The organism is Actinoallomurus sp. NPDC052274, assembly GCF_040679475.1.
Classification (GTDB): domain Bacteria; phylum Actinomycetota; class Actinomycetes; order Streptosporangiales; family Streptosporangiaceae; genus Actinoallomurus; species Actinoallomurus liliacearum.
This window is the reverse complement of the sequence record NZ_JBFAUT010000051.1, coordinates 7,025-64,695: the sequence shown is the minus strand read 5'-3', so window position 1 is coordinate 64,695 and position 57,671 is coordinate 7,025. Positions and strand designations below refer to the sequence as shown.

42 protein-coding genes and 1 pseudogene (1 of these 43 cut by a window edge) are annotated in these 57,671 nt (G+C 70.4%); 21 read left to right on the top strand and 22 right to left on the bottom strand.

Annotated elements, in window-relative coordinates:
* From AB0K82_RS33160 to AB0K82_RS33135, 6 genes are all read left to right on the top strand, one after another.
* Positions 1-3,732, top strand: partial view of a family 78 glycoside hydrolase catalytic domain gene (locus tag AB0K82_RS33160; RefSeq protein WP_364404648.1) — the 3' portion only. The gene continues 231 nt to the left of window position 1, outside the view; the window shows 3,732 of its 3,963 coding nt (coding positions 232-3,963); the start codon falls outside the window, past its left edge; the stop codon is at positions 3,730-3,732.
* A gap of 43 nt (positions 3,733-3,775) precedes the next feature.
* Positions 3,776-6,778 (top strand): glycosyl hydrolase, encoded by a 3,003-nt coding sequence (locus tag AB0K82_RS33155; RefSeq protein ID WP_364404646.1) that lies wholly within the window; start codon positions 3,776-3,778, stop codon positions 6,776-6,778.
* A 109-nt stretch (positions 6,779-6,887) separates the two neighbouring features.
* Entirely contained in the window at positions 6,888-8,942 is a 2,055-nt protein-coding gene (locus AB0K82_RS33150) for an alpha-L-rhamnosidase C-terminal domain-containing protein (RefSeq protein ID WP_364404645.1), read from the top strand.
* A gap of 20 nt (positions 8,943-8,962) precedes the next feature.
* On the top strand, positions 8,963-11,503 hold the full coding sequence (locus AB0K82_RS33145) for a beta-L-arabinofuranosidase domain-containing protein (protein WP_364404643.1): 2,541 nt from the start codon (positions 8,963-8,965) through the stop codon (positions 11,501-11,503).
* Positions 11,500-14,661 carry a family 78 glycoside hydrolase catalytic domain gene (locus tag AB0K82_RS33140; protein ID WP_364404642.1) on the top strand — a complete coding sequence of 1,054 codons (3,162 nt, stop codon included), beginning with the start codon at positions 11,500-11,502 and terminating at the stop codon, positions 14,659-14,661. Before AB0K82_RS33145 ends, AB0K82_RS33140 begins: the two co-directional genes overlap by 4 nt.
* Before the next feature lie 97 nt (positions 14,662-14,758).
* Positions 14,759-17,422 (top strand): family 78 glycoside hydrolase catalytic domain, encoded by a 2,664-nt coding sequence (locus AB0K82_RS33135; protein ID WP_364404640.1) that lies wholly within the window; start codon positions 14,759-14,761, stop codon positions 17,420-17,422.
* Positions 17,423-18,380: 958 nt separating this feature from the next.
* On the opposite strand, the gene AB0K82_RS33130 is transcribed toward AB0K82_RS33135, so the two are convergent.
* Together AB0K82_RS33130 and AB0K82_RS33125 are read right to left on the bottom strand one after the other, a co-directional pair.
* Positions 18,381-18,926 (bottom strand): hypothetical protein, encoded by a 546-nt coding sequence (locus AB0K82_RS33130; protein WP_364404638.1) that lies wholly within the window; start codon positions 18,924-18,926, stop codon positions 18,381-18,383.
* Positions 18,927-19,214: 288 nt separating this feature from the next.
* Positions 19,215-20,645, bottom strand: a complete 1,431-nt coding sequence (locus tag AB0K82_RS33125; RefSeq protein ID WP_364404636.1) for a DUF2075 domain-containing protein — start codon at positions 20,643-20,645, stop codon at positions 19,215-19,217.
* A 700-nt stretch (positions 20,646-21,345) separates the two neighbouring features.
* Here AB0K82_RS33125 and AB0K82_RS33120 point away from each other — a divergent pair.
* Together AB0K82_RS33120 and AB0K82_RS33115 are read left to right on the top strand one after the other, a co-directional pair.
* Positions 21,346-22,371 (top strand): hypothetical protein, encoded by a 1,026-nt coding sequence (locus AB0K82_RS33120; protein WP_364404635.1) that lies wholly within the window; start codon positions 21,346-21,348, stop codon positions 22,369-22,371.
* Positions 22,372-22,389: 18 nt separating this feature from the next.
* Positions 22,390-22,695 carry a hypothetical protein gene (locus AB0K82_RS33115; RefSeq protein WP_364404633.1) on the top strand — a complete coding sequence of 102 codons (306 nt, stop codon included), beginning with the start codon at positions 22,390-22,392 and terminating at the stop codon, positions 22,693-22,695.
* Positions 22,696-23,262: 567 nt separating this feature from the next.
* Here the strand turns inward: AB0K82_RS33115 and AB0K82_RS33110 are convergent.
* On the bottom strand, positions 23,263-23,829 hold the full coding sequence (locus tag AB0K82_RS33110) for a TetR/AcrR family transcriptional regulator (protein ID WP_364404631.1): 567 nt from the start codon (positions 23,827-23,829) through the stop codon (positions 23,263-23,265).
* A gap of 102 nt (positions 23,830-23,931) precedes the next feature.
* Here AB0K82_RS33110 and AB0K82_RS33105 point away from each other — a divergent pair, with 102 nt between their 5' ends.
* The 3 genes from AB0K82_RS33105 (at position 23,932) to AB0K82_RS33095 (ending at position 26,556) form a co-directional block, all read left to right on the top strand.
* Positions 23,932-24,855 carry an NmrA family NAD(P)-binding protein gene (locus AB0K82_RS33105; RefSeq protein WP_364404630.1) on the top strand — a complete coding sequence of 308 codons (924 nt, stop codon included), beginning with the start codon at positions 23,932-23,934 and terminating at the stop codon, positions 24,853-24,855.
* A 175-nt stretch (positions 24,856-25,030) separates the two neighbouring features.
* On the top strand, positions 25,031-25,879 hold the full coding sequence (locus AB0K82_RS33100) for a GON domain-containing protein (RefSeq protein ID WP_364404628.1): 849 nt from the start codon (positions 25,031-25,033) through the stop codon (positions 25,877-25,879).
* A gap of 194 nt (positions 25,880-26,073) precedes the next feature.
* Positions 26,074-26,556 carry an NUDIX domain-containing protein gene (locus AB0K82_RS33095; protein ID WP_364404626.1) on the top strand — a complete coding sequence of 161 codons (483 nt, stop codon included), beginning with the start codon at positions 26,074-26,076 and terminating at the stop codon, positions 26,554-26,556.
* Between the two features lie 30 nt (positions 26,557-26,586).
* Here AB0K82_RS33095 and AB0K82_RS33090 read toward each other — a convergent pair whose 3' ends face one another.
* Positions 26,587-27,249 (bottom strand): class I SAM-dependent methyltransferase, encoded by a 663-nt coding sequence (locus AB0K82_RS33090; RefSeq protein WP_364404624.1) that lies wholly within the window; start codon positions 27,247-27,249, stop codon positions 26,587-26,589.
* A 13-nt stretch (positions 27,250-27,262) separates the two neighbouring features.
* On the bottom strand, positions 27,263-29,206 hold the full coding sequence (locus AB0K82_RS33085; RefSeq protein WP_364404623.1) for a hypothetical protein: 1,944 nt from the start codon (positions 29,204-29,206) through the stop codon (positions 27,263-27,265).
* Positions 29,207-29,370: 164 nt separating this feature from the next.
* On the opposite strand from AB0K82_RS33085, the gene AB0K82_RS33080 reads away from it, so the two are divergent.
* Positions 29,371-29,547 carry a hypothetical protein gene (locus AB0K82_RS33080; protein WP_364404621.1) on the top strand — a complete coding sequence of 59 codons (177 nt, stop codon included), beginning with the start codon at positions 29,371-29,373 and terminating at the stop codon, positions 29,545-29,547.
* Positions 29,548-29,554: 7 nt separating this feature from the next.
* On the opposite strand, the gene AB0K82_RS33075 is transcribed toward AB0K82_RS33080, so the two are convergent.
* Both AB0K82_RS33075 and AB0K82_RS33070 read right to left on the bottom strand, forming a co-directional pair.
* The gene (locus AB0K82_RS33075) at positions 29,555-30,088 is read right to left on the bottom strand and encodes a hypothetical protein (RefSeq protein WP_364404619.1); all 534 of its coding nucleotides are present in this window, start codon (positions 30,086-30,088) and stop codon (positions 29,555-29,557) included.
* 163 nt (positions 30,089-30,251) lie between these two features.
* Positions 30,252-31,154 (bottom strand): PfkB family carbohydrate kinase, encoded by a 903-nt coding sequence (locus AB0K82_RS33070; protein ID WP_364404618.1) that lies wholly within the window; start codon positions 31,152-31,154, stop codon positions 30,252-30,254.
* Positions 31,155-31,347: 193 nt separating this feature from the next.
* On the opposite strand from AB0K82_RS33070, the gene AB0K82_RS33065 reads away from it, so the two are divergent.
* The gene (locus tag AB0K82_RS33065) at positions 31,348-32,316 is read left to right on the top strand and encodes a hypothetical protein (RefSeq protein ID WP_364404616.1); all 969 of its coding nucleotides are present in this window, start codon (positions 31,348-31,350) and stop codon (positions 32,314-32,316) included.
* Between the two features lie 80 nt (positions 32,317-32,396).
* On the opposite strand, the gene AB0K82_RS33060 is transcribed toward AB0K82_RS33065, so the two are convergent.
* Positions 32,397-33,629, bottom strand: coding sequence for a cytochrome P450 (locus AB0K82_RS33060; RefSeq protein ID WP_364404615.1), 1,233 nt, complete (start codon positions 33,627-33,629; stop codon positions 32,397-32,399).
* A 189-nt stretch (positions 33,630-33,818) separates the two neighbouring features.
* Between AB0K82_RS33060 and AB0K82_RS33055 the strand changes: the two genes are divergently transcribed.
* The gene (locus tag AB0K82_RS33055; RefSeq protein ID WP_364404613.1) at positions 33,819-34,460 is read left to right on the top strand and encodes a GNAT family N-acetyltransferase; all 642 of its coding nucleotides are present in this window, start codon (positions 33,819-33,821) and stop codon (positions 34,458-34,460) included.
* 81 nt (positions 34,461-34,541) lie between these two features.
* Here AB0K82_RS33055 and AB0K82_RS33050 read toward each other — a convergent pair whose 3' ends face one another.
* The 3 genes from AB0K82_RS33050 to AB0K82_RS33040 form a co-directional block, all read right to left on the bottom strand.
* Positions 34,542-35,345, bottom strand: a complete 804-nt coding sequence (locus AB0K82_RS33050; protein ID WP_364404611.1) for an SDR family oxidoreductase — start codon at positions 35,343-35,345, stop codon at positions 34,542-34,544.
* Between the two features lie 74 nt (positions 35,346-35,419).
* Complete coding sequence (locus AB0K82_RS33045) at positions 35,420-35,998, bottom strand: TetR/AcrR family transcriptional regulator (protein ID WP_364404609.1); 579 nt, start codon at positions 35,996-35,998, stop codon at positions 35,420-35,422.
* Between the two features lie 43 nt (positions 35,999-36,041).
* Complete coding sequence (locus AB0K82_RS33040; protein ID WP_364404607.1) at positions 36,042-36,905, bottom strand: helix-turn-helix transcriptional regulator; 864 nt, start codon at positions 36,903-36,905, stop codon at positions 36,042-36,044.
* Positions 36,906-37,063: 158 nt separating this feature from the next.
* On the opposite strand from AB0K82_RS33040, the gene AB0K82_RS33035 reads away from it, so the two are divergent.
* Together AB0K82_RS33035 and AB0K82_RS33030 are read left to right on the top strand one after the other, a co-directional pair.
* The gene (locus tag AB0K82_RS33035; RefSeq protein ID WP_364404605.1) at positions 37,064-37,984 is read left to right on the top strand and encodes an NADP-dependent oxidoreductase; all 921 of its coding nucleotides are present in this window, start codon (positions 37,064-37,066) and stop codon (positions 37,982-37,984) included.
* 119 nt (positions 37,985-38,103) lie between these two features.
* A complete protein-coding gene (locus AB0K82_RS33030) occupies positions 38,104-38,292 on the top strand; it encodes a hypothetical protein (protein ID WP_364404603.1) in 189 nt (62 codons plus the stop codon).
* 153 nt (positions 38,293-38,445) lie between these two features.
* Here the strand turns inward: AB0K82_RS33030 and AB0K82_RS33025 are convergent, their stop codons facing one another.
* The 4 genes from AB0K82_RS33025 to AB0K82_RS33010 form a co-directional block, all read right to left on the bottom strand.
* Positions 38,446-40,425, bottom strand: a complete 1,980-nt coding sequence (locus tag AB0K82_RS33025; RefSeq protein ID WP_364404601.1) for an ABC transporter ATP-binding protein — start codon at positions 40,423-40,425, stop codon at positions 38,446-38,448.
* Positions 40,422-42,155, bottom strand: coding sequence for an ABC transporter ATP-binding protein (locus tag AB0K82_RS33020; protein WP_364404599.1), 1,734 nt, complete (start codon positions 42,153-42,155; stop codon positions 40,422-40,424). The genes AB0K82_RS33025 and AB0K82_RS33020 overlap by 4 nt, the downstream gene beginning before the upstream one ends.
* Positions 42,156-42,353: 198 nt before the next feature.
* The gene (locus tag AB0K82_RS33015) at positions 42,354-43,349 is read right to left on the bottom strand and encodes an aldo/keto reductase (protein ID WP_364404597.1); all 996 of its coding nucleotides are present in this window, start codon (positions 43,347-43,349) and stop codon (positions 42,354-42,356) included.
* A gap of 50 nt (positions 43,350-43,399) precedes the next feature.
* Positions 43,400-44,152, bottom strand: coding sequence for a DUF429 domain-containing protein (locus tag AB0K82_RS33010; RefSeq protein ID WP_364404595.1), 753 nt, complete (start codon positions 44,150-44,152; stop codon positions 43,400-43,402).
* Positions 44,153-44,255: 103 nt separating this feature from the next.
* Here AB0K82_RS33010 and AB0K82_RS33005 point away from each other — a divergent pair, with 103 nt between their 5' ends.
* A complete protein-coding gene (locus tag AB0K82_RS33005) occupies positions 44,256-44,750 on the top strand; it encodes an LURP-one-related family protein (protein WP_364404593.1) in 495 nt (164 codons plus the stop codon).
* Between the two features lie 26 nt (positions 44,751-44,776).
* Here the strand turns inward: AB0K82_RS33005 and AB0K82_RS33000 are convergent, their stop codons facing one another.
* Positions 44,777-45,466 carry a nucleoside triphosphate pyrophosphohydrolase gene (locus tag AB0K82_RS33000; RefSeq protein ID WP_364404591.1) on the bottom strand — a complete coding sequence of 230 codons (690 nt, stop codon included), beginning with the start codon at positions 45,464-45,466 and terminating at the stop codon, positions 44,777-44,779.
* A gap of 241 nt (positions 45,467-45,707) precedes the next feature.
* On the opposite strand from AB0K82_RS33000, the gene AB0K82_RS32995 reads away from it, so the two are divergent.
* Entirely contained in the window at positions 45,708-46,838 is a 1,131-nt protein-coding gene (locus tag AB0K82_RS32995) for a hypothetical protein (RefSeq protein WP_364404589.1), read from the top strand.
* Between the two features lie 124 nt (positions 46,839-46,962).
* Here AB0K82_RS32995 and AB0K82_RS32990 read toward each other — a convergent pair.
* Positions 46,963-47,913, bottom strand: a pseudogene (locus AB0K82_RS32990) (ATP-dependent DNA ligase).
* A 117-nt stretch (positions 47,914-48,030) separates the two neighbouring features.
* Positions 48,031-49,269 (bottom strand): MFS transporter, encoded by a 1,239-nt coding sequence (locus AB0K82_RS32985; protein ID WP_364404588.1) that lies wholly within the window; start codon positions 49,267-49,269, stop codon positions 48,031-48,033.
* A 59-nt stretch (positions 49,270-49,328) separates the two neighbouring features.
* Here AB0K82_RS32985 and AB0K82_RS32980 point away from each other — a divergent pair, with 59 nt between their 5' ends.
* Complete coding sequence (locus AB0K82_RS32980) at positions 49,329-50,297, top strand: ArsR family transcriptional regulator (RefSeq protein ID WP_364404586.1); 969 nt, start codon at positions 49,329-49,331, stop codon at positions 50,295-50,297.
* Between the two features lie 12 nt (positions 50,298-50,309).
* Here the strand turns inward: AB0K82_RS32980 and AB0K82_RS32975 are convergent, their stop codons facing one another.
* The 3 genes from AB0K82_RS32975 to AB0K82_RS32965 form a co-directional block, all read right to left on the bottom strand.
* Positions 50,310-51,464, bottom strand: a complete 1,155-nt coding sequence (locus AB0K82_RS32975; RefSeq protein ID WP_364404585.1) for an epoxide hydrolase family protein — start codon at positions 51,462-51,464, stop codon at positions 50,310-50,312.
* A gap of 400 nt (positions 51,465-51,864) precedes the next feature.
* Positions 51,865-52,401, bottom strand: coding sequence for an rRNA adenine N-6-methyltransferase family protein (locus AB0K82_RS32970; protein WP_364404583.1), 537 nt, complete (start codon positions 52,399-52,401; stop codon positions 51,865-51,867).
* Positions 52,402-52,714: 313 nt separating this feature from the next.
* A complete protein-coding gene (locus tag AB0K82_RS32965; RefSeq protein WP_364404581.1) occupies positions 52,715-53,386 on the bottom strand; it encodes a FadR/GntR family transcriptional regulator in 672 nt (223 codons plus the stop codon).
* 23 nt (positions 53,387-53,409) lie between these two features.
* On the opposite strand from AB0K82_RS32965, the gene AB0K82_RS32960 reads away from it, so the two are divergent.
* A complete protein-coding gene (locus AB0K82_RS32960; protein ID WP_364404579.1) occupies positions 53,410-54,663 on the top strand; it encodes an MFS transporter in 1,254 nt (417 codons plus the stop codon).
* Positions 54,664-54,710: 47 nt separating this feature from the next.
* Here the strand turns inward: AB0K82_RS32960 and AB0K82_RS32955 are convergent, their stop codons facing one another.
* On the bottom strand, positions 54,711-55,433 hold the full coding sequence (locus tag AB0K82_RS32955; protein WP_364404578.1) for a gamma-glutamyl-gamma-aminobutyrate hydrolase family protein: 723 nt from the start codon (positions 55,431-55,433) through the stop codon (positions 54,711-54,713).
* A gap of 187 nt (positions 55,434-55,620) precedes the next feature.
* Between AB0K82_RS32955 and AB0K82_RS32950 the strand changes: the two genes are divergently transcribed.
* The coding region (locus AB0K82_RS32950) for a WD40 repeat domain-containing protein (protein WP_364404576.1) at positions 55,621-57,671 on the top strand (2,051 nt) is incomplete at its 3' end.

The following is a 57,671-nucleotide window of genomic DNA, read 5'->3' as shown; positions in this document are numbered from 1 at the left end:
CAGGTGCAGGCCGCCTCCGCCCCGGACAGGCTAAACCACCCCGACCTGTGGGACTCCGGCAAGGTCGCGGCCACGAGCCTCAGCGCGGTCTACAAGGGTGCGGCGCTGAAGTCCCGGCAGCGGGTCTGGTGGCGCGTACGGGTCTGGGACGCCGCCGGCCGGGCCTCCGGCTGGAGCGACCCCGCGTGGTGGGAGATGGGCCTGACGGCCAAGGCCGACTGGTCGGCCAAGTGGGTCGGTGACGACCGGTGGGTCAACCGCAAGCCGACGCCGGTCACGGTCAAGGTGCCCGCGCAGGACGCCCGGTACGTCCGGGTGGACGTGACCAAGCTGGGCCTGCCGATCGTCGAGAGCGGTTCGCTGCTGTCCCGGCTGCAGCTCGCCGAGATCGTCGTCGCCGACTCGGCCAATCCGGGCGTCGACCTGGCCAAGGGCGCGGCCGTCACGGCCTCCGACGTGCGCAGCTACCCCGGCAAGTGGGAGCCGGAGTTCCTGACCGACGGGTCGCTCAGCACCGAGCAGGCACCGTTCGGCTACACCAGCAACGCCTACAAGTCCCAGGACCCGGGTCACGACATCTGGCTGCAGCTCGACCTGGGGCAGACCCGGCACTTCGACCAGGTCGTGCTGTACCCGCGCACGGACACGATGACCGCCGACGCGAAGACGCCGAACTTCCCCGTCGACTTCACCGTGCAGACCGGGAACGACGCGAACCTGCGCACCGTCGCGACGGTCACCGGCCAGGAGCCGCCGCCGGCGTACCACACCGACTTCCCGCCGCTGCCGATCCTCGCCCGGCAGTTCGACCTGGGCAAGGACGTCCGCGCGGCCCGGCTCTACATCACCGCGCTCGGCCTTTACGATGCCACCATCAACGGCAGGCCGGTCAGCGACGCGGTGCTGGAGCCGCCGAACACCGACTACCGCAAGCGCGTCGTCTACTCCACCTACGACGTGACGGGGCTGCTGCGCAAGGGCGGCAACGCGATCGGCGTACGCCTCGGCAACGGCACCTACAACGTCGCGCCGACCGCCGACCGGTACACCAAGTACGTCGGCGCGCAGGGCGCGCCACGCCTGCTCGCCCAGCTCGAGGTGACGCTGAAGGACGGCACCACCGAGCGGATCGCCACCGACGCGTCCTGGCGCACCGACCTGGGGCCGACGACGTTCTCCCAGTGGTACGGCGGCGAGGACGAGGACGCGCGGCGCGAGCAGGCCGGCTGGGACCGGCCCGGCGCGGACCTGTCCGGCTGGAAGCCCGCCGTCGAGGCCGCCGACCCGGGCATCGCCGTCGCGGCGCGCACGTCCCCGCCGATCGTTCCGGTCGGGCGTGGGCACACCGTCCGGATCACCAACCCCGAGTCCGGGACGTACGTCTTCGACCTGGGCGCCAATGTCTCGGGCTGGCCCGTGCTGCACGTCGGCGGACCGCGCGGGACCACCCTCACGATCAAGCCGGGGGAGCGGCTCGGCGACGACGGCCTCGTCGACCAGGGCACGATGATCGCCGGCGGGAACCGGCAGCCGCCGGTCGAGGACCACTACACCCTCGCGGGTGGCGGCGAGGAGACCTGGCACCCGCGCTTCGTCTACCACGGGTTCCGGTACGTCCAGGTCACCGGCCTGCCGTCGGCACCCGCCGCCGGCGACGCCGAGGCGATCGTGCTGCGCGCCGACAACGCGACGGCCGGCACGTTCGACAGCTCGGACCTGCTGCTGAACGACATCCACAAGATCACGCAGGCGTCGATCGCCGGCAACATGTTCAGCATCCTCACCGACTGCCCGGACCGGGAGAAGCTCGGCTGGCTCGAGCAGACCCACCTGGTCCAGGGGTCCGTCGCCCGTGACTTCGACGTCGAGGCCTACTACCGCGACTTCCTGCGGAACGTCGCCGAGGCCCAGCTGCCCGACGGGCACGTGCCCGACATCGCCCCGGAGTACGTCGTCTTCAGCGGATCGGCCCGCGACGATCCGAACTGGGGCAGCGCGATCATCATGTCCGCCTGGCAGCACTACCAGTCCTACGGCGACGTCGGCACGCTGCGGACCTACTTCCCGGCGATGGGCCGGTATTTCGACTACCTGACGTCGAAGACCAGCGGAAACCTGCTCGACTACGGCTACGGCGACTGGGCCGGCACGGACTCCTCCACGCCGGTCGGCATCGCCGCGAGCTATGGCTACTACCGGGACGCCGTCGCCCTCGGCAGGATCGCCCGGCTCCTCGGCGAGGACCCCTCCCGCTACGACACCGCGGCCGGGAAGATCGCCGCGGCGTTCAACGCCAAGTACCTCAAGGAGGGCATGTACGGCTCGGGCAGCCAGGCCAGTGACGCGTTCGCCCTGGACATGGGCGTCGTGCCCGCCGGCCAGCGGCAGGCCGTCACCGACCACCTCGTCAAGGCCATCGAGGCCAAGGGCTACCACCTGACCGTCGGGGAGATCTCCCTGCCCGCGGTGTTCCGGGTGCTGTCCGCGGCCGGCCGCGACGACGTGCTGCTGAAGGTCGCCCAGCAGGTCACCGCGCCGAGCTACGGCTACCAGGTGGTGCACGGCGCGACCACGCTCACGGAATACTGGGACGGCCCGACCGGCTACGGCTCCCAGGACCACTTCATGCTCGGCGCGATCGACGAGTGGTTCAACGCGGGCCTGGCCGGGATCCGGCAGGCCGACGGCGGCGCCGGCTTCACCGACCTGGTGATCCGCCCGGCGGTCGTCGGTGACCTCACCGGCGCGAGCGGAACGTACGAGACGCCGCGCGGCCAGGTGGCCAGCTCCTGGCGCCGCGAGGGCGACACGCTGCACCTGGACGTGACCGTGCCGCCGGGCGCCCCGGCGCGCGTCGAGGTGCCGCTGCTCGGCGGGAATCACGTGACCGCCACCCCCGGCGCGAAGTGGGTCGGCGCGCAGAACGGCTACGGCGTCTACGAGGTCGGCTCCGGGCGGTGGTCCTTCACCGCCGTGACCGCCTCCTCCGTCGCCCAGGACCGGCAGCAGCTCGCGGTCGAGCCGCCGTTCGGCGTGAACGTGCCCGTCCTGCCCGGTCAGTCCACGTCCACGCGGTTCCGGGTCACCAACCTGGAGGACCGCGCGGTGACCGTCCGCCCGAGCGTCTCCGTCTCGGCCGGCTTCACGGCGTCGGTGTCCGGCGGCCCGGTGCGCGTCCCGGCGCACGGCTCCGTCCAGGTCCCGGTCGCGCTGAAGCAGACCGACACGGGCGTCTCGTCGGGGACCGTCACGCTGAAGGCGGGTGACGACGGCGCGTCCGCGCCGGTCGCGGTCACCTCGAACCTCGTCCGCGCCGCGACCATGTCGGCCTCCAGCACCCACAGCGGCTCCGACCCCGGCTGGGCGAACGACGGAGGCACCGACTCGGAGGTCTGGCTGAACGGCGTCGGCGGCTGGAACGACGACACCGCCGGCGGGTTCCCCGACTCGCTGACCGCGACGTGGAACGCCCCGGTCACCCTCGGCCGGGTCCGCGTCCTCACCCTGAACAGCGCCAAGTCCTCGGCGGCCAAGTCCGGGATCCGGGACTTCGACATCGAGGTGCGCACGGGAGACACCTGGTGCACCGTCGCGACGGTCAGCGGCAACACCGCGGGCACCGTCGAGCGGACCTTCGACCCCGTCCAGGCGTCGGCGCTGCGCGTCGTCGTCCACGACTCGAACGACCACAACTACAGCCGGGTGATCGAACTCGAGGGTTACACCTTCTGACCGGCAGCTCAGCACAACCCTGCTTCACCAAAGGATTCACCGAATGAAGAAAGAAACGCCGGCCGACGGGTTCAGCCGCCGCGGCTTCCTCCTGACGGCCGGCACCGTCGCCGCGGGCGCGGCCCTCGCCTGGGGTTCGCCCCTCGGCGAGGCCGCCGCCCGCGCCGCGGGCTCCGGAACGGCCGGTTCGTTCGCCCGGCCCGACGTGTCCGTCGCGCCGAAGTTCCGCTGGTGGTGGCCGGACGGCAACGTCGACCCCGACGAGATCCGCCGCGAGGTCGACCAGATCGCCGACGCCGGTTTCGGCGGCGCGGAGATCGCCGCCGTCCACCACAGCATCTCCGACAAGTCCGTGCTCGACCCGGCCGGGCACGGCTGGGGCACCCCGGCGTGGGTGGCCGCCGTCGAGGCGGCGCTCGACCAGGCGCAGCGGCGCGGCGTGACGATCGACCTCACGATCGGCCCGTCCTGGCCCGCCGCGGTGCCGACGATCACGCCGGACGACACCGCGGCGGTCAAGGAGCTGGCCTACGGCTCGGCGACCGTCGCGGCCGGCGCGACCTACGACGGACCGGTGCCGGCGCCCGCGCGCGCGGCCGCGTCCGCGGCGAAGGTCCAGAAGCTCTTCCTCGTGCAGGCCGCGCGGGTGAACACGGCCAACTCCACGCGCAAGGAGACCGGCCTGGACCTCGCCTCGGTCCAGGACCTCACCGGGAAGGTCGCGGACGGGCGGCTCTCCTGGACCGCGCCGTCCGACGGCTCCTGGGTGATCATCAGTCACTGGGAGCGCGGCTCGGCGCAGACGCCCGAGTCCGGCCCGCACACCGCCCCGGCGGCCTACGTCGTCGACCACTTCAGCGCCGCCGGCACCAAGGCCGTGACCGCCTACTGGGAGGAGCACATCCTCACCAAGTCGGTGCGCAAGCTGATCAAGAAGGCGGGCGCCACGCTCTTCGAGGACTCGATCGAGATCGAGACCAAGGCGCTGATGTGGACCCCGGACCTGCCCAAGGAGTTCCAGAAGCGCAAGGGCTACTCGGTGCTGCCGTACCTGCCCGCCATCACGCAGGACAACGGCAACCAGCTCTACGCCTACGAGGCCGCGGCGACCCGGCGCATCCGCTACGACTACTGGGACGTCATCTCCCAGCTGTTCAACGAGAACCACATCACCGCGCTGCGGGACTGGGCGCACTCGGTCGGCCTGGAGTTCCGCTGCCAGCCGTACGGGCTGCAGACCGACGCGATCGCCTCGGCCGCCATCCTCGACGTGCCGGAGGGCGAGTCGATCGGGTTCCACAACCTCGACGACTGGCGGAGCCTGGCGGGCGGCCGTGACATGGCCGGCCGGAAGGTCCTGTCCGGCGAGATGGGCGCCTACACCGGCGGCGCGTACAACACGACGTGGAAGAAGTTCCTGCTCACCGTCGGCGGCGCGTACGCGGCCGGGCTGAACCGCAGCGTCATCCACGGCTTCTCCTACGCCACCGCGCCGGGTGTGAAGTGGCCCGGCTACGCCGCCTTCACCCCGTACAGCGGGAGCATCGGCTACGCCGAGTCGTGGGGACCGCGCCAGCCCACCTGGCGGCACATCAAGGACATCTCCGGATACCTGAGCCGCGTCCACCAGGTGCTGCAGACCGGCACGCCGCGCGTCGACGTCGCGGTCTTCCGGCAGACCGGCTACTCCAAGACCGGCATCGGCGTGTCCTGGTTCACCGCGACCGGCATCACGCTGGGCTGGAACCACCAGTTCATCAGCGCGCCACTGCTGGACCTGCCGAACGCCGGCGTCCGCGGCGGCCGGCTCGCCCCCGACGGCCCGCGGTACAAGGCCGTGTTCGTCGAGGGCGACCACTTCTACAACATGGACTCCACGCTGCAGCTCGGCGTCGCCGAGAAGCTGCTGAAGTTCACCAGGGCGGGCCTGCCGATCGTGCTGCTCGGCGACTGGTCCGCACCCGTGGTGCCGGGCCTGGGGTCCGACGCCGAGAACGCCAGGCTGCGGTCGGTCGTGACCGACCTGCTCAAACAGCCGAAGGTCAAGGTCGTCGCCACCACGACCGACGTCCCCACGGCGCTCGCCGACCTCGGCGTCACGCCCGACGTGACCTACGCGCAGAGCTCGACGCTGCTCAACTTCCACCGGTACGACGACAAGGGCGACATCGACTACTACTACCTCTGCAACGGCAAGCACGCCGAGACGGTCAAGCCGCCGGTCGCCGCGATCGACCACCAGGTGTCCTTCACCCGCAACCACAAGAACGCGGTGCCCTACCTCCTCGACCCCTGGTCCGGGGAGGTACGGCGGGTCGCCCTCTACACCGAGGACGGCGACAAGGTCACGATGCGGGTCACCCTGCAGCCCGGCGAGGTGCTGATCGTCGCGCTGGCGGGCCCCGGAAGCCTCGGCGACGCGCCCGGGCGGGCCCACGCCACCGGCACCGAGGCCCCCGAGGTCGTGTTCGCCGACGGCAGGCTCATGGCCCGCGCGACCGCGGCCGGCACCTATGCGACCACCCTGTCCACGGGCCGCACGGTACGGACGGAGATCCCGGACGTCCCCGCGCCGATCACGCCGACGAGCTGGCGACTGGAGGTCGAGGACCTGCAGCCCGGCGCGTCCGCGACCGAGACCAAGACGGTCGTCCACCGGCTGACCCTGGACTCGCTGCAGCCGTGGCCGAACATCCCCGAACTGGCGGACGTCTCGGGCATCGGCCGCTACACCACGACCGTCGACCTGCCCCGGCCCTGGACCAGCGCGTACGGCGCGTACCTGCGACTGGGCCAGGTCTTCGACACCTGCCGGGTCACGGTCAACGGCAGGCAGGTGCCGCCCGTCGACCAGATCAACCCGGTCGTCGACGTCGGCCCGTACCTGCGGGCCGGCGCGAACACCATCACGGTGGAGGTCGCGACGACCCTGAACAACCGGCTGCGGGTGTCCGACCCGTCCGTCTACGGCGTCGCGTCCCGCCAGGCGTACGGGCTCATCGGTCCGGTCAGCCTGGTCCCGTACGCGCAGGCCGTGATCGCCTAATCCCACCCCGACCCCGGGCCGGTCGCGGGGGTCCTCCGTCTCCCCGCGACCGGCCCGGCTCCCACCTCTCCGATTCACCTCTCCGCACCAGCACGAAATTCGAGGTCGCATGAGCCCCTGGAAGCGACGTCACCGTCTCGCTCTCACCGCCGCCGGACTGGCAGCCCTGGCCGCGCCGGCCCTGACCGTCCCGCCGGCCCTTGCCGGGACCACCGCCGCCAAGGCGGTCGCGGCCCACCCGTGGGACGCCTACAACCTCTCGCCCAAGACCCGGACCGTACGGCCCGCGGCGATCTACAACACCAACGGCACCGTGACGAACCCGTCCGCCGTCCTGAGCGGTAAGACGACCCGGATCACCGGCAACGGCTCCTACGTCACGCTGGACTTCGGCAAGGACGTCGGCGGACCGGTCACGCTGCACTTCGCCGGCTCCGACGGCGCGCAGCAGGTCGGCCTGGCGTTCAGCGAGTCCTCCGACTACGTCGGCACCGACTCCGACGCCTCCACCGGCGGGCCGCGCAAGACCGACGGCGTGCTGTACGCCGACGTGAACGGCCCGACCACCTACACCACGCCCGCCCAGTACCAGCGCGGCGGCTTCCGCTACCTGACGCTGTTCGTGTCCTCCGCGGGCGGCGTCGACCTCGACGACGTGTCCGTGCACTTCACGGCCGCGCCGGCGATGGAGAACCCCGCGGAGTACGCGAACTACTTCTACTCCAGCGACCCGCTGCTCAACCGCATCTGGTACGCGGGCGCCTACACCGTCCAGCTCAACACGATCGACCCGAAGACCGGCCGCACCTGGGAGCCGCCGGCCGCGCTGTGGGACAACACCGGCGACGTCGGCGTGGGCGACACCATCCTCGTCGACGGGGCCAAGCGCGACCGCACCGTCTGGCCGGGCGACCTCGGCATCGAGATCCCGACGGCGTACGCCGCCTTCAACGACACCGTCTCGGCGCGCAACGCGCTCACCACGATCTTCCAGCACCAGAAGACCACCGGTGAGCTGCCGTACTCCGGGCCGATGATGAACAAGTACGGCTCCGACACCTACCACCTGTGGACGCTGTCGGCGAGCTACGACTACTACCGCTACACCGGCGACTCGGCGTGGCTGGCGAGCGTCTGGGACGCCTACAGGCTCGGCGTCGACTACAGCCTCGCCAAGCTGGACGCGAACGGCCTGCTGTCCATCACCGGCACCGGCGACTCGGTGCGCATCCTCACCAAGGGCGAGAACTTCACCGCCAACGCCCTGCTGTGGCGGGTGCTCAACACCGGATCGGAGCTGGCCGCCGCGCGCGGCGACGCGGCGCTCGCCGCGTCGTACGCGAGCAAGGCGGCGGCGCTGCGTACCGCCATCAACAAGTACTTCTGGGACGACAGCGTCGGGGCGTACAAGTACTACCCGACCCAGACGATCTACCCGCAGGACGGCAACTCCATCGCGGTCTGGTACGGCCTCGCGGACGCGGACCAGGCCCGGCGGATCAGCGCGCAGCTCACCGGGAACTGGAACGACGTCGGCTCCACCGCGCCGGAGAACAAGGGCAACCCCGGCGTCTTCTCCGGCTCGCTCGAGGTCAACGCGCACTTCGCGGCGGGCGGCCAGGCCGCGGACCAGGCCGGCGTGGACCTGATCCGCCGCGAGTGGGGCTACATGCTGGACAACCCGCACGGCACCCAGAGCACCTTCTGGGAGTCCTACCGGGCGGGCGAGTCCTGCCTGTTCTGCAGCAACTACGTCAGCCTCGCGCACGGCTGGGCGACCGGCCCGACCCCGGCGCTCAGCTCCTACGTCCTCGGTGTCGCCCCCGACACGCCCGGCGGGCGTACGTTCCACTTCGTCCCGCACGTGGCCGACCTGACGTTCGCCCAGGGCCGGGTCACCACCGAGTACGGGCCCGTGGACGCCTCCTGGCGCATCGACGACGGCGCGTTCAGCGCGCACGTCGCCGCGCCGAAGGGCACGACCGGCCGCGTCGGCGTCCCGACCCTCGGCAAGAGGATCCAGGTCCGCGTCAACGGGAAGCTCGCCTGGAACGGCACCCGCGCCAAGGGCTACGGCGCGCACGTCGACGGCGACTTCATCTACCTCGAGGGCCTGACCGCCGGCAACTACACGATCGAGACCAAGGCGCTGGGGGGCAAGTGAGCACACCCGAAGGTACGGGCGTGCCTGAACGTACGGGCGCGAGCGCGCCCAAGGGAATGCGCGCGCCGTTCTCGCGGCGCGGGTTCCTCGGCGTCGCGGGCGGCGCGGTCGCGGCCGTCGGCCTGGCCGCGCCGGCCCGTACGGCGTCGGCCGCCGCCGTGGCGTCGGCGGCCCCGGCCGTCGCGCCGTTCCCGCTGAGCGGGGTCGCGCTGCTGGCGAGCCGGTTCCACGACAACATGGACCGGACCTGCGCGTACCTGAAGTTCGTCGACACGGACCGGCTGCTGCACATGTTCCGGGTCAACGTCGGGCTGCCGTCGACGGCCGAGCCGTGCGGCGGCTGGGAGGCGCCGGACGTCCAGCTACGGGGTCACTCCACCGGGCACCTGCTGTCCGCGCTCGCCCAGGCGCACGCGAACACCGGCGACGACGCGTACGCCGCCAAGGGCCGCCACCTCGTCGGCGAGCTGGCCAAGTGCCAGGCGGCGGCGCCGGGAGCGGGCTACACGACCGGATACCTGTCCGCCTTCGAGGAAAAGGTTTTCGACCAGCTCGAGGCCGGTGGCAAACCCTGGGCGCCGTACTACACCCTGCACAAGATCATGGCGGGGCTGCTCGACCAGTACCGGCTGAGCGGCAACGCGCAGGCCCTGGACGTGCTCAAGGCCATGGCCGCCTGGGCGGACGCCCGGACCTCCAAGCTCACGCACGACCAGATGCAGACCGTGCTGAGCGTGGAGTTCGGCGGCATGAACGACGTGCTGGCCGAGCTGTACCTGCTGACCCGCGACCCGGCGCACCTGCGCACCGCGCAGCGGTTCGACCACGACGCGGTGTTCGGCCCGCTCGCCGCCGGCCAGGACCAACTGGCCGGCCTGCACGCCAACACACAGATCCCCAAGATCGTCGGCGCGGTCCGCGAGTACGAGGCCACGGGCGACACCCGCTACCTCGACATCGCGACCTTCTTCTGGCGCACGGTCGTCCGGCACCACAGCTACGCGATCGGCGGCAACAGCAACGCGGAGCTGTTCTGCCCGCCGGACCAGATCGTCTCCCAGCTCGGCGAGAACACCTGCGAGAACTGCAACAGCTACAACATGCTCAAGCTGACGCGGCTGCTGTTCTTCCACGACCCGCGCCCGGAGTACATGGACTACTACGAGTGGACCCTGTACAACCAGATGCTCGGCGAGCAGGACCCCGACTCCGCGCACGGGTTCTGCACCTACTACACCGGCCTGTGGCCCGGCACGCAGCGGCAGGTGAAGGGCGGGCTGGGCGCCGACCCCGGCAGCTACAGCAGCGACTACACCAACTTCTCCTGCGACCACGGCACCGGGATGGAGACGCACACGAAGTTCGCCGACTCCATCTACTTCCGCACCGGCCGCACCCTGTACGTCAACCTGTTCATCCCCTCCGAGCTGTCCTGGGCCGAGCGCGGCGTGCGCATCCGCCAGGAGACCCGCTTCCCGGATGAGGACACCATCCGGCTGACCGTCAGCGGCGAGGGCCGGTTCACCATGAAGATCCGCATCCCGGGCTGGACGCGCCACGCCCGGGTCCGGATCAACCGCCGGGACGCGGGCGCGGCCCGCGCCGGGACGTACCTGACGATCGAGCGGCGCTGGCGCGACGGCGACACCGTCGAGGTCACGCTGCCGATGGGTCTGGACTGGCGCAAGGCCCCGGACAACCCGCAGGTCCAGGCGCTCAGCTACGGCCCGGTCGTGCTCGCCGGCGGCCCCGGCGGCACGCAGCCGGCGACGATCCCGGTGATCGACCCGAAGTCCGTACGGGCCGGCGGCGACGACCTGACGTTCACCGCGAAAGCGGGCGGTTCCGACGTGACCCTCATCCCGTTCTCCGAGATCCAGCACCAGCGCTACACCGTGTACTGGGCGGTGCCGCCCGGTCCGGCCAAGCCCCGCCTGACCGCGCGGTACCCCTTCGGCGAGGGGAGCGGCACGACGTCCAAGGACGCCACGAAGACCTGGCCGGACGCCACCCTCGTCGGCGGCGCGACGTGGACGGGCGACGGCGCGGTCGCCCTGGACGGCAAGGGCGGCCACGTCGTCCTGCCGCCCGGCCTGATCAGCGGCCTGGAGGCCCTGACCATCACAGCCTGGGTGAACCCGGAGGAACTGGCCAACTCCGCCCGCGTCTTCGACCTGGGCTTCCACAAGAACACCTACCTGTTCCTCACCGTGCGCACCGGCCTCGGCAAGGCCCGCTTCGCCATGAAGATCGCCGGGATGTCCGCCGAGGACTACGTCGACGCCGCCGGCCCGATCCCGGCCGGCACCTGGACCCACGTCGCCGTCACCATCGCCGACGGCAGCGCGGTCCTGTACTTCGACGGCGCGGAGACCGGCCGCAACGACGGGCTCGTGATGAGCCCGCTGCTGCTCGGCGCCACCCAGCTGAACTACCTCGGCCGTTCGCAGAACTCCAGCCACCCGTACCTGCACGGCCAGGTGGACGACTTCCGCGTCTACAACCACGCCCTCAGCGCCGCCGACGTCGCGGCGCTGCACGCCCAAGGAAGGACCTCGTGAGCAGCACCCCCCTGCGGCGGATCTCCGCGGTCGCCGCGATCGTTGCCGCGTGCGGCACGGCCACGGCCGTGCCCGCCCTCGCGGCCGCCAACCCCGCCGTCACCGGCCTGCGCGCCGGCGACCTGTCCGAACAGCTCGGCATCGAGGACACCACCCCGCCGCTGACCTGGAAGCTGAGCAACACCGGCCAGGACGTCACCCAGCAGGCGTACCAGATCCAGGCCGCGACCAGCCCGGACGGGTACAACCACCCCGACCTGTGGGACACCGGCCGGGTCGCCTCGGCGGACCAGCGTGTCGACTACGCGGGCAAGGCGCTCGGCAGCCGCACCCGCGTGTACTGGCGGGTCCGCGTGTGGATCACGCACGGCGGCGTGTCGTCGTGGAGCGACCCGGTGTGGTTCGAGACCGGCCTGACCTCGGCCAGGGACTGGTCCGGTCAGTGGATCACGCACCCGGACTGGCGGTTCAAGGAGAAGCAGCCCACCCCGATCGTGGTGAAGCTGCCCGAGACGACCGCCCGCTACGTCCGGCTGAACGTGACCAAGCTGGGCCTGCCGCTGGTGGAGAACCTGCCGGACAAGACCTGGCGGCTGCAGCTCGCCGAGCTCGAGGTCCGCGACTCGGCCGGGAACAACCTGGCCGCCGGCATGACGGTCACCAGCAACGACAACGGCAACCAGGTCAACCACAAGTACCTGCCGAAGTACCTGACCGACGGCACCGAGACGACGAACCAGGAGCTCGCGGGCTGGTCCAGCTCGGCGTACACCTCCGACGACGTCTCCGCCAAGCCGATCACGTTGACCGTCGACCTGAAGTCGGCCAGGACGTTCGACCAGGTGCTGCTGTTCCCGCGCACCGACGTCCCGGCGGCGGGGGGCAAGGTTCCGTTCGCGCCCGTCGACTACTCGGTCTCGACCGGCGACGACGCCAACGGGCCGTTCACGACGCAGCGGACCGTCACCGGCCAGGAGCCGCCGCAGTCGCCCGTCCCCGAGGCGATGCCGATCTTCGCCAAGGACTTCTCGCTGCCGTCCGGCATCCGCTCCGCCCGCCTGTACGTCGCCGGAGAGGGCGTCTACGAGGCCGCGCTGAACGGCCGCCAGGTCGGCGACGCCGTCCTCGAACCGGGCAACACCGACGTCACCGACCAGGTGCCGTACGCGACGTACGACGTCACGAAGCTGCTGCGCCAGGGCGGCAACGCCATCAGCATGAAGCTCGGCAACGGCACCGCCAACGTCATCTCCACCGTCGACCGGTACCGCAAGTTCGCTCTGACGCAGAGCGACCCGGAGCTGATCGCCCAGCTCGAGGTCACCCTCGCCGACGGCAGCGTGCGCCGCGTCGTCAGCGGCACCGACTGGCGGACCACGCTCGGCGGCACGACCTTCTCCAACTGGTACGGCGGCGAGGACTTCGACGCCCGCCGCGAGCCGACCGGCTGGGAGCGCCCCGGCGCCGAGCGGCAGGACTGGGACCAGGCGATCGCCGTGCCGAGCCCGGGCGGGGCGCGTGCTGACTCCGACCCCCCTGCGGGGGCCCACCCCCTCCTCACCGGTCGCCTCCAGGACCCGGTCCGCGTCCAGGAGACCCTCCAGGGCGTCAAGGTCGGGTCCGGCACCGGCTACCAGGTCTTCGACCTCGGCCGGAACATCGCCGGCTGGCCCGAGCTGACCATCAAGGCGCCCGCCGGGACGACCGTGCGGATGTACCCGTCCGAGAGCCTCACCAACGGCCGCGCGAACCAGTCGACCAGCAACGTCGGCGCCCCGATCTGGGACGAGTACACGACCAGGACCGACGGCACGGAGACCTGGCACCCGCACTTCTCCTACCACGCGCTCCGCTACGTCGAGCTGCGCGGCGTGCCCGACGGCGCGACCGTCTCCGTCCGCGGCCTGGCGCTGCACGCCGACAACGCCTCGGCGGGGTCGTTCTCCTCGTCCAACGACGTGATCAACGGGATCCACACGCTGATCCGGCGGGCGATCGAGAACAACATGCAGAGCATCCTCACCGACTGCCCGAGCCGGGAGAAGCTCGGCTGGCTGGAGCAGGACCAGCTCGTCTTCGGCTCCCTCGCCGCGAACTACGACCTGTCCGCGCAGCTCCGCAAGGTCGTACGGGACATGGCCGAGGCCCAGACCGACACCGGCCTGATCCCGTCCACGGTGCCGGACTACACGGTGCTCGCCGGCGCGTACCGCGACGACCCGAACTGGGGCGGCGCGTTCGTCGTCGTGCCGTGGGACCTGTACCAGACCTACGGCGACGCCGACACGATGGCCACGTACTACTCGGCGATGCGGAAGTACGCCTCCTACCTGGAGGCCCGCGCGGTGGGCGGGCTCACCGACTACAGCCTCGGCGACTGGTACACCCCGGACAGGACGTTCCCGAAGTTCGTCTCCGGGACGTACGGCTACTGGCGGGTCCTGGACACCATGTCCAAGATCGCCGGTGCGCTCGGCAGGACCGATGACGCGGCGGCCTACCGGGCCAAGGCGGACGCCAGCGCCAAGGCCCTGGCCGACAAGTACTATGACGCGAACACCGGGACGTTCGCGGGCGGCGGCCAGGGCGCCGAGGCGCTCGCCCTCGACATGGGCGCCGTCCCGGCCGACCAGCGGCAGCGGCTGCTCGACCACCTGGTCGGGAGCATCACCGCGGCCGGGTACCACCTGCAGCTCGGTGAGATCTCGCTGCCCAGCGTGTTCCGCGTGCTGCCGGACGACGTGATCTACAAGGTCGCGACGCAGACGACCAGCCCGAGCCTCGGCTACCAGGTCGTGCACGGCAACACCACGCTCGGCGAGAGCTGGGACGGCGGCAGCGGCCAGTCGCAGGACCACTTCATGCTCGGCTCGATCGACTCGTGGTTCACGAGCCACCTCGCCGGCATCCGGCAGGAGCCCGGCTCGACCGGCTACCGCAAGCTGCTCATCGCCCCGTCCGTCGTGGGCGACCTGACCCACGCCGAGGGCCGCTACCAGACCCCGTACGGCGACGCCCGGTCGGAGTGGACGAAGGGCGACGACGGCATCCGGCTGACGGTGACCGTCCCACCGGGCAGCACCGCCGAGGTGCACGTCCCCGGCTCCGGTGAGGTCCGCCGGGTCGGTTCCGGCGTCTGGGTCTTCCACTCGAAGTGACCCGAGCGCCGCTCCCCGCCCGGACGCGGGCGGGGAGCGGCGCACCACCAGGACCACAGCGGCCGGCCGGCCGTGTGTTCACAAGGAGGAAGTCACGATGAGAAGGCGTTTCCTGGTGGCCCTGACGGCCGCCGGAGCGGCGGCCGCCGCGGTGGCCGCGCTGATGCCCGCACCGGCCTGGGCCGGCGCGAACCACGCACCCCAGGCCCCGACGGGCCTGACCGTCGGCGACCAGACCCGGCCGCTGAACGTCGAGGGCAGCCCCGCCTTCGGCTGGCTGCCCCGCGACGTCGACCCCGGCGAGGTCCAGACCGCGTACGAGATCAAGGTCGCCCAGGGCGGCCGGACCGTATGGGACAGCGGCAAGGTCGCCTCCTCCCAGGAGTCGTACGTCGCCGGGCCGAGCACCCTGCCGCACGGGACGAGCTTCACCTGGACCGTCCGCACCTGGGACCGCGCCGGCGCGGCCTCGCCCTGGGCGAAGCCCGCCGCGTTCGACACCGGCCTCGCGGACGCCGACTGGCAGGCGAGCTGGATCCGCCGTACGACGGCGGACAAGGACGACTACACCTACGCCCGCAAGGAGTTCGCGGTCGGCCGCAGCCCGATCGTCCGCGCCCGTGCCTACGTCGCCGCGAGCCAGCAGTACGACCTGCACGTCGGCGGCAGGCTCGTCGACCGCGGCGCGGCGTTCTCCTACCCGGGCGAGGGCTACTACAAGGCGGTCGACATCACCCGCCTGCTCAAGCCGGGCAAGACCGCCGCCGTCGGCGCGCTCTACCACTGGTACGGCCCCGGCCAGGGCCGCCCGTCCGGCGAGCCCGGCCTGCTGATGCGCGTCGTCGTCGACCACGCCGACGGCACGCGGCAGGTCATCGTCACCGACGGCTCCTGGAAGGTCGCCCGCGCCAACTGGAAGACGACGAAGTACCGCAACGGCGACGGCCGCGACTACATCGAGGACATCGACGGCACCATCGAGCCGCTCGGCTGGGACAAGGCCGGCTTCGACGACTCTTCGTGGGCCGCGCCGCAGGTCGTCGGCGCCCACCCGGCCGGCGTCTTCACCCACCTCCAGGGCCAGGAGTCCGCGCTCGCCCACGAGACGGTCCACCCGGTGAAGGCGACCAGGCTGGCCTCCGGCGCGGTCGTCGCCGACTTCGGCAAGATCATCCCGGCCGTGCCGGTCGTCCGCCTCCGCAATGGGTCCAAGGGCACGGCGGTGACGATGACCGCCGGCTACCTCCTGGCGAGCGACGGCACGGTCTCGGGCTCCAAGCACGACAACCAGAGCACCGACCTGACCTACGGCTACACCGAGCGGGACGGCGACCAGACGGTCCGCTACTACACGTACGAGGGCTTCCGCTACCTGCAGATCAACGCCGACGTGCCCGCCGACGACATCAGCGCGGTCGTCCAGCACACCGCCGTGCCGTCCCGGACGCGGTTGAAGACCTCCAACAGCGCCGTGGACGCGGTGTACGACCTGATGCAGCGGTCGGCGCTGTACGACTCGCAGGAACAGTTCCTCGACACCCCGACCCGGGAGAAGGGACAGTTCCTCGGCGACTCGGTCGACGTCTCCCTCGCCACCATGTCCGGCTGGGGCGAGCGCCGCCTCACCCGCCAGGCGATCCGCGAGTTCATCGCCTCGCAGACCCGCTACTGGCCGGACGGCCGGCTGAACGCCGTCTACCCGAACGGCGACGGCAAGCGCGACATCCCGGACTACACCGAGATGTTCCCCGGCTGGGTGTGGGAGTACTACCTGCAGTCCGGCGACACCGCCACGCTCAACCAGTCCTATCCGGTCATGACGGCGGTGGCGGACTACGTCCGCCGCTACATCGACCCGTCGACGGGCCTGGTCACCCAGCTGGCGGGTGGCTCCGGCGCGTACCTGAACGGCATCATCGACTGGCCGAACCGGTACGGCTACGACACCGCGGCCGTGGCCCGGACGACGGTGAACGAGCTCGCGGTCGACGTCCTGAACGCCACCGCCCGCGCGGCGAAGGCGCTCGGCAGGGACCCGTCGGCGTACGAGCGCGACGCCGCCACGCTGACCACCGCGATCAACGGCAGGCTGCGCCGCGCGGACGGCGTCTACATCGACGGCCTGGAGTCCGACGGCTCGCAGAGCACGCACGCCTCCCAGATCGCCAACGCCTACGCGGTCGCGTTCGGCCTCACGTCCGACGCCAAGGTCGGCGACTACGTGGCGAGCCTCGGCCTGCAGATGAGCCCGATGACCGTCCACTGGCTGATGGCCGCCCTGGCCGACCGCCCGGACGACCTCGTCACCCGCCTCACCGACGCGAACGGCATCGGCTACGGCAGGATCCTGGCGTCCGGCGGCACGTTCACGTGGGAGTCGTGGGAGGCCCCGGAGACCGGCGACAGCCTGTCGCACGGCTGGGGCGCCTCCCCGGTGATCGACGTCCAGCAGGACCTGCTCGGCGTCGCGGTCACCGCGCCCGGCGCGGCGGCCATCCGGGTACGCCCGCCGGCCTCCGGCCTGACCTCGGCCTCCGGCACGGTCCCGACCCAGCGCGGCGACGTCCAGGTGTCCTGGCGCCGGTCCGGCGGCAAGCTCACCGTGTCCGTCGACGTCCCGGTCAACGTGACCGCGGAGATCGACCTGCCCACCACCGGCAAGGTCAAGGTCAAGGGCGCGGCCGACCACGTCGGCCAGACCACCGGCCGCACGGTCTACAAGACCGGCTCCGGCAGAGTCACCTTCACCGCGGGGAGCTGAGCCCGGCGCGGGACCGCTCGCCTCCCCGTGCGGGAGGCGAGCGGTCCCGAGAGTTCCACCACGTGGCGGCGTCGTTGGGATCCACTGGCGATCACTGTCCTTAGGCCGCAGCAACCACCAGTGATCTGCGCTCCTTCGCATCTGCCCTACCAGTGAGACCCCCGTTCGGTATCGTTCCCGGGAAGTCGATTCCATGGGGAAGCTCATGTGCACGTTCTCGACGACCTCACCGGATTCTCCGACCGGGCGCGGGATCTCCTGACACGCACCGGACGGCGTGAGCCGAGTCCCGCAGCCCAGATGCCGACCGACTTCCGGCAGGTGCGCGACCGGTCCGGACGGATGATCCCGGCACCGATGGACCTGGTGATCCAGCGGGAGGGGTTCCGTGCCAGATACGGCGGACTCCGCTATGACGTTCGCAGGTCCGTCAGGATCGAGGGCCGGCGCTACGGCGCTGTCGAACAGTGGGACTTCGACCTGAACGACGGCCTCTGGGCTGACCGGCGAGGCTGGTACTTCGACTGGATCGGTGTCCGCGTATCGACTCCGGTGCGATTCCTCGTCCATACCGACGGGCGAGTCGGCGTGAGCGACGGGGGACCCTTCATCGAGATCGCCCCGTCGGTCCCTCATTTGATCGAGAGCCATGCCCTCACGGACATGATGTCGTCCTGGGATCCCTGGCCGGGGAACCTCGAACCCTGGGCTCCTTCCGCTGCCGGAGTCGCGGCGGCGAGCCGGATCGAGGGTCTCACCGTCGTGGCCGAGGCGTCCGGGCGCCACAACACGTGGATGCTCTCCGACGACGTCGCAGTGAACCGTCTTCGAGGCTGGACCAGCGAGAGACCTTGCCCTCATCTCGTCCGGATATGGACTCGCGGGACGGAAGGACGCAGACGGATGGAGGCCGTGACTCAGGAGACACGCGGGTGTCCGCCCGGACACTGACGGGCGGTCAGACCGCGTTGCTCCCGCAGACGGGACAGGTCGCGGCGCCGTTGAGCGTCACCCAGCCGAACACCGACGGCTCGAACGGGACCGACCCCAGTTCCTTGCGCACGGCCGCCCGATATCCCCACGCGGTGTCGAGGTAGGGGTGGTAGACATCGTGGAAATCTCGCGAGGACCAGGAGGCGCCTTCGGCGACGGCTCGTCGTAGGTCGCGGAGCCGCTCGTACAGGGCCTGACCGGCGGCGGCCACGTTCTCGCTGGCGTCGATGAAGAGGCGTTCCCTGATCTCGTGGATCCCGGCCTCGACCAGTGCCTCCCGGGTGGCCGCGTCCAGGTCCGGCCGTCCGCCGGGCTCCTGCGCGATCCGTCGCAGGCGGGTGTGGCAAGCGCCGGCCGCGACGATGAACTCGACGTAGAGGTCACGCGCTCGGGTCCGGCCGCTACGGCGGCTCTCGCGGCGGTCGCGCAAATGGTCGTTCAGCAGGGTGCCGGCGAGGGCGATGACCGCACCGCTGCCCGTCGCGACCAACGTGGTCCACTCGATCGCCATCGCATCTCCCGCGTTCCGGTGACCGCCGCAGATCCTACGCAACGTCGACCGGAACGCGCAGCGGCCGGGAGCACTGCCGGGTCCATCACTTCGGCGAACGGCCGGTCGGCGACGCCGGCTTCGGTTACGTCAACGGTCCGCCGGGCCGCCGACGTACGGAATGCTCGGCAACCATGCTTCAAGAAGTGGATGTAAGCCTACGAACCGACCACTCAGACAGAGCTTTTCCGAGCGAACGGTACGGCCTCGCGCCCCTGCCCCGAGAATCAAGCGGACAATTACGACGATTCATGTGCGCCGATGATGCGATCGTCCTTGCTCGCTTCCTGCGAGCAACTCGGCGAGGAACTCTTGGGTCTGCGGGTCCACCGAGTAGATGATCGTGCCGACCAGGCCGCGCGTCAGGAGCACCTTGTAGATGTTGCGGATGTGCCGCTCACACTGCGCGTCGGTGACGGCGCGTCGTTTGAGGTCGGGGTCGGCGTTCGCCTCTCGTACGGTGACGAGCCGACCGTCGCGAGCGACGATGTCGGGACCGAGGATGACGCCTGACCAGTCGTATTCGAAGCCCTGCGCGGTGTACACACAGCCGACCTGCTCGAAGCCCCCGTCGAACGTCGCCCACAGCGCACTGGGCGGTGCCATGCCGACGGCCCGTTCGCCCTTGACGTTCCACGGTCTGGACCAGTCACCGATACGGACGTCGTTCACCAGGCCGCCGGGTTCGGGATCGCTCCACGGCCAGCAGTATCCGGCGGAGATTCGGGCGGAGTAACCGTCCTTGAGCTTGTCCCGCAGGAAGTTCTCCATCTCCCACGGCGAGCCGGCGAGCCGCACGTCGAAGTGGTCGTCGCCGGACCATTCTTCAGGGCCGCCGGCCTGCAGGTCGAGCAGGCGGAGCACCCACTCCTCGTACCTGCGGCTGCCGCCGCAGCGGAACTGACCGTCGAGTGGGACGTGCTCCACCTGGATGCCCATCGCGGCCGCATGGGATTTGATCGCTTCGACGGTGCCGATCTCGTTCGGCTTCACCACTTGATGCTCATCGAGCAGGAACACCGGCACGCGTGCGGCGGCGATCAGCTCATCAACCTGCGGTCGGCCCGTACGTTGCGTCGCCTTCGTGAAGCGGTTCGCGGACGTTTCGCGGATACGGTGCGCCTCGTCGCAGATGAGCACGTCGAGGCTGTTCCGCTCCGCGTCCATGAAGCTGTTGAAGTACTTGAACAGGTTCTTCACTCGCGACGAGCCCTTGCCGACGTGCCGGCGCATCGTCTGAGTGAACGACCGGGATCCGGTCGCGTGCAGGACCGAATAGCCCTGGCGGGACAGGTCGCCCAGCAGGGACAGAGCGATGACGCTCTTGCCGCTGCCCGGCCCGCCGGTGACGATGACGACCTCTTTGGTGTCCGACCGGCGGGCCTTGCGCACCGCGTGCTGCACCATCTCGTACGCCAGCCGCTGCTCGTCGAGCAGGGTGAACTGCTCCCGGTTCTTGATCTCCTCGGCCGCCAGCTTGAGCAGTTGCTTCGACGGACGTATCGCGCCGTCGAGGAACCTGTCCGCGGCGCCGGCTCCGCTGTCCGGAGCGAACTGCGCGCGCAGGTACTCGAGGAAGGCGCCGCGTCGGGTCTTGGTGAAGAGTCGGGTGCGCTCGGTGGTGGCCAGCGTGAAGAGGTCCTGCACGTCGAGGTCGGCCGCGTTGTGAAGATAGGCCACGCCCCGTACGGCCTCAGAATGCTCGCTCAGGGGGGCCCGCCGAGGGTCTGGTCGGTTCACCGATGGAACGGCAGCTTGCGGAGATCCTCGCCCAGCCGCCGGATGCGCGCGCTGGCCGCAGGCTACGAGAGTCCAACGCGGCGTCGCAAGCGGCTTGGGCGCGTGGCCGCACGGCCGTCGACTTCTGAACTCGCTGACCCAGCGGTGATCGGCCACCGCATGCAACGTACGAGCATCGGGTACCACCCGGCGGTTGCGGATCGAACGAGGAGGCCTGCCCGCCGGCCCACGTCGTGATCGACGAATGACATGCCCTTGAGCCACGCCGTAATACGGTCGCACGCAGTCTTTCAGCGCCCGTTGACCGTTTGGATGCGATATGACGCAATAAGCTACCCGCCCCGATAGGAAACATGAGTGGCCATCGGTGGCCGGGCTCTTGCAGGAACCTCCCTGTCGAAGCTTGAATGATGAGACCGACCCGCGGAGGGGCCATGGGCATTGACCGCATTGGTGGTGCTCCTGATACCACCGTCCAGGCGAACAGGAATCAGCTCATCGGGTGTCGGCCGACCAGCCGCGATCCTGGTGCGGCATCCGGCGGATCGGACCAGATTCGCGAACGGACCTCGATGGCGCTGACCAGGCCATCGCACGTGATTCCCTCGCTTATCTGAAGCAGGTGGACGGGAGGCCGGCTGTGACCGCTGATCGCCTGAGTGAAACGCCCGATGAAGCTCTGGAAGTGGTGGCGGGCCAACGGGATCAGCGTGGGACTGCGCCGCCCGACCGGCCGGGTGATGAGGATTCCCCGACCCGGGCGCAGAGCAGGGCCGGGGCCGCCGCTGCTAACGCGGAGGCCGGGACCCGCGAGGCAGATGCTGTGACTCCTGATGGCCAAGGTAACTCCGACGGACCAGGAGAAAGCCGCGCCGATCCGGTCGATCCGTCGTCGGTGATCTGGCTGGACATGCCATTAGCGGACGATCGGCAGACACCGCGGGAGCTACTCCGAAAATTCGATCCCGCAGACGCTGGTCTGTCTGCTGTTTCCGTGGCCGAGGCGCAGACCTACCTATCCCAGAACGCGGACGCCCGGCCGTGGCTTGAATCAGCGAAAGACGCTGATCCCGTGGTACAGCGGGTCTTAGTGGCCATGGACCAAGGGCGCGGGCATGCGCTTCAGCGTCACGAAGGCTTCGCCAACGATGAAAGACTCCAGCGAAGAGTCTCGGCATTGGAGGATCCGGCGCAACTCGACGCCGAGAAGCGGGCTGCCGGCATCGACGGCTGTAAACCAGGGAACGCGGATCATCGATGCGGCAACAACGCCACCGCCATCCAGGACCCCGTCGTCTTCGCGACTGCCTTCGTGAAAGGTACCGAACACCCGGATGTACGCAAAGCACTAGATAAACCGTTCGAGTCAGGCGTATGTCCTGAAAAGGTCTCCATTCCGATCGCGGATGTGCTGGGCCGAGATGGGCATCGGCACTGCGTCGGCTACCAAATTGAACCGGTTGAGGGCAGTCTGGACGCAGCGCGGGCGAATCGCGCGGATTGGGTCCATTCGGTGCGTGCTGGAGGCAATCCGAGCGTCCCTGAGCCGAAATCTGTGCCCGTTAACAGTTTCGAAGGCGGCCTGGTGGAATACTTCTTCCGACCCAATCGAGCAAGAGATGGATATGAGATAGCGACTATGTACGTAGAACCACCGAGGCCATGACGTAAAGGAGGGTTGGTCGTGAGTGAGACCTTCTGGCGGAAGCACCCGGATTCGCCCTTCGCGACGCTCGTGCGGATCGCTGCCACATACTGCCACCCTGAGGCAGATGAGGATGTGTACGATGATCTGAAACTACGGGCGCGCTCCGATACGACTGAGGAGATGAACGCTTTCAAGCAGCAGCTGCGCGTAGCCATTCTTCATCCTCAGGATGTCCCGCAGAGTGAACTGAGCCATGAGGTCCAGTACGACGACGGGAGTCCCGAGAAGTTCCTCCGGAGGCTCTGGCGAGACCTATACCCCGGCGAGCCGGTGCCGGCATAGCCTCTTCACGTCGCACCGAACTCGGCTAGGCTGCAGCGGTGCTGAGCCGTTCCTGGGACCTGCTCGACCACCGATAGGTTAGTGCCTTTTGGGGCGACGCGAATACGGATCGTCAAACCATTCACAAGCGGCTTCGGTCAGCGTCGAAATCAAGCTTCTGGGTCGCGGCGGTGTGGCCTCGTTGAAGGCTCTATCCACCTCTGCGGTGAAGAAGTCCTCCGTCTCGTCTACGTCGGTGATCGCACCGCGTGCGGTGCGAGCCTTCCTCCAGAACCGGTGCATGTCACGGCTGAGCATCAGATGGCGTAGTGCGCCGCGCAACTCGGATCGCGTCCTCTTCAAGGTCGGTACGACGCGGAGGGAACGGCTTATGGTGCTCGTCGCATCGACGATTTGGCGGTGAGTCGCGGAGGCCGGCAGGTAACTCGCCGACCTTCATGCCGTTGCCGGGCCACTGCTCGACTACTTCGCGCGGAAGATCGCCGCGCTTCGTCCGCCGACCATCCGCTGAGGTGGACTTTGACCGTGTAGGCCCTCTTGCGCCGCTGCCGGGTCGTGTGTCGTCGGTCAGTGCTGCGGGTTCAGTCCTGCCACGGTCAGCCGGAAGAGCCGGTTCGCCGCGGCGGCGGGATCCGGGCGGTGCTCCGTCGCGAGGACGATGCCGACGATCAGTGTGATCAGATCGGCGACGGTGACGTCTGTCGTCACCGCCCCGTCCTCCACGGCGCGGCGCAGTAGAGGTTCCCCTGCCTGTTCCACCATCGCCGAGCAACTGTTCTCGTGCACCGAGTCGGGCATGGCCCCCTCGTAGGCCAGCGCCGCCGCCAGCCCCCGGGCGGAGACGGAGTAGGCGATGACGTCGCCCAGCCACTCCAGCAGCGCGCTCCGACTGTCGCTCTCGCCGGTCAGGTCCTGGGCGCGGGCGCACAAGGCTCGCATCTGCTTCTGGGACACCGCCTCCAACAGCGCACGGCGGGTGGGGAAGTGCCGGCGTACGGTCGCCGAGCCGACCCCCGCGACGCGGGCGATCTGTTCGAGGGAGGCACCGGCGCCGTGGGCGGCGACCTCGTCCTCGGCCACGGCGAGGATCCGCGCGTAGTTGCGCCGGGCGTCCGCGCGCTGGCGCTCGGGCATGGCGTCATCTCCAAAGTTGTTAAGTGGCGGGGTCCGCCGTATCGTATCGCGGAGAAAACGGTGGGCCCCGCCGTTTAATGTCAGAGTGCATCGAGGAGCAGCATGTCCACAGATTCCGCGCCCGTCCTGGTCACCGGTGCCACCGGCAGGCAGGGTGGGGCCACCGCCCGTGCCCTGCTTGCGGCGGGCGTTCCCGTACGCGCCCTGGTGCGCGACCCGGCCACCGACCGGGCCAAGGCGGTCGAGGCGCTCGGCGCCGAGCTGGTCACCGGTGATCTCCGCGACCGCGACTCCGTGATCCGGGCCGCCGAGGGCGTCCGCGCCGTCTTCTCCGTGCAGATGCCCGAGATGACCGCGGAAGGCGTTGACTTCGCCGGAGAGGTCACCCAGGGCGTCAACCTCATCGAGGGCGCGAAGGCCGCCGGAGTGCCACAGTTCGTGCACACGTCCGTCAGCGGCGCCGGTCTGCACACCGAAGCTCCCGGCTGGGCCGAAGGCCGCTGGGCTTCGATGGAACCCACTCTGGGCGCCAAGAGCGCGATTCAGGACCGGGTGCGCGCGGCCGGCTTCGCACACTGGACGCTCCTCAAGCCGGGCTTCTTCATGGAGAACTTCCTGCCGTCCATGAGGTTCCTGTTTCCGCGTGGCATCGAGGGTGGTCTGGTGAGCGTCGTGAAACCCGAGACCCGGCTGTCCCTCGCCGCGGTGGACGACGTCGGCAGGGCGGCCGCCGCGGCCATCGCCGAGCCGGAGCGGTTCGACGGTGTCGAGCTGGAGTTGGCGAGCGACTACCTGTCGATGGCGGAGATCGCCGAGATCCTGTCCCGCGCCGTGGGCGTGCGGCTGTCCGCGCCGGACATGACCGAGGAGGAGGCCTTCGCCGCCGGAATGCCGGGGATGGGCGCCTCGCACGAGTGGCTGAACGTGGTCGGGCAGCCGGCCCGCCCGGAGTACGCGAGGGACCTCGGCATCCCGCTCACCGGCTTCGAGGAATGGGCACGGGACCACATGCGAGCCGCGGTCTGACCTGGTTGCCGCTGTTGAGCGGCTTTATCTGGCATGACCGGCAGGGGATTTAATTTCTGGACTTTTGCCCCGACACTCCGAAACTAGCGTGTTCTACGCAGCCATCGGCCGACGTTAATTCGGCTGTTAACCTCCTGATCGCAGTCGGCATCGCATCGCGAACAGGGGAGATTAAATGGCTGGATCGTCAATTCGGATATCGGCCCTTCTGGCGGCGCTGTGCGCCACCCTCCCGGCAGCCGCCGGGACGGCTCACGCCGCTCCCGTCCAGCTGTTCGGCAGTTGCCAGGATGTTCACCGGGCGATTCCGATCGCGGGGGACGGGACCTACCTGCTGTACGACAACGGCAACCTCTTCACGGTCTACTGCTCCCACATGGCCACGACGCCCAGCGAGTACATCGATCTCGCCAGGACCGGGCCGGACCTCAACTTCTCGCAGTACACCGCCGGCGGCGCTTCACCCGGCACGAGCGTCCGGACGAAGTTCACGAAACTGCGCGTCGACCCCAAGACGTTGACCGTGGACATCGGGGACCTGGCCTTCGCGGCGTCCACCGGCTCGCTGCGGCACGGTTCGGCGACCGTGACCAGCATGCCGTACGGAGTCGCGATGGCATGCACCTCGCGGCCCGACGGAGTGGGGAACATCGACCTGCAGGACACGCCGTTCCGGGTCGACAACGCGTTCGCCGCCGGCGGGTTCAACGCCTCCGGAACGGCGACCCCGAACCCGAACGGCCAGGTCGTCGACCTGCGCGGCGGCGGCTACTGCGGCTGGGAGATGCCGGCTCCGTCGCTGTACAACCCCTTCAACGCGAGCCCGGGCACGTACCACCTCAAGGTGGCCTGCGCGCAGAACGGCGTGCTTCCCGCTCGCCGCCAGATCTGCCTTCACCTGGGCGGCACGACGGGGCTCACCACGCAGGTCCGACGGCAAGGCGGTAAATCCGTTCTCATCGTCCGGCGCGGCGGCCACCCGATCGCGGTGTCGGACACCGACGGTCGGATCCGCGCGGTCTGACGCGCGTTCGTGACAGACGGCGGCCCGGGCCGATGCCCGGCCGCCGTCTGGTCGATTCTGAATCGGATCCGGTCGGCCGGCGCGCCGTGGCGTCGGGGTGTCCGACGAATATCCGGTGAATCCCTTCGAGGCGCACGCCTCCGACCTAGGATGGCGATCATTAGCGGCATGGGCTGAGCGGCGATGGGCTGGGCATGGTGTTGCGTGATGTGATCAATGAAGATGACGAGATAATCGGTCAAGCCGATAATTGCGAGATCGAGGAGAAAGGTCTCCTTAGCCGGGTTGCCTTCGTCGTCATCATCAACTCCAAGGACGAGTTGCTGCTGCAACAGCGTTCCGCCGGCAAGAAGGCCTATCCGCTCTACTGGTCGGGCGCGGCGGCCGGCCACGTCAACAGCGGGGAGACCTACGAGGAGGCGGCGAGCCGGGAGCTCGGCGAGGAGCTGGGCATCCAGGCGCCCCTGCGCTACCTCGGTAAATACCTCTCGATGGAGGATCGGGAGATGGTCGCGACCTTCCTCGCGTACCACGATGGACCGTACGAGATCGAGCGGCGCGAGATAGAGAGGATCGATTTCTTCACGATCGACCGCCTGCGTCGTGAGATGCCGCGGATGAAGGTCACGAGTTTCCTGGAGAAGGCTCTGGTGATGCTGGAGCGGCGATCGGTCTGAGAGGCCGGACGGGACCGCCCGGGTCTCGGCTCATCGGTCAGTGGATGGCGCGATGGCGAGCATCTTTATATGACTGTGTACGTGCTCGCCCATATCGTCGTGACTGGCCTCGAGCCGATTGCGTTCGAAGTAGTGCAACGGCCTTCGCCAATCCCGATAGAGCCGTGTTATGACGCCGTCCTCGCCGTCGGGATACGTCGGTACGATCCGGTGGCTCCGCGGAACGGGCGTGAACGTGCTCCAGCACGAGATCGCGTTGGCGCCGCCCGGGTGAGTCATCTCCTGCATGCTCCGGATCACCTCCTCCTTGTCCGGGAGGTAGTGCAGCAGGCCGTTGCAGACGATGAGGTCATAGCGCGCGGGCGCGGTGTACGACCGAGCGTCGGCGTGGTGCACGGTCACCTCGACGCCCGCGTCACGGGCGAAGCGCTCGATCTTCTCGGCGCCGGCGCCGCTGATCTCGACCGCGTCGACCCGCCAGCCGAGCAGGGCGAGCCTGATCGCGTCCGCGCCCTCGCCGCTGCCGAGATCGAGAGCCCTGCCCGGCGGCCGGCTCCGCGCGTACCGCAGGACGGATCGGGTGATGACCGAGGCGTGGTGATCCTCCGGATCCGTCGAGTGCCGCTGGGGGACCGTCCACCAGTACCGCTCGTTCCGGCCGTAGGCGGCTTGAAAGAACTGCGCGACGTCCAACCCGGCTCTCTCCTCACACCTCGATGGGTAGCGCTGTGATCATCTGCTCGTCACCGTACGAGGCCGCCAGCCTGCCGATCGCCCGGCTTCTGACCGGGTCGGCGTGCAGGGAGGCCAGGATCTCCGCGGCGGAGGCCACGCCGACCTGCGCGTACACCGGGAGGATGTCGGTGAAGAAGTTGCGGTACTGCAGGCCCGCCAGGCCCTCGATGGAGAGCTCACGGCCGGCGGCGTAGCGGCTGAAGCGCGAGCGGCCGGCGAGTTCGGTGAGCTCCTCGACGAGCCGGGGGTCGAGCTCGTCCTGCCGGCTCTGCTCGGACACGCGTCGCGCCAGGTCGTCGTGGCCGTGGACGGTGAGGTTCAGGCCCGCGATGGCGAGGGCCATTCTGCGCTGCCCGCGCGTGAGCCCGTCCTCCGTCAGCGCCAGGATCGTGTTGTTGACGACCTGATGCTCGCGGACCTGGAGCACCTCTTCCACGGACCAGGGGTACATGTGCGTGCTCGGGGCGAAGCGCGTCTCGGCCGGGATCTCGACCTCGAAGACGTAGAAGAAGAGGTTCTCCTTGTCCGGATAGTAGAAACCGGGCGTGCTCGTGAGCCGTGGCTCCCTCGGCAGCTCGGTCACGCGGAGCTCGTCCCGCAGTTCGCGGAGGACCGCGGCCTTGGCGGTCGCCGGTCCGATCAGGAAATTCGGGGCCATGCTGTTCGCCGAGTCCTGCGTCACGTGGTCGCGTTGATTGACGTACCCGCTGAGATGCGACGCCTTGCCGAGCTCCCGGGTGGAGTTCTTCGGGGTATTGATCTCCAGAAGCGGTTCTGTGGTGCCGCCCCTTCGCCGCCAGGTGATTATCACGACCGCCGGGAGCCAGTCGTGGACGTTCTGCTGCGGGATCATCACCCCGCGCCGGAACCGCGCGCCCGAGCAGGCGAATCCCGCTTCGGTCGGAGAGCCGACGAGCACCACCTCGTGCTCTTCCCTGCTGTTCTCCACCACCTCCTGGAACACCGACTCGAAGTAGTGGTCCGGTCGATCCTCGAACTCGAAGCGCAGCATTTCCGGCCCGGCTCGATGCGAGCGCGTTCCGGTCAGGTGAACGAGGTTGTGACCGTCGGCCATCCGGAGCACCGCGCCCGGGAACTGGACGAGCCCCGCGTACGAGTGGACGCTCCACCGGCCGGGCGTGCCGAGGCGCAGCAGTAATGACGTGACGGTGCGCCTGGCGAGGCCCGCCCGTTGCCGTCGTTCGCGGGCCGCCTCCGCGGCGTCGGGGAACCGGACGGTCAGATCGTCCCGTACGAGGCCGAGGAGGTCGTCGTTCAGGAAGACGACCCGGAGCTCCTCCCAGAAGGCGGCCGGGCCGAACCTGCGCCTCTTGCGGACCAGCGCGCGTTCCAGGTGATCCGCCAGATCCTCGTGGGTCGGATCCACGATCGTGGCGCTGGTGGCCTCGGCCAGGCGTTCGACGAAGACGGCGTCGCCGACGACCGTGCGCATCACGATGTGCCCGGTGTCGGACGTGTCGCCGACGGCCGATGCCTTCGGTTCCCCGTCGAAAGGCGTCGGTGACCGCTCGATGGAGGCGATCATCTCCTCGGCCACCTGTTCGAGGATCGTGATCTCGTAGGACTTCCTGAAGTGGTCCGTCGTCACGCCGCAGATCTCGGCGGCTTTTCGCCGTCGTTGCTGTGCCGGCCAGGCCCGCGTGCCGGGGGCCAATCCGAAGGTGTATTCGGCGGCCTCGCCGAGGAATCCGCCGCCTATCCGGGACACCGCCGCTCTGAGGAGTTCTTCGATCGCGGGTCGCGTCGAGGCCGAGGAGTTCGGCCGGCACCGCCGTGTCGCCTCTTCCAGTGCCGGGACGTTGATCCGGCGGAGCCTCGTCAGCCCTTTCTCGCGGAGGAGTCTGAGATCGGCGACCAGCCGCGCGAAGTCTGGCGTCCCCGATTCCTCCGGCACATCCCGATTTTCGCCGGGCCATCACCAGGTTGCAACCAGGAGGCCCCCGGTTGGACATGGTGTGCTTGACCAAGGGAGGCGCCTCCCTTCCGACGTTTCGACCGGAAGGGAACCCGAGCTCGAATGACTGGACACCTCACCCGCGCCCTCATGGGCGGGGCACCGTGAACGCCCTCATCACGATCGCCACGAGCGTTGCCACGGGGGGCATCGTGGGAGCCTTCGTCACGGCGAACATCGTCGTAGCGGTCAGAAGCCACCTCATGACCCGCGCCCAGGATCGCGCCGCGTACTGGGAGGATCGGGCGCTCCGGGCGGAGGACCCGGAGTTCCGCGCGTGAGCTCTTCTCAGAACCGTTCGTGGTCCTCGAGTGCGATGGTGTCGAAGACCCGGCGCATGGTCTCGTCGAGTTGCCGGAACGCGGCGCCCTTCTCCTCCTTGCAGTGGTCGATGTAGTTCACCAGGGTCCAGGTCGCGTAGACCCAGGACATGGTCTCCACGTTGGAGACCGGCCCGAGGGCGTCCCGCCACTGGTTCGGGGACATGCGCAGGAACGCCGCGGTCATCCCGCCGGCGATCATCGGCAGGACGTCTTCGGGAATCTCGCGGATCTTGCCCAGTTTGCGGATGGCGGCGGGGACGAAGTCCAACGGGGGCTCGTCGAACATCGCCCCGAAGAGCATGAGGAGGGTCATGCAGCCGGTGCGGACGTCACGGACTGCCTGGTCGGTGGCGAATCTCCGCCGGAGGAGCCGGATGGCCTCCTCTTCGTCGGCGGGTTCGTCGAGCTCCGCGTTGAGCCCTTTGACGAGTTCGATGGCTGTGTCGATATCACCGAACTCGTCGAGGTAGTCGCGCTCTGCGGCATCGAAGTCGGTCACGAAGCGGACGTTAGCGGTGACCGAGCGCGACGCGCGGCGCTTTTCCCCGCGGCGCGGGCGGTCTTGCCGGTTCCGGCCTTCGGCTTGACGCGCTCGCCGAGCGTGAGTGCTGCGCGGTGCCGAAGGAGCCTGAGTGCTACGCGGTGCCGAAGGAGCGTGAGTGCTACGCGGTGCGCAGGGCCTCCGCGGAGATGAGCGCGGTGGAGCCCGGAGCCGTGCAGGCGTAGGCGCCCGCGACCGCGCCGAGGCGGGCGCATTCTTCCACGTCCCGTCCGGCGAGTCTGCCGTACAGGAAGCCGCAGACGAACGCGTCGCCCGCGCCGTTGGAGTCCACCACCGGTGCGGGCGGGACGGTCGCCGGGACGTGCCGCGGGGTGGAGCCGCCGTCGCGGGTGAGGACGTACGCGCCGTCCGCGCCGGCCGTGGCCACCACGGTCTCCGCGCGGCCCTCGCGGAGGATCTCCCGCATCACCGTGGTGAAGCCCTCGCCCGCGCCCGCGGCGCTGAAGAAGACGAGGTCGGAGCGGAGCGCGAACTCCCGGTGGTGGTCGGCCAGCCCGTCCCAGTCGTGCAGGTCCGTGGAGACCGGGACGCCCAGGTCCGCGATGTCGTCGTAGAGGAAACGCGCGAAGTTCATGATCGACAGGTGGACGTGGCGGGTCCGGCTCAGCCAGGGCAGGTAGTGGTCCCTGGGCATCCGCAGGTCCGCCGGGTCGCGGCCGTCGTAGAAGGACATCCGGCGGCCGGTCGCGTCCACCAGGTTCACGGCGCGGCGGGTGCCGGCGGGAGAGATCATCGGGGCGAACTCCACGTCCCCCTCGGCGAGCCGCGCGCGTACCTGGGCGCCGATCCAGTCGTCGCCGATGTAGTCGAGCAGCGCGACCGACAGGCCGAGCGCCCGGGCGCCCAGGGCGACGTTCCCGCCGGTGTGGCCGGGCCACTCCTCGATCGGCGGGACGGCGACCGAGTCGGCGAGCGGGACCGGCAGGGAGCCGACGCGCACGATCGTGTCCACCCCACTGCCGCCGACCACGACGATGTCGTACTCCGCCTGCTCGGGAACCATCCGCTCCGCCTCCTCGCCACCTGCCGGGTTCCAGTATGACGTGATCTTGAACCGGCGCCGGCCGTGATCAGGGGACGGTCCGTCGGACGGTCCACGAAGGCCCGTCCGCGCCCGGCGCGGACGCCCCGCTTCGGGGCGACCTGCGACGTTCAGTATGATTTTCGCGTTTTACTTCCTTTTTACGGAGCCTCGCGTGCGAAAAGGGATCGTCCTCGGGTCTGTCGCTCTCAGCGTGCTGGCCGCCGCGGGATGCGGCGGTGAGAGCAAGCCGGCCGAACAACGCCCGTCCGCGTCGACCAAGTCGCACGCGGCCCCCGCGCTGACCGAGGCGCAGGCACGAACGATCTTCACCAACTACGAACGGGTCAACAACGAGGCGAACGCCAAGGTCTCCGACGCGCTGCTGCGCGAGAACGAGACCGGGCCGATGCTCGAGGTCGACCTGGTCGGCAACAAGCGCATCCGGGCCAAGCAGGAAAAGAAGATCAAGGCCTTCCACTACCAGAACCCCCAGTTCTTCATCCCGCGTGACGTGAGCCCGGCCTGGTTCGCGGTCTTCGCGCCGGTGCGCGGCGGTAAGGACAAGGAGTTCCTCGTCATGGTCGACACCGGCGGGGGCAAGTACAAGGCCGCCGTCGGCTCCTGGCTGGCGAAGGGCCAGAAGCTGCCGTCGATCGCCCGCGGCGCGGACGGCTCGGCGACCGCGGTGACGACCGGACCGGCCCTCGACGTCGGCACCCGGCTCGCCACCTACCTGACCTACACCGCCGCCCGCCAGAAATCTCCGGAGAAGTTTGCCTCCGGCCCCCTCACCTCCACGCTCGGCAGGGACTGGGCCAAGTCCGTACTGCAGATCAACAGCGGCAACCGGTGGCAGGGCCGTACCGAGTGGAAGGCCCGGCCGCAGCCCGTCTACGCCTTGAAGACCACCGACGGTGGCGCGCTCGTGCTGAGCGCCGTGGTCCAGGGGCTCCGCTACACGGCGACGAAGCCGGACGTGTGGTACAAGCCCTCCGACGACTTCCTCGGTCTGGGGCCGAAGCGCTACTACAACCGCTTCACCGGCGAGTGGCTGTGGACGTACGGGACTTACGTTCCCTCCACCGGCCTGCCCTCCGTCGTGACCAGCGGGGCACACGCGATCAGCGCGACCGGAAGCTGACGCCCGGCCTCCGCCGGTCCCCGTCCACGCCCTGTCCGAGCGGGCGTGACAGCGGCTGCCCGGACGATCCGATCCTGCGGTCAGCCCCGCTGGACGGCGTACGTCGGTTCGAAGCGCACCGGCAGCGCCGACAGGCCGCGGATGTGGAAGGCCGGCCGCCACTCGAGCGCGTCCTCCGGAACCGCGAGCCGCACGTCCGGGAGCCGGTCGAGGAGCACCTCGATGGCGGTGTGCGCCATGACCTCGGCGAGCTCGGGCGCCGGGTCCGGACATCCGTGCTCGCCGGCGCCGAACGCCAGGTGGGCCTGGTTGCCGCCCGAGTGACCGTCGGCGTCGGGCCGTACCAGCGGGTCGGCGTTGGCGCCGGCCGGCCCGACGATGACCACGTCACCGGATCGGATGGCCCGGCCGCCGAGGTCGGTGTCCCGGACCGCCCAGCGGGGTGGGCAGGTCTTCATCGGGGAGTCCTCCCACAGCACCTCGTTGAGCGCCTGGCCGACGCTGCGGCGACCGCCCGAGAGGGTCAGCGAGAACCGGTCGTCGGTCAGCATGAGACGCAGCGTGTTGCCGATCCAGTGGGCGGTGTTCTCCTGACCGCCGGACATCACGACGAGGAGGTCCCCGATCAGTTCGTCGTCGGTGAGCTCGGTGGAGTACTTGAGCACGCGGGACGTCACGTCCGGGCCCGGCCGCTCGCGCTTGCGCGCGATGAGCTCCGTCATCGTCACGACGAACCGGCCGAACGCGTCGACGGCGTCCTCCCGTCCGTCGTTCATCATCTTCATGTCCTGCGCGACGGCCATCAGCTGCGAGTCGGGCAGCCCGAGCATGCTCCCCATGACGAGCATCGGCAGGTGGTAGGCGTACTGCTCGATGAGATCGGCCTCGCCGGCGGCGGCGAACGTGTCGATCAGCCGGTCGGAGAACCGCTCGCAGTCGCCGCGCAGCTCGAACTGGTCCACGTCGGCGAGCGCGGTCGCGATCGCGCCGACGCGCTTCGCGTGACCGGGCCCGTCCAGGAACATCAGGATGCCGGGCAGGTACCCCGAGTTCTGTGGCGGCACGTAGTCCGGGCCGTGGCAGCGGTACGGGTCGCGCGCGAACGACTGCCCGTCGGTGAGCACCCGGTGGACCTCGCGGTAACCGATGACCAGCCACGCGGGCTCGCCGCTCTCGAGCAGGACGGGCACGACCGGTCCGTGGTCGCGCCGCATCTCCCGGAAGAGCTCCTCGGTGTCCTCGGTGAAGCGCCGCCCGTACAGCGGTACCGCCCCGAGACGCGCGCCTGCGAACTCCGGCTGCGCCGCGGTCACGACAGGTCTCTTGCGGTCGGTGTGGTGGTCATCACGCGCGGGAGCTTAGCCCTGAAACAGCCATGTCGGCCATATTGTCCCGAGTTGACCGGCGTTTTGACCGAATGTCTAGACTGACTCCCGTCCGAACGAGGCCGACGGCGAAGAAAAGCGGGTGCGGCGGGCGAAGGTGGGCTGCACAATCGCCGCATGACCTCATCCCACTGGCCCCTGTTCGGTCTCCGGGTGAGCACTCCGCGGCTCCGGTTGCGGGTCCCCACTCTGGAGGACCTGGACGCCCTGGCCGAGCTGGCGGCCGAGGGCGTGCACGACCCCGACGTCCAGCCGTTCACGGTGCCGTGGACCGACGCTCCGCCGGCCGAACGCGCGCGCGGAACCCTGCAGTACCACTGGTCGGAGTGGGCGGCCTGGCTGCCGTCGGCCTGGACCCTGAACCTCGTGGTCGACCTCGACGGCGTGATCGTCGGCACCCAGGCGGTGAAGGCGAAGGACTTCGCCATCCTCCGCGAGGTGTCGACGGGATCCTGGCTCGGCCGGCGGTATCAGGGGCAGGGGATCGGCACCGAGATGCGCGCGGCAGTGCTCGACCTGGCGTTCGAGGGACTGGGCGCGGAGTACGCCCGGTCCGCCGCCTTCGCCGACAACGGGGCGTCCTTCGCGGTCTCCCGCAAGTTCGGCTACCAGGAGGATGGGATCGATCGCTACGTCGTCCGCGGCCGTCCCGTCGTGGCGCGTCGGCTGCGGCTCGACCGCGCCGGCTGGCAGGCCCGGCGAACGATGCCCGTCACGATCGAGGGCCTCGCCGCCTGCCTGCCGCTCTTCGGCCTCTGAGCGGTGATCCCTGGCGTGCGCCGCCCGTAGGGCACCGCGATCGCCAGGGATCACCGCCGAGCGGCCGGCCGGCTCGCCCCGTCAGATGGTCTTGATGACGCCGCCGTCGGCCAGGTAGTCGGCGCCGGTGAGGTTCCCGGCCAGGGGGGAGGCGAGGAAGGTGACGAGCGCGGCCGTCTCCTCCGGCTCGGTGAGCCTGCCGGTGGTGATCCCCATGCGCTCGGGCACCCGGGCGAGGAACTCCTCCAGCGATTCCCCGGCCGCGCGGGCGAGCTCTCCGGCGTAACCGTCCGGGTCGCCCCAGTTCTGTGTCCTCGTCGGTCCTGGGCTGACGGTCAGGACCCGCAGGCCCTGCGGGCCGAACTCCTCGGCGAGCGCCTTGCTCAGGTTCGTCATCGCCGCCTTCGCGGTGCCGTAGTCGACCGGCTGGAACGCCGCCCGCGCCCCGATCGAGGAGATGTTGACGATGACTCCACGCCGCCTCAGCAGGCCCGGCAGCAACGCGCGGGTGACCCGCACGGTGCTGAAGAGGTTCAGCTCGTACGTCCGCTGCCAGGCGTCGTCAGGGGTGCCGAGGAACCCGCCGGCCCGCATGCTCTCCTCGGCGACGCCGCCCAGGTTGTTGATCAGGATGTCGGCGTCGCCGGCGCGTGCGGCGAGGGCCGCGACGCCGTCCGGGGTGGTGAGGTCGACCGGCACCGTGGTCACGGCGCCGGCCGGTCCGGTCGGCTCCGCGCCGGCCGGTCCGGTGGTCACCGCGCCGGCCGTACGGGCGGCGGCGACCACCCGCGCGCCCTCGCCGGCGAGTGACCGCACGATGGCCAGCCCGATGCCCTTGCTGGCGCCGGTGACGACGGCGACTTTCCCGGTTAGTCGCAGATCCATGATCGCTCCATTCTTGAGCTGTAGCTACAGAATTGGGGCGTGCCTTGCTCAGGGCACGCCACGTCAGGGGTTTCCTAGAGTGCGCGCAGCGCGGTGTCGGCCATCGCCGAGAGCCGGGCCGGGCTCGGGTCCGCCTTGGCCAGCACCCGGATGCCGTTGATCGTCGCGAGCAGGAAGGACGCCAGCGCGGCGGCGTCGGCGTCCGCATCGATCTCGCCGGCGCGCCGGCCCTCCTCGATCGTGCTGCGGAACGCCGCCTCCTGCCGGTCGAAGATCCGGCGTACGAGGTGGTGCACGACGTCGTCCTCGTCGGCGAACTCGACCGCCGCGTTGGCGGCCATGCAGCCGCGCCGCTCCCGGTCGTCCAGGGCGGCGGTGACGACCATGTCGATGGCCGCCCGGAGTCGTTGCCGCGGCGATCCGGGCCCGTCCAGGAGCTCGATCAGCCGGACGGTCTCCCGCTCGTAGTAGCGGCGCAGCGCCCGCTCGTAGAGCGCGTGCTTGCTGGTGAAGGTGTTGTAGAGGCTGCCGGGGCCGATGCCGAGCGCCTCGCTCAGCTGCCGGGGCGTGGTGCCCGCGTAGCCATTGGCCCAGAACACCTCCATCGCCTTGTCCACGGCGGCGTCCGGGTCGAATCCCTTGGTGCGTGCCACGCCCGCACCCTAGCGGTAATTGGAACTACGACTCAAGTACGGCTCACCGGCGCCCCGGGCCGGCGGGGACGAAGTCGTCGTGGCCGAGGACGCGCAGCAGGCTGAGATGGTCGATGTTCGAGGTGCCCGGCGGCGGGGTGAAGATGGTGAGCCGCTGGTCCTCGGCCGGGCTCAGCAGCGTCTCGCACTCCAGCTCGATCGGGCCGATGACGGGATGGTCGACGCGCAGGCGGCTTTTCCGGCTCACGGCGACCTCGTGCAGCTCCCACAGCGCGGCGAACTCGGGACTGGCCTCCCGCAGCCGGGCGATCAATCGGGTCGAGGCGGCGTCGTTGCCCCGTCGGGCGACGGAGGCCCGCAGGTCGGCCACGTGGGCGCGGCTCTGCCGTTCGCGCTCCTCGGCCGGGTAGATCCGCCGGAGCGTGGGATCGGTGAACCAGCGCCAGATGAAGTTGCGGTCCTGCTCGCGGACCGAGCAGATGCAGCCGAGGAGCGCCTCGGCCATGGTGTTGTGGGCGAGCAGGTCGCCGATGTCGTTCGTGATGTGGGCCGGGGTCTCCTTGAGCTGGTCCAGCAGGTACAGCAGGCCGGGCCGGACGTGGTCGCCCGCCGGGCGGCCCGCGGGCGGCCGGTGCCCCGAGAGCAGGTACAGGTGGTCGCGCTCGTCCTCGGTCAGGCGCAGCGCGTGCGCCAGCGAGGCGAGGATCTGCGGCGACGGCTGCGGGCTGCGGGCCTGCTCGAGGCGCATGTAGTAGTCCGCGGACATCCCGGCGAGCTGGGAGACCTCCTCGCGCCGCAGCCCGGGCGTACGGCGGCGTGGCCCGGCCGGCAGGCCGACCTCCTGGGGGCGCAGCCGTTCCCTGGAACGACGCAGGAAGTCGGCGAGCTCACGGCGGTCCATCTGCATGTCCCCAATCATCGCCGAAGCCGTCACCGGGTCCGGACGCTCAGCCAGGGATCGCCGATCCTAGGGAAAGCGCTCCGCTCGTCATCGCCGCGGCACGTTGGCAGTCTCATCGGTGTCCGGCCGAAACGGCGGCGGGCTTCGAGATCAGGGAGTACGCGATGAAGGCAGTGCGATTCGACGAGTACGGCGCCATCGAGGTGCTGCGGGTCGTGGAGGTGGACCGGCCGGTCCCCGGGGCCGGCCAGGCCCTCGTACGGGTGAAGGCGGCGTCGATCAACCCGGGCGAGGTGTCGATCCGCACCGGGGCGCTGCACGAGAAGTGGCCCGCGACGTTCCCCTCCGGCGAGGGCAGCGACCTGGCCGGGATCGTGGAGGAGGTCGGCGCGGACGTCACCGGCTTCTCCGCCGGAGACGAGGTCATCGGGTTCACCGACGACCGGGCGAGCCACGCCGAGTTCGTCCTCGTCGAGGCCGCGAACCTGCTGCCCCGGCCGGCGAACGTCTCGTGGGAGCAGGGCGGGTCGCTGTACGTCGCGGGGACGACGGCGTACGCGGCGGTACGGGCCGTCGCCCCGGGACCGGGCGACACGGTGGTGATCTCCGCCGCCGCCGGGGGAGTGGGGACGTTCGCGGTCCAGCTCGCGCGGCGCGCCGGCGCGAGGGTGATCGGGCTGGCGAGCGAGGCCAACCACCAGTGGCTGACGGACCACGGCGCGATCCCCGTCACGTACGGCGAGGGCGTCGCCGACCGGATCCGGGCCGCCGCTCCAGGCGGGAAGGTCGACGCGTTCATCGACACGTTCGGCGACGGCTACGTCGACCTGGCGATCGGGCTCGGCGTCGCTCCGGAGCGGATCGACACGATCAAGGACTGGGCCGCCGCCGCCAAGTACGGCGTCAAGACCGACGCCAACGCGGAGGCGGCCACCGCAGAGGTGGTCGCCGAGCTGGCGGCGCTGGTCGACAAGGGCGAGCTGGACATCCCGATCGCCCGCGCCTACCCGCTCGACCAGGTCCGGGACGCCTTCCGCGAACTCGAGAAGCGCCACACCCGAGGCAAGATCGTCCTGACTCCGTGACGCACGGGGGTGGATGCTCCGGCGATCCTGGTGGCCGTTTCGCGGATGTCCCGGACGTTCTCCTTAGTACCCATCGACGTCGCGGTAGACCGCGGCGTCGCAAGCGAAGGAGAGAGCACATGGTCAGGCGACACAGCGCCGACTCGACCGGCAGGAGCGAGACCCAGGAGACGGGCGTCCCCACCAGCCAGGTCGAGCGCGTCCGGGATGACCTGCAGAGGAACGGCGGGTCGACGTGGGTCACTCCGGAGTACAAGAACGGCGAGTTCGGCGGGACCCACACCGTGACCAACACCAGGCGGCGGTAAGGAGGGACCGGCCTCGGGCCGGTCCCTCCCTCAACAGCGGCCCTCCCCCCAACGGGGGAGGGCCGCACTGCGTCCGCGTGCCCGCGGGGATTGCCCCGGTCCTCGACCTCCGCGTGGCCGGATCGGTGGCCCGCCCCGGCCGTGAATCTCGATTCAGTCGACCTCGGCGACGGCCTGGGCGAACTGCGCCTGGTAGAGGCGGGCGTAGGCGCCCTCGGCCTTCAGGAGCTCGTCGTGGGTGCCCTGCTCGACGATGCTGCCGGACTCCATGACGAGGATCAGGTCCGCGTCGCGGATCGTGGACAGCCGGTGCGCGATCACGAAGCTGGTCCGTCCCTTGCGCAGGGAGTTCATCGCGCGCTGGATCAGGACCTCGGTGCGGGTGTCGACCGAGCTGGTCGCCTCGTCCAGGATGAGGATCGTGGGCCTGGCGAGGAACGCCCGGGCGATCGTGATCAGCTGTTTCTCACCGGCGCTGACGCCTGCGCCCTCATCGTCGAGGACCGTGTCGTACCCGTCGGGCAGCGTGCGCACGAACCGGTCGACGTGGGTGGCGCGCGCGGCCTCCACGATCCGCTCCTGGGTCGCGTCGGCCGCCCCGTACGCGATGTTCTCGGCGATGGTGCCGCCGAACAGCCAGGCGTCCTGCAGCACCATGCCGGTCTTGGACCGCAGGTCCTCGCGGGTCATCTCGGCGACGTCCACGCCGTCGAGCGTGATCCGGCCGCCCGTGACCTCGTAGAACCGCATCAGCAGGTTGACCAGGGTGGTCTTGCCGGCCCCCGTCGGGCCGACGATGGCGACCGTCTGGCCCGGCTCGACGGACAGGGACAGGTCCTCGATCAGCGGCGTGTCCGGGTTGTAGCGGAAGGAGACGTTCTCGAACACCACCCGCCCGCGTACGCCCTCGGGCCGGACCGGCGTCTGCGGGTCCGGATCCTGCTCATTCGCGTCGAGCAGCGCGAACACGCGCTCGGCGGAGGCGACGCCGGACTGCAGCAGGTTCGCCATGCTGGCCACCTGCGTGATGGGCTGGGTGAACTGCCGGGAGTACTGCACGAACGCCTGCACGTCGCCCAGGGACAGCGATCCCGAGGCCACCCGCAGGCCGCCGACGACCGCGACGAGGACGTAGTTCAGGTTGCCGATGAACATCATCGCCGGCTGGATCATGCCGGAGATGAACTGCGCCTTGAAACTCGACGTGTACAGCGTGTCGTTGTGCTCCCGGAAGGTCTCCAGGGACTCCTCCTGCCGGCCGAAGACCTTGACCAGGGAGTGCCCGGTGTACATCTCCTCGATGTGGCCGTTCAGCCGGCCCGTGGTGGCCCACTGCTTGATGAACTGAGGTTGCGCCTTCTTGCCGATCCGCGCCGCGACCAGCACCGACACCGGCACGGTCACCAGCGCGATCAGCGCCAGCAGCGGCGAGATGACGATCATCATGGTCAGGACGCCGACGATGGTGAGCAGCGAGGTCAGCATCTGGCTGAGCGTCTGCTGCAGCGTCTGGGCGAGGTTGTCGATGTCGTTGGTGACCCGGCTGAGCACCTCACCGTGCGGCTGGCGGTCGAAGTAGCTCAGCGGCAGCCGGGCCAGCTTCAGCTCCGCCTGCTCACGCAGCCGGAACATCGACCGCTGCACGATCGTCGTCGTGAGGCGTCCCTGCACCAGGCCGAGGACCGCGGCCACCGCGAACAGCGCCAGGGCGGCCAGCAGCACCATCCCGACCTTGCCGAAGTCGATGCCGTGACCGGGCACGAAGTCCAGCGCGTTCAGCATGTCCGCGAGCGTGCCGTGACCGCTGCTCCGCAGGCCGGCGACCACCTCGGCCTTGCTCGTGCCGGCGGGGAACCGGCGGCCGGTGACCCCGGCGAAGATCAGGTCGGTGGCGTGCCCGAGGATCCGCGGGCCGACCACGGTCGTCGCGACGCTCGCGACGGCGAGCAGCAGGGTCACGACGATGAGCGGCCGCTCCGGTCGCAGCATCCGCAGCAGCCGCCGGCTCGACCCGCCGAAGTCCAGCGACTTCTCGGTCGACCGCCCGGCCATGAACCTGGCCGGGCCGTGGACCGGACCGCCCGGCCCGGGCCCGCGGCGCGGTACCGCGCGTTCTCCTGAAGGGGATGTCACGCCGCCTCCTGCTCGGTGAGCTGGGAGAGCACGATCTCCCGGTAGGTGTCGTTGGTGGCCATCAGCTCGTGATGGGTGCCGGTGCCGACGACGCGGCCCTCGTCGAGGACGATGATGCGGTCGGCGTGCCGGATGGTGGAGACCCGCTGCGCCACGATGACGACGGTCGCCTCGGCGGTCTCGGCGGTCAGCGCCGCCCGCAGGGCCGCGTCGGTCGCGTAGTCCAGCGCGGAGAACGAGTCGTCGAACAGGTAGATCTCGGGCCGGCGGACGAGCGCACGGGCGATGGCGAGCCGCTGGCGCTGGCCACCGGAGACGTTGGTGCCACCCTGGTCGATCTTGGCGTCGAGGCGGCCGTCCATCTTCTCGACGAAGTCCTTGGCCTGGGCGATCTCCAGGGCGTGCCAGAGATCCTCATCGGTGGCGTCCGGTTGGCCGTACCGCAGGTTGGAGGCGACCGTTCCGGAGAAGAGGTACGGCCGCTGGGGGACGAACGCGACCGCGTCCGACAGCGTCACGGGGTCGAGCTCGCGCACGTCGACGCCGTCGACGAGCACGGCGCCGCCGGTCGCGTCCATGAGCCGGGGGATCAGGTTGAGCAGCGTGGTCTTGCCGCTGCCGGTCGAGCCGATGATCGCCGTGACCTCACCGGGCCGGGCGGCCAGGTCGACGCCGGACAGGACGGGCTCCTCCGCGCCCGGGTAGCGGAACTCCACGTCCCGCAGCTCCAGGTGACCGTGCACGCCGAGCGTCTGCACCGGGTCCGCCGGAGGGACCACGCTGGAGCCGGTCTCCAGGACCTCCTGGATGCGCTCGGCGCACACCTCCGCGCGCGGCACCATCATGAACATGAAGGTCGCCATCATGACCGCCATGAGGATCTGCATCAGGTAGGTGAGGAACGCGGTCAGCGCGCCGACCTGCATCGAGTTGCTGTTGATCAGGTGGCCGCCGAACCACAGGACGGCGACGCTGGAGATGTTCATCACGAACATCACGAGCGGGAACATCAGCGCCATCAGCCGACCGGTGCCCAGCGACACGTCGAGCAGCTCGGTGTTGGCCGTGGCGAAGCGCCGCTGTTCGGGGAGGTCGCGGACGAAGGCCCGGATGACCCGCACCCCGGTGATCTGCTCGCGAAGCACCCGGTTGATGGTGTCGATGCGGTCCTGCATCAGCCGGAACAGCGACCGCATCCGCCTGATGATCAGCATGATCACCGTGCCGAGCACGGGCACGATGACGACCAGCAGCGACGACAGCGTGACGTTCTGGTTCAGCGCCAGCACGATGCCGCCGACGCCCATGATCGGCGCCGCGATCATCATGGTGAACGTCATCAGGGCCAGCATCTGGACCTGCTGCACGTCGTTCGTGGTCCGGGTGATCAGCGACGGCGTGCCGAACCGGCCCACCTCGCGGGCGGAGAAGGACTGGACCCGGTCGAAGATGGCGGACCGGATGTCGCGGCCTAGGGCCATCGCCGTACGAGCGCCGAAGTAGACCGCGCAGATGGAGCAGACGATCTGGACGACGGACACGGCGAGCATGACCCCGCCGGTACGCATGATGTAACCCGTGTCGCCCTTCACCACCCCCTGGTCGATGATGTCGGCGTTGAGGGTCGGCAGATAGAGCGTGGCCAGCGTCTGCACCAGCTGGAACGCCACCACGAGGGCGAGCGGCCAGCGATAGGGGCGCAGATGGGCGCGCAGAAGTCGGATCAGCACACGGAACTCTCTCTGCGGGGGGACGGCGACGAGGAGGCGCAACGGCTCTACGGTGGCAAACCACTCCGAGCACGTGCAACCGGAAAAATACCGCCATGACGCGACGTCAGGGCCAACCCACTCCGGACCGGGCCTCCCGCCGTGGACGGGGACGTTTCCGTCCACGGCGGTAGGGTCACCGTCGGGCCCCGCGCGTCCTCACCAGGCGAACGCCTCGGGAGCCGGGCCGGGCCCGGGGAAGATCTCGTCGAGCGCCTTCAGGAACTCATCGGACAGCTCCAGGGTGAGCGCCCGCAGGGCCGAGTCGAGATGCTCCCGCGTGCGCGGTCCCACGATCGGCCCGGTCACGCCCGGCCGGGTCAGCAGCCAGGCCAGGCCCACGTCACCGGGTTCGAAACCGTGCTGCTCGCACAGGTCCTCGTACGCCTGGATCCGCTCGCGCCGGGCCGGGTCGGCCAGCGTCTCGGCCTCGCGCCCGGACGTCGAGCGGGCGCCACCGCCCTCGCGCTCCTTGCGGATCGCCCCGCCGAGCAGCCCGCTCTGCAGCGGCGACCAGGGGATCACGCCCAGCCCGTACGCCTCGGCGGCCGGGATGACCTCCATCTCGGCCCGCCGCTCGATCAGGTTGTACAGGCACTGCTCGCTGACGAGGCCGAGGGAGCCGCGCCGGGCGGCCTGCTCGTTCGCGCGGGCGATTCCCCAACCGGGGAAGTTGGACGATCCGACGTACAGGATCTTGCCCTGCTGGACGAGGACGTCCATCGCCTGCCAGATCTCCTCCCACGGCGTCGCGCGGTCGATGTGGTGGAACTGGTAGACGTCGATGTGGTCCGTGCCGAGCCGGCGCAGGGAGGCGTCGACGGCGCGGCGGATGTTCACCGCGGACAGCTTGTCGTGGTTCGGCCAGGCATCACCGGCCGGGCCCATGTTCCCGTAGACCTTGGTGGCCAGGACCGTCTTGTCCCGCCGGCCGCCGCCCTTGGCGAACCAGGTGCCGACGATCTCCTCGGTACGGCCCTTCTGCGGGGTCCCACCGTAGACGTTCGCCGTGTCGAAGAAGTTGATCCCCGCGTCGAGCGCGGCGTCCATGATCTCGTGACTGTGTGGCTCGTCGGTCTGCGGGCCGAAGTTCATGGTGCCGAGCACCAGCCGACTGACCCTCAGCCCGGTACGTCCGAGGTGTACGTAGTCCATGGAAACATCCGAACACCTGGAGCGCGCTTCAGCACAAGTGCACTTGTGCCTCATGCGCCGGGCTGGAGGTCGTCGAGGGGGCCGGTGGGGAGGGCGATCCAGCCCTCCGACCTCGCCGTCTCGACCTCGTCGGCTCCGGGGGAGGTGGTGCGGCCGAGGGCGGCGGCGCGGGCGGTGAGGGCCGCGACGACCGCGTCCGTGGCGTCGTGCGAGCGGCGGCACAGCGACTCGCAGGCTCCGAGGTCGAGCCAGGGCGCGGCCGCCAGCAGGGCGTCCACGAGCCGCCCGAGGGCCGACGGATCGTGCGCCCGCTTGTACCCGCGGTACGGCAGGCTCCAGAGCCGCAGGGACGCGGCCGGGTAGACCTCGACCACCACGCCCGTGCCGCACCGGTCCACCGGGCGGCCCTCCCGCGCGAGGCGGGACAGGAGCGCGGCGCACCGCATCGCCGCGTGGCCGATCCGGTCGGCGGAGACGCTCAGCGGGGTCAGCCCGGTCCGCTCGTGGACGACCCGGTCGGTCAGCCGGAGCGCGAGGTTCCGGCGCCAGTCCCGGCCGCGGGTCCCGACCGGTACGGCGACGTTCCCGGACCGGTGCGCGGCGACGAACTCGACGAAGGGAACCGGCCAGCCGAGCGGGCAGTCGACCCCGGCCCTGTCCGCCGTCAGTAGCGCGTCGACGATCATCTCGTCCTCGCACGCCTGCTGGATCCCGCGAACGGGGCAGCCACCGCGGCGCCACTCCAGCCGGGCGAGCGCGGTGTTCCCGGCCTCCGCTGCGAGGTCCAGTCCGACCGTGAGCACGACCTCACGATAGGTGCACCGCCCGGAAAGTCACTCTTTTTCAGAGGAATGATGGATGGTGAAGCCGGGGATCCTCCCCGCGACGACGGACCGAGGAGGCGGCGTGAAGTTCGTGATGCGCGAGCGGATGTTCAGCATCGGAGACGATTTCTGGATCGAGGACGAAGCAGGGCAGCGCGTTTTCCTCGTCGACGGGAAGGCGCTGCGACTTCGCCAGACGTTCGAGCTGAAGGGACCGGACGGGGAGATCTTCGCCGTCATCCGGAAGAAGATGGTCAGCATCCGCGACACCATGCTCATCGAGGCCGAGGGCGGCACCGTCGCGAAGGTGCACAAGAAGCTGTTCAGCCCGCTCCGGCACAAGATGGAGATCGAGCTGGCCGACGGGCAGGAGTGGACCGCGACCGGCGACCTCATCGAGAAGAACTACCGGATCGAGAGCGACCAGGGCGTCGTCGCGGAGACGTCCCGCAAGTGGTTCCGGATCCGCGACACGTACGGCATCGACGTCTACCACCCCGACGTCCCGCTGGTGCTGGCCGTCGCCGTCGCGGTCGACGAGCTCGCCGAGGACACGCGGCACCGGGACGACGACTGAGAGGGACGCCGGGGCGGGCGCCGTGATCAGCCGGGGCGGCGGAGGACCCGGCGGCGGGTGAACGCCCCGTTGCGGGCGGCCTTGGCGGCGCGCATCCGGTCCAGCTCGTCGGCCTCGACGCCGCGCGCGGCCGCGAGGGCGTAGACCACTTCGAGGACGTCGGCGAGCTCCGCCACGTCACCGGACGCGGCGAACTCGCCGACCTCCTCGTACAGCTTCCCGCGCAGCAGCATGAGGTACTCGCCGTCCCCGGCGGTCCGCACGTCGGGGTCGCGGCCGTCGGCGCGGATGAGGTCGGGCACGCCGTCGCGTACGAGCTTCTCCAGGCGGCCGGGGCCGGTCCGGCCCCGATGGGTCAGGCTCCCGTCGCGGCGGTCGAGCGCCTGCACCCACTTCACCGCGACGGCGGCGGTCTGGATCAGCTCGCTCCGCAGCGCCCGCGGGTCGGTCTCGGCCAGCGCCTCGCAGAACTCCTCGGCGAGGATGTGCCGCCAGGTCAGCCGGGCCCCGGTCCACGCCTCCCGGCAGTCGCGCTTGGCGGCGTCGGCCGCGGCGGCGTGCTCGGTCCCGGTGCCGTCCGGCAGGTCCTGCACGCCCCACATCGCGTCCTGCGCCGCGCGCTCGGCGGCGACGTCCGCCAGGACGCGGTCAAGGGAACGCGGAATGTCGGAGTCCCCGGCGGACGGGTCACCGTACGGCTCGTCGGCATCGCTCACGCGACCTCCTCCGTCGGAGGAGTGACCAGAGGCGCTGTGTTTCCGCTTCGCTCGCTCATGGGCCCAGTCTGACGGGCCGCCGCGGCTCAGGTGCCGGAGTCGCCGGAGGCGGGCCCGGTCGAGGCCGTTGCCGCCGGGCTCCTCGGACGAACAGTTGTCTCTGCGGGAGAAACCCGCGAAGGAAACCTCGATCCAGAACGGAGACGAACATGAATCTCAGCGAATTAGCGGTGGTGCGGCCATGACGAAACGCATGGTTCTCACGGTCGCCATGGTCCTCCTCGGTGTGCTGGGCGGCCTGGCCTTCCCGCAGGCGACCGGCATCCTGGACGGACCGTTCTATGCCATGTCGGTGACCGCGTTGCTGGCCGTGGGCCTCTACGGCAGCACGCATGGCATCGACATCGGGCATCTCCGCTCCGACGCGCGCACCGTCGTGCTGGCCGTCACCGTGGGCGTGCTCCTCAAGGCGGTGCTGATCACCGCCGTGATGTTCCTGGCGTTCCGGAACCCCGCGTATCTGGTGCTCGGCATCGCGGTCGCGCAGATCGATCCGCTGTCGGTCGCCGCACTCGGTGAGTCGTCCCGGCTCTCCCGTCGTGGCCAGGCCCTGCTGCTCGCCTGGGCCTCCTTCGACGATCCGGTGACGACGCTGCTCACCATCTACGTCGCGGCGTTCGCCATGCGGTTCCACGATGGGGCGGCAGCCGTTCACCAGGCCCTCGGCGGCCCCGCCATGTTCACCATCGACCTGGTGGGCAATCTGGGGGTGGCCGCGGTCGCGATCGTGCTCTACCGGCTGACCGGCAGGTTCGCGCCGCGCCGGCAGTTCCCGGTGGGGTGCGCCATCCTGGCGGTCGTGTTCGCGGTCGGGGTCTGGCAGTCCTGGGTGCTGGCCGTCGCGCTGGTCGGGCTGAAGGTCCGGCCGCGGATCCCCGGCCGGCCGGAGGCCGTCCAGGGATTCCTGGACAAGGCCATCAACGTGGCCTTCCTCCTGGCGGCCGTGCTCCTCGGCGTCGTCCTGTCGGCGGGAGTCTCACCGGTTCCCGGGATCGTCCTGGGCGTGACCGCCTTCGTCGCGCACGCCCTGGTGAGCCTGCCACTGACACGATCACACACCCGCGCCGACAGGAAGCTGCTGGCGCGGGCCCAACAGAACGGGATCACGGCGATCATCCTGGCGCTGCTGCTGGAGCCGCTCTTCAGCGGCACCGTCGCGGTCGTCGCTCCGGCGATCCTCGTGATCAACCTGCTGTACCTGCTGACCAACGCCGCCGCCGGCCGGACGCGGCGGCGCGCGCGGGGCACTCGCCCGCGTGCGCGTTCGGCGCGGTCCGCTGAGCCGGACCGGGCGGGCACGGCGGGTCGGTAACCGGACGATGGGCTCCGTCGAACTCGCTTCGACAGGTGCCCCCAGCGTCCACTGAACCGGGCGAACGCCCTCAACCGCGCCCCGCCCCCTCGATCTGAGGGGCGGGGCGCACCGTTGCCCGGTGTCAGGCGCCGGCGCGGCGGGCGCGGGCGCGGCGCTTGCCCTCGTGCATCGCCTGCACCCGGGCGACAGGGATCGTACGGCCCTCGGCGACGAGATCCGGATCGAGCGGCTGCGGACCGGGCATCCAGGCGGACCAGGGGTCGTCCTCGGCGAGCAGGCGGCGCGCGGTCCGCATCGTGAAGTCCGCCGGCGTCACGTCGTCCAGGTCGTCCCACGCGACGGGGAACGAGACGGGCACCCCGGGCCGTACACGCGGGCTGTAGACGGCCACCACCGTCGCCCCGCCCGCCCGGGTCGAGTCGATGAACACCTTGCCGCCCCGGTCCTCACGGATGAACGCCGTGGTGGCGAGCGCCGGGTCCAGGCGTTCGGCGCGCGCCCCGATCGCCCGGGTCGCAGCGGCGGCCTCCTCCGCGGTCACCCGCCCGTCGACCGGGACGAACACGTGGACGCCCTTGGCACCGCTCGTCTTGACCACGCCGGTGAGGCCGGCGTCCGTCAGGACCTCGCGGACGAGGCGGGCCGCGCGGACGGCGAGGCCGAACGCGCCCGCGTCCGGCGGGTCGATGTCCAGCACGAGGTGGGTGACCTGGTCGCCGCGCAGGAGCGCGGGGTGTTACTCGACGGCGCGCTGGTTGGCGAACCACAGCAGCGTCCGCCGGTCCTCGCAGACCGCGTACGTCACGTGGCGGCGGGACGCCTCCGCCCACACCCGTACGGCCGGTATCCACGGCGGGGCGTACTTCGGAAGGTTCTTCTGCATGAACGGCGCCTGGCCGCGCAGCGCCCGGATCACCGACAGCGGACGCTCCCGCAGGTTCGGGATGATCCGGTCGGCGACCGCGTCGAGATAGTCCACCAGCTCGCGCTTCGTCGCCCCGGCCCCCTCGAACAGGGGCTGGTCCAGGTTGGTCAGAGTCACGCCGTCCCGCTGCTCGCCGTCCCCGCTCATCGCTCCATCCTCCGACGTACGGACGGAGTCGTCCATGCCCACGCCGAAGACGGGCATGCGGGCCGCCGGGGCCCGGCGCCGAGTGGAACCGCGGTTCTTCACCTTTGGAAAATGCGACTAATCTCCAGTTACTGCATTTGAAACACCTTTTTGTGTTTCGTGGCGTTGCTGCGATGACCGCGTCGGTACGGCCCCGGGCTCGCCGCGCAAGCCCGGCGCGAGCAGAAAAGTGACCGCGACGGAACCCACCGCCATCACGGCCATGGCCGTCGCGGGGGAGACGTGCTGGGCGACCGCTCCGGCCAGGGCGGCGCCGACGCCCTGCATGGTGAGCATCCCGGCGGAGTGCAGGCCCAGCGCCTGCCCGTGCGCGTCCTTCGGCGTGAGGGCCATCAGGCGGTCCTGCAGCAGGAGCGTGGCCGAGTACCCGATCGAGGCGAGCGTGACCGCGGCCACGGCGAGGCCCAGGCCCGGGTGCGCGGCGAAGACGAGGTACGGCGCGGCGAGCAGCAGGCGCAGCGGGGCGTCGAGCCGCCGCCGCCAGTCCGGGGAGACGAACCGGCCGGTCAGCGTGTCGCCGAGCAGCATCCCCCCGGCCGCGAACGCGAACAGCAGTCCCGCGTGCCGGGGCGCGTACGGGACGAACAGCGACTCGCAGCCGACGATCAGGCCGTTCGGCACCCACAGGGCCAGGTAGACGTACCGGCGAGGCGGCGAGGACCACAGCCGCGCGTTCGTCCGCCAGGTCACGGCGATCGACGGCCGGCCCGCGGTCCGTGGCGGGCGGCCGCCGAGACCGAACCACGCGACGGCCGCCGTGGCCAGGTAGAGGGCCGCGCCGGTCAGCAGCGTGCCGCGCGGGGACAGGGCCGTCACCAGCCCGCCTCCCACGGCGAACCCGCAGATCTGCATGGTGCCGGCCGACATGTTCAGCACCGACCGGCCGAGCAGGTAGGTCTCACCGGGAAGGATCTCGCTGAGCAGCCCGTACCGCACCCCGCCGGCCACCGAACCCACCAGCCCCAGCAACATGATCACGACGAAGACGGCCCACAGGGGCAGGCCCGGGACGGCCAGCGCGGCGGTGCCGAGCGCGAAGGCCAGCGCCAAGCCCGTCGTCGCGGCGCGGGGCGGCAGCCGGTCGGCCGCCGACAGCAGCGCCGTCGCCCCGATCACCTGGGCCAGGGACGGGCCGAACATGCTGAGCGCCGACAACAGCGGTGAGCGCGTGGCCGCGTAGACGAGCGTGCCCAGGGCCAGGCCGCTGACGGTCGACGCCGCGACCTGCGTCGACGCGGTCGCGAACAGCGGCGTGAACTCGGGCGTGCGGAAGAGCCCGCGGTAGGTGGTCGGCATGATCGGGAGTCTCACGCCCGGCGGAACGAGGCCGCTAATGTTTCGCGGGGAGGCGAAACATGAGCTGGTGGCGGATCAGCACGGACACGCTGGCGGAGAGCCGGTTCGTCGTCTCGGCGCTGGCCGAGACCACCGCGTGCCTCCTGGCGCTGCACAAGGACGTGGCCGCGCACCCCGGCGAGCGCCAGTGGCTCGACGCCGGCCTTCCCGCCTACCGGTCGCGGCTGGCCGCCGACCCGATCACCGCGCTGCTCGTGTGGTCCGCGCTGCGCCCGGGCTGGATCGCGGACTTCGTGGTCCCCCCGGCCTCCGGTGCGGCGGCTCCGGCCTTCCACGACGAACTGGCACCGATTCGCGAGACACCCGCCGACCAGGTCCAGGAGGACCTCGAGGTCGCGCTGCGGGGTCCCGTCCCGGCAGGGCTGCGTCGGCCGGATCTGGCCGAGCGCCTCGCCGACCTGCTCGAGTGGCTGTGGACGGAGCTGGTCCGGCCGGGCTGGGCGCGACGCCGGCGCGTCATCGAGGCCGATGTCGTCGCGCGGACCGCGCAGCTCGGCCAGGCCGGCTGGGCCGCCGCGTTCGACGCGATGCGTCCGGGGATGCGGTGGCTGGGGGAGGGCCGTCTGCAGGTCAACCGGTACGACTCCCCGCCCCGGGACCTTTCCGGAGCGCGGCTGCTGTTCGTCCCCGTGACGCCCGGCGTCGGCTGGGTCTCCTGGGCGGCCGACCGGTACGCCGTGATGTACCCGTGCTCCGGCGTGCTCGCCGCACCCGACCCCGTCCCCGTGCCCGACGCCCTGGGCGCGCTGCTGGGACCCGCGCGGGCACGCGTCCTCGTCCTCCTGGACACGCCCAAGACCACGACGCAGTTGGTCGCCCTGACCGGCCAGGGACTCGGCTCGGTCGGCCGCCACCTGAGGATCCTGCTCGACGCCCGGCTCGTGCGGCGCCGACGCGCCGGACGAGCCGTCCTCTACGACCGCACCGCCGCCGGCGAGGTCCTGGTCCGCGCCCAGGCGCCCCGTTGACGGCGGCGGACGTCAGCCCTCGGTCCGCAACGGCCGGAAGAAGGCGCGCAGGTCGTCGGCCACCTGCTCGGGCTCCTCATGGGACATGAAGTGGCCGCCCCGTTCCGGCCGGTGCCAGTGGCGCAGGTCCGCGTACACCCGTTCCGCGAGGCTCTTCGGCAGGGTCCGCAGCGCGGGCTCGTTGCTCAGGGTCACCGCTCCCGGAACGGTGATCCGCGGGACCGGCGGGTTGGACGGATAGTCGTAGTACTGCCGGAACGACGACCCGATCGTGCCGGTCGCCCAGTAGAGGGTCGCGACCGTGCACAGGGTGTCCTTGTCCCAGCGGGCCTCCAGGTCACCGCCGCAGTCGCTCCAGTCCCGGTACTTGTCGATGATCCAGGCGGCGAGCCCGGCGGGGGAGTCCATGAGCGCCGCGGCGACCGTGTCCGGCCGGGTGCACATGATCTCGCTGTATCCGCCGTCCTCCGCGTCGTACGCGCGCAGGTCGTCGAGGAACGCCTGCTCCTCGGCGGTCGGCGGCCGGTCGCCGAAATCGGCGGTGACCACCGCCGACGTCACGTGGACGCCGACCAGGCTCTCCGGGAACAGCGCGCCCAGCCACTGGGTGACGCCGCCCCCGATGTCCCCGCCGAACGCCCCGAACCGCCGGTGGCCGAGGGTCTCGGTCATCAGCGAGTGCCAGATCCGGGCGACGCCCTGGCGGGTGAAGGGGCCGTCCGGCAGCTCGGAGAACAGGAACCCGGGCAGCGAGGGGATGACGACGTCGAAGGCGTCGGCGGGGTCGCCCCCGTACGCGGCCGGGTCGGCGAGGCGCCGGGCGACGGGCAGCATCTCGACGAAACTGCTCGGCCAGCCGTGCGTCAGCACGAGGGGGAGCGGCTCGGGCCCGCCTTCGGGGCGCACGCCGCGCACGTGCACGAAGTGCACCTTCCGGCCGGCCACCTCGGCGAGGTGGTGCGGGTAGGCGTTGAGCGCCTTCTCGGCCGCGCGCCAGTCGAACTCGTCCGCCCAGTACGCGACGAGCTCGCGCAGGTAGCCGGGATCGGTGCCGGCCGCCCACGAGGTGGTGTCGGACGCCGTCGTGAACCGCGTACGGGCGAGACGCGCGCGCAGGTCGTCGAGGACGTCGTCGGAAACGGAGATCTGGAAAGGCGTGACTGTCATGGTTCCTTCGCTGAGGAGTGTGTACGGACGGACACCCCTCAGCGCGGCTCAGACGGCCGCGACGGCGAGGAGCGCCCGGAAAGGACCGGTCATCGTCATCGGGCTCACCTCCTCGCGTTCGTTCCGCTGCGGGAGACTGTACAGCGCCGCGGTCCGATCCGGAAGCCCGGGCGTTCGGGTGTGCGCAAGGCTCGGTCAACGCCGGGCGCGCCGGCTCGCGAAGGGGATGAACCAGGTCGACCCGGGCGGGCGCGGCCGTCTTATCCGAGACTTCCGCACGAGCGGACGCGGTGGGACGGCGGCACACGATGGGACGGCGGCACACGGCGGACCCGAAACCGGCCGCCGGCAGACGGCGGCGGCCGGTCCGACCACGACGGCCGGGCCTTCCCCGCGGCGGTCACCGGCGGCGTACGACGAGCACGGCGGAGTCGACCTTCGGGGGCGGGCGGAAGGCGCGGCGGGGCAGCGCGCGGCCGGAGCGTACGGTCCACCGGCCGGGGACGCGCGCGGCCGATCGTCCCTCGGCGTAGCGGCGTACGACCGCGCGCTGGAGCACCAGGTCGGCGGCGACCAGCCGGGACCGCGGGGTCAGCAGCGTGCGGAGCAGCGCGCTGGAGATGCCGTACGGCGGGCTGGACACCACACGGAACGGCCGGTCCGGTAGGCGCAGCGACCGGGCATCGGCCGTCACGACCGTCAGGCGCGCACCGGCGAAACGCTCCCGCAGGCGTACCGCCCGTCCGGGGTGCAGTTCGACGGCGAGCACCCGGGCGCCCGCGTCGAGGAGGTGCGCGGTCAGCGCGCCCTCACCGGCGCCGATGTCGAGGACGAGCTCGCCGGGGCGCACGCCGGCGTCCGCGACGACACGCGCCGCCCATTCGTCAGTGAGCGGATGCCAGCCCCAGGCCCGCCTCGAGTTCCCGGAGGCGGGCACGGCGGACCATGTTCATGAAGAGCGACATGAGGCTCACCGTACGGAACGGCGCGGCGCGGCGAAACCGAATTTCGGCCGTCCCCGGACGGAGACTACGGCCCGTGGATGGCTGGAGCCGAGATCGGGTGTACGTATCGCTCGGTCAACGCCGGGCCCGTCAGCACTCAAAGGGGGCGAAATTAGGCCGACCCGGGCGGCTGCGACGGTCCTTTCCCGAGGCTTCGGCACGAGGACGTCGCCGGTACACGGCACGGCGTGGCGAAGGTGGGATCCGGCCGCCGGTGGGACGGCCGGGGGCGGGGGACGGGCCGGGTCAGGGGTCGGAGCGGCGGGCGGTGTGGGAGGCGGCCTCGGCGGCGGCCGTGGCGGCGTCGCAAGCCCGGATGGCCGCGAGCAGCCGGGAGTGGTCCATATAGCCCTCGGGGGACAGCTCGGCGCCGAAGTGCTCCCGCAGCGACTCCCGGATCACCTGACCGAGGTCCGCGTACAGCTCGGCCAGCACCTCGTTGTGGGACGCGGCGACGACCGCGAGGTGGAACGCCGCGTCCGCGTCGACGAACGCGTCCCGGTCGCCGGACGTCCAGGCCTTCTCCCGGCGTTCCAGGAGGGTGTCGAGCCGCCGTAGATCCTCGTCCGTGCGCCGTTCGGCGGCCAGCCCGGCCGCAGCGGCCTCCAGAGCGCCCCGCACCTCGATGACGTCGCGTCGGCCGACCTCGGCGAAGCGGCGCTGCATCACGCCGGACAGCTCGCTGGTCGCCACGACGTAGGTCCCGGAGCCCTGGCGGATGTCCAGCATCCCGTTGTGCGCCAGCGCCCGTACGGCCTCCCGGACGGTGTTGCGGGCGACGCCCAGTTGCTCGACCAGCTCCGGTTCGGTCGGGATGCGGGACCCGACCGGCCAGGTGCCGGAGGTGATCTGCTGCCGCAGCCGCGCGATCACCTGGTCCGACAGGACGGCCCGACGGGGGACCGGTGCGAGATTCATCCCATCATTCTACGATTAGCGCTATGTCGAATCATGAGGCGGTTCGTCCGCAATGTGCGGAACCGCCGCAGGACCTCACCGCGTCCCCCGTCGCCGGCCGACGGCTGGCGGCCGTGGCCCTGGTCCTGGCCGCGCTCAACCTCCGCCCCGCCGTCACGAGCCTGGGCCCGGTGCTCGAAGAGGTGCGCTCCACGCTCGGGATGAGCGCCACCGTCGCCGGGCTGCTCACCTCGCTGCCGGAGGTGTGCTTCGCGCTCGTCGGGTTCGCCGCGTCCCGGCTCGCCCGCCGGTACGGAACCGACGGAGTCATCGCCGTCGGCGCCGTGGCGCTCGCGGCGGGCCTGGTCGCCCGGCCCTTCGCGTCGGGCACCCTCGTGTTCATCGCGCTGAGCGCCATCGCGCTGGCCGGCATCGCGGTGACCAACGTGCTGCTGCCGGTGGTGGTCAAGCAGCGCTTCCCGGACCGGGTCGGCGCGATGACCGGCGTGTACTCCACGGCGCTCAACGTCGGCGCCTGCGCGGCCGCCGCCGGGACCGTTCCGCTGGCCCGGGCGTTCGGCGCGCGGTGGGAGGCCGGTCTGGGCGCCTGGGCGGTCGTCGCCGTCGCCGCCGTTCCGGCGTGGCTGCTTCTCGGCCGCAGCCGGCGCGCGTCCGCCGTCCCCATGCCGGGCACGGTGCCCGCCGCCACCTCGGACGGTGGGTCCGGCGTGCGCATCACCCGGAGCCCCACCGCCTGGGCGCTCGCGGTTTTCTTCGGCCTGCAGGCCGGCGGAGCGTACGTCATCATCGGCTGGTTGCCGCAGATGTTCCGCGACGCCGGGCTGTCGGCCGAGACGGCGGGCCTGCTCTTCGCGGTCACCTCCCTGCTCAGCGTGCCCCTGTCCTATCCGCTGACCACCCTCGCCGGCCGTCTGCGCGGCCAGAGCGGCCTGGCGGCGGGCCTCGCCCTGTGCGGTCTGGCCGGATTCGCCGGGCTCTGGGCCGCGCCGGCGGGCGCGGCCTGGCTGTGGGCGGTGCTGCTCGGCCTGTCCAACACCGCCTTCCCGCTGGCCCTCGCCATGATCGGAATGCGGGGCCAGGACGGCGCGACGGTGACCCGGCTGTCCGCCTTCGCGCAGAGCACGGGCTACCTCATCTCGATCCCCGTGCCGATCCTCGTCGGGGCGCTCTACCAGCACAGCGGTGGCTGGCGGACGCCACTGACCCTCATGGCCGTCCTCATGGTGCTGCAACTCGTGGCCGGTCTCGTCGCGGGCCGCGACCGCCGGATCGGCTGACACTCCGCGCCGGTGGAACGAGGCTCAGTCTCAATCTCGCCCTGCTGTCACCGAACGACGTGGACCGGCCCGTTCGCCACCTTGCACAGGAAGACGTCCATCAGCCGGTACGCCTGTTCACGCGTCACGTTCTCGCGTGCCGCCGTTTCGACTATCAGCGCTTCGGGATCCACGCCGATGTGGCGGGCGTGCTCCGCGCCGCCGACGTCCATCCACTCGGTCAGCAGATCCGCGGTGACCTCCGGATGGAACTGCAGTCCGAGACTTCGTCCTACACGGAACGCCTGGGGCCCGACGTCCGTACGCGCGACCTCCCGAGCGCCCGGCGGCAGGACGCAACGGTCCGAGTGTGACTCCAGCCAAGGTCCTGGTGCTATCAGGTCCGGATCGTCGGTGTCCACGATCGTCCAGCCAAGCTCCGTGCGCGGCGCCGGCGTCACGCCACCGCCCAGTGCCGCAGCGAGGGCCTGGGCTCCGAAGCAGATTCCCAGAATGGGCACGTCGGCCTCGTGGGCCGCGCGAAGGAAGGCCAACTCCGCGCCGATCCACTCACCCAAGGTCGAGGTGTCATAGACGGACCAGGGGGCCCCAAAACAGATGATCAATTCCCAATCTGTGGGGTTGGGGAAGATTACGGATACGGCCGGCGTATGAAAAAGCTCAGCCGGAACAATGGGGAACTCGCTGGTATCGTGGCCGTTCGCGAGTAGGTAATCACCGATATGACCCGGCCGCGACGTATGATCGTGCCCGATCAGTAGAGTACGCATGGGCGCTCCTCGTCGTTGGATTCGGCAACACGTCGGCGCGAGACTCCATCGTAATCTCCTCGGTCGCGACGCGATGACGGATATATTCTGTGCTGTTCCGCGCTGATCGTTCATTGGTTACCATCATGTTCTCCGCTCGATGAACGTGCGATAGAGAGCAGCCCCGCCCTCGTCAGGACAGGTCGCCATGAATCGCAGAGCTCCTCATGACCTGCAAGCGGGCACGTTCGTCCTCGGCCTGTTGATCGGCTTCGGCACCAACCTCCTCACCGCCGATCCGCAGCGATGGCCGAGGGTGCTTCAGCCGGTCAACGACTACGCCCCGGAGTGGACCGTTGCGCTGGTGGCGGGTGTCCTGGGCGCCAGGCTCATCGGCCATTGGCGATCACGGGGTGCACGATCGTGGAGCGGGGACGGCAACCCGTATCCAGGTCTGGAAGCCTACGGACCGGACCGGGCCGCCGTGTTCTTCGGCCGGGATCAGGAGATCGGTGTGCTGGTGGACCGGCTGTCACGCCGGTCGAAGGAGACGGCCGCGCGCTTCGTCGCGGTCATCGGGCCCTCGGGCAGCGGGAAATCGTCTCTTGTCCGCGCGGGTGTGGTCCCGGCGTTGGAACGCCGCGGCTGGATCACGGTCGGTCCGATCCTGCCCGGTGCGGACCCGGTCGCCGGACTGGCCGCCGCCATGACGCCGCAGGCTCTCGAATGGATCGCGGATTTACGGCGAGAATCCGAGGAGGCCCTGGCCGCCCTAACGGACACGGGTCCGCCATACCGGCCGCGGACGTTGTGCACTCTCACCCGGGCACTGTCCGGCGGTGACCACCGGCTGCTCCTCATCATCGACCAGCTCGAGGAATGCGTCTCACTGTGCACGCCGCAGCAGCGCGACGCGTTCCTCGCCCTGCTTGGTGCGTTACTCACCTGGGATCCTCGGGTCAGCGTCGTCGTAACACTGAGATTCGAGTTCCTCGGCACCTTCCAGGAGGGGTCGACGCCGCACCTGTTCTCCGAGCCCTTCGGGATCGGCCGGTTGTCACCGGCCGGACTACGCAAAGTGATCAACGGACCGGCCGACGCCGCCGGGGTCGCCCTGGACGACGGCTTGGTCGACCTCATGGTGAGAGAGGCGTCCGGAAACGATGCCCTTCCGCTGACCGGCTACGTGCTGGAACAGCTGTACGAGCGGCACGGCGGCAGCGGACGGATCACCATTAACGACTACGAACGGGCCGGAGGCGTGGCCGGAGCGGTCGCCCGGCACGCCGACCACGTGCTGGCCGAACTCGAGCCGCGTCACGGAACGGACAGGGTCCTGGAGACACTCCTGCGTTTCATCACCTGGCAGGGCGTCCAACCGACTCGGCGGCGGGTAAGACGGAGTGAGCTCGACATCGCCGCGCTGGACATCGTCGAGCGGTTCCGGGACGCGCGTCTGATGGTGGACGTCGAGGACAGTTTCGATCTGGCACACGAAGCCCTGCTCCGTCAGTGGGAACCGCTCGCGCAGCTCGCCCGCGCGCACGAGTCCGAACTACGGCGTCGGACGGAGCTGGAGCCGCTCGCCCTCACCTGGGACCACCACGGACGCGACGACGGATACCTGCTCTTCGGCGAATATCTGCACCAAGCCAGGGACGTCATGTCAAACGAAGGCGTGTCCCCACTGGTCGGCGAGTTCGTGCGAACGTCGTTGCTGGCCGAGTCATTTCGCCGCCGACGACTCGCCGATCAACTGGCAGGGCATTCCCTGAGGCTACGGTTCGAGGATCCTCAACTGGCCATGGCGCTGGCCTACACGGCCATCGTCGAGTGCTCGGCGACACCGTCCGCCGGTCATGCGCTGCGGTCCGCGCTTCGTCATTCGATGAAGCTGACGCTGAGAGGGCACCAGGACTGGATCCGCTCGCTGGCCTGGTCGGCCGACGGCCACCTGGCCTCGGCCTGCGACGACGGGACGGTGCGGATCTGGGACGTCGAGAGCGGCGACGCGTCCGTACTTCTGGGCCACATGGGATGGGTTCGTTCGGTGGCCTGGTCCCCGGACGGTCGACTCGCGAGCGCGGGGGAGGACGGAACCGTTCGCGTCTGGGACGCTGACGGGACGCCGAAGAAGGTCCTCAGGGCGCATGAGGGGCCGGTTCGTTCGGTGGCCTGGTCCCCGGACGGTCGACTCGCCAGCGGGGGCGAGGACGGAACCGTTCGCGTCTGGGACGCTGACGGGACGCCGAAGAAGGT

Excerpts from the sequence above, each read along its gene's own strand:
- AB0K82_RS33110 (WP_364404631.1), bottom strand. The coding sequence starts at position 23,829 with ATGCCCGAGCGCCAGCGCGCGGACGCCCGGCGCAACTACGCGCGGATC.
- AB0K82_RS33055 (WP_364404613.1), top strand. The coding sequence starts at position 33,819 with ATGACCTCATCCCACTGGCCCCTGTTCGGTCTCCGGGTGAGCACTCCG.
- AB0K82_RS33070 (WP_364404618.1), bottom strand. The coding sequence starts at position 31,154 with ATGGTTCCCGAGCAGGCGGAGTACGACATCGTCGTGGTCGGCGGCAGT.
- AB0K82_RS33040 (WP_364404607.1), bottom strand. The coding sequence starts at position 36,905 with ATGCAGATGGACCGCCGTGAGCTCGCCGACTTCCTGCGTCGTTCCAGG.
- AB0K82_RS32985 (WP_364404588.1), bottom strand. The coding sequence starts at position 49,269 with ATGCCGACCACCTACCGCGGGCTCTTCCGCACGCCCGAGTTCACGCCG.
- AB0K82_RS33095 (WP_364404626.1), top strand. The coding sequence starts at position 26,074 with ATGGTGTTGCGTGATGTGATCAATGAAGATGACGAGATAATCGGTCAA.
- AB0K82_RS33155 (WP_364404646.1), top strand. The coding sequence starts at position 3,776 with ATGAAGAAAGAAACGCCGGCCGACGGGTTCAGCCGCCGCGGCTTCCTC.
- AB0K82_RS33150 (WP_364404645.1), top strand. The coding sequence starts at position 6,888 with ATGAGCCCCTGGAAGCGACGTCACCGTCTCGCTCTCACCGCCGCCGGA.
- AB0K82_RS32960 (WP_364404579.1), top strand. The coding sequence starts at position 53,410 with ATGTCGAATCATGAGGCGGTTCGTCCGCAATGTGCGGAACCGCCGCAG.
- AB0K82_RS32995 (WP_364404589.1), top strand. The coding sequence starts at position 45,708 with ATGACGAAACGCATGGTTCTCACGGTCGCCATGGTCCTCCTCGGTGTG.
- AB0K82_RS33100 (WP_364404628.1), top strand. The coding sequence starts at position 25,031 with ATGGCTGGATCGTCAATTCGGATATCGGCCCTTCTGGCGGCGCTGTGC.
- AB0K82_RS32965 (WP_364404581.1), bottom strand. The coding sequence starts at position 53,386 with ATGAATCTCGCACCGGTCCCCCGTCGGGCCGTCCTGTCGGACCAGGTG.
- AB0K82_RS32955 (WP_364404578.1), bottom strand. The coding sequence starts at position 55,433 with ATGCGTACTCTACTGATCGGGCACGATCATACGTCGCGGCCGGGTCAT.
- AB0K82_RS33050 (WP_364404611.1), bottom strand. The coding sequence starts at position 35,345 with ATGGATCTGCGACTAACCGGGAAAGTCGCCGTCGTCACCGGCGCCAGC.
- AB0K82_RS32975 (WP_364404585.1), bottom strand. The coding sequence starts at position 51,464 with ATGACAGTCACGCCTTTCCAGATCTCCGTTTCCGACGACGTCCTCGAC.
- AB0K82_RS32980 (WP_364404586.1), top strand. The coding sequence starts at position 49,329 with ATGAGCTGGTGGCGGATCAGCACGGACACGCTGGCGGAGAGCCGGTTC.
- AB0K82_RS33105 (WP_364404630.1), top strand. The coding sequence starts at position 23,932 with ATGTCCACAGATTCCGCGCCCGTCCTGGTCACCGGTGCCACCGGCAGG.
- AB0K82_RS33135 (WP_364404640.1), top strand. The coding sequence starts at position 14,759 with ATGAGAAGGCGTTTCCTGGTGGCCCTGACGGCCGCCGGAGCGGCGGCC.
- AB0K82_RS33130 (WP_364404638.1), bottom strand. The coding sequence starts at position 18,926 with ATGGCGATCGAGTGGACCACGTTGGTCGCGACGGGCAGCGGTGCGGTC.
- AB0K82_RS33035 (WP_364404605.1), top strand. The coding sequence starts at position 37,064 with ATGAAGGCAGTGCGATTCGACGAGTACGGCGCCATCGAGGTGCTGCGG.
- AB0K82_RS33015 (WP_364404597.1), bottom strand. The coding sequence starts at position 43,349 with ATGGACTACGTACACCTCGGACGTACCGGGCTGAGGGTCAGTCGGCTG.
- AB0K82_RS33030 (WP_364404603.1), top strand. The coding sequence starts at position 38,104 with ATGGTCAGGCGACACAGCGCCGACTCGACCGGCAGGAGCGAGACCCAG.